The organism is Nocardia brasiliensis, assembly GCF_042691675.1.
GTDB lineage: Bacteria > Actinomycetota > Actinomycetes > Mycobacteriales > Mycobacteriaceae > Nocardia > Nocardia brasiliensis_D.
The window spans coordinates 7,866,337-7,922,536 of record NZ_CP170507.1; the positions used below are offsets into that span (position 1 = coordinate 7,866,337).

The 56,200-nt window shown below is 66.4% G+C and carries 58 protein-coding genes and 1 pseudogene (2 of these 59 running past the window's edge); 21 read left to right on the forward strand and 38 right to left on the reverse strand.

What is annotated here, in order from left to right; translation table 11 throughout:
* From ACFK0J_RS36130 to mftA, 5 genes are all read right to left on the reverse strand, one after another.
* Window positions 1-14: the 5' end (the start) of an MbtH family protein gene (locus ACFK0J_RS36130; RefSeq protein WP_378734188.1), read on the reverse strand. The gene continues 205 nt to the left of window position 1, outside the view; 14 of the gene's 219 nt are visible here — the first part of the coding sequence; it begins with the start codon at window positions 12-14; its stop codon lies off the left edge, out of view.
* Between the two features lie 749 nt (window positions 15-763).
* Window positions 764-2,245, reverse strand: a complete 1,482-nt coding sequence (gene mftG / locus ACFK0J_RS36135; protein ID WP_378734189.1) for a mycofactocin system GMC family oxidoreductase MftG — start codon at window positions 2,243-2,245, stop codon at window positions 764-766.
* A gap of 34 nt (window positions 2,246-2,279) precedes the next feature.
* Window positions 2,280-3,680 carry a mycofactocin biosynthesis glycosyltransferase MftF gene (gene mftF / locus ACFK0J_RS36140; RefSeq protein ID WP_378734190.1) on the reverse strand — a complete coding sequence of 467 codons (1,401 nt, stop codon included), beginning with the start codon at window positions 3,678-3,680 and terminating at the stop codon, window positions 2,280-2,282.
* A gap of 230 nt (window positions 3,681-3,910) precedes the next feature.
* Entirely contained in the window at window positions 3,911-5,464 is a 1,554-nt protein-coding gene (gene mftC, locus ACFK0J_RS36145) for a mycofactocin radical SAM maturase (RefSeq protein ID WP_378734191.1), read from the reverse strand.
* A gap of 15 nt (window positions 5,465-5,479) precedes the next feature.
* On the reverse strand, window positions 5,480-5,629 hold the full coding sequence (mftA, locus tag ACFK0J_RS36150; protein WP_378734192.1) for a mycofactocin precursor MftA: 150 nt from the start codon (window positions 5,627-5,629) through the stop codon (window positions 5,480-5,482).
* Between the two features lie 269 nt (window positions 5,630-5,898).
* Here mftA and mftR2 point away from each other — a divergent pair, with 269 nt between their 5' ends.
* Both mftR2 and ACFK0J_RS36160 read left to right on the forward strand, forming a co-directional pair.
* Entirely contained in the window at window positions 5,899-6,522 is a 624-nt protein-coding gene (mftR2, locus tag ACFK0J_RS36155; RefSeq protein WP_378734193.1) for a mycofactocin system transcriptional regulator MftR2, read from the forward strand.
* Window positions 6,523-6,583: 61 nt separating this feature from the next.
* A complete protein-coding gene (locus ACFK0J_RS36160; RefSeq protein WP_378734194.1) occupies window positions 6,584-7,693 on the forward strand; it encodes a 2Fe-2S iron-sulfur cluster-binding protein in 1,110 nt (369 codons plus the stop codon).
* Between the two features lie 10 nt (window positions 7,694-7,703).
* Here ACFK0J_RS36160 and ACFK0J_RS36165 read toward each other — a convergent pair whose 3' ends face one another.
* The 3 genes from ACFK0J_RS36165 to ACFK0J_RS36175 all read right to left on the reverse strand — a co-directional run bounded on the left by ACFK0J_RS36165 (window position 7,704) and on the right by ACFK0J_RS36175 (window position 10,595).
* Entirely contained in the window at window positions 7,704-8,441 is a 738-nt protein-coding gene (locus ACFK0J_RS36165) for a DNA alkylation repair protein (protein WP_378734195.1), read from the reverse strand.
* Window positions 8,442-8,469: 28 nt separating this feature from the next.
* Window positions 8,470-9,231, reverse strand: coding sequence for a glutamate racemase (locus ACFK0J_RS36170; RefSeq protein ID WP_378734196.1), 762 nt, complete (start codon window positions 9,229-9,231; stop codon window positions 8,470-8,472).
* A gap of 152 nt (window positions 9,232-9,383) precedes the next feature.
* The gene (locus tag ACFK0J_RS36175) at window positions 9,384-10,595 is read right to left on the reverse strand and encodes an NAD(P)/FAD-dependent oxidoreductase (protein ID WP_378734197.1); all 1,212 of its coding nucleotides are present in this window, start codon (window positions 10,593-10,595) and stop codon (window positions 9,384-9,386) included.
* Between the two features lie 150 nt (window positions 10,596-10,745).
* Between ACFK0J_RS36175 and ACFK0J_RS36180 the strand changes: the two genes are divergently transcribed.
* From ACFK0J_RS36180 to ACFK0J_RS36190, 3 genes are all read left to right on the forward strand, one after another.
* On the forward strand, window positions 10,746-11,105 hold the full coding sequence (locus tag ACFK0J_RS36180) for an SPW repeat protein (RefSeq protein WP_378734198.1): 360 nt from the start codon (window positions 10,746-10,748) through the stop codon (window positions 11,103-11,105).
* Window positions 11,106-11,110: 5 nt separating this feature from the next.
* On the forward strand, window positions 11,111-11,770 hold the full coding sequence (locus ACFK0J_RS36185; protein ID WP_378734199.1) for a TetR/AcrR family transcriptional regulator: 660 nt from the start codon (window positions 11,111-11,113) through the stop codon (window positions 11,768-11,770).
* 88 nt (window positions 11,771-11,858) lie between these two features.
* Entirely contained in the window at window positions 11,859-12,812 is a 954-nt protein-coding gene (locus tag ACFK0J_RS36190) for a hypothetical protein (RefSeq protein WP_378734200.1), read from the forward strand.
* A gap of 11 nt (window positions 12,813-12,823) precedes the next feature.
* Here ACFK0J_RS36190 and ACFK0J_RS36195 read toward each other — a convergent pair whose 3' ends face one another.
* Complete coding sequence (locus ACFK0J_RS36195; RefSeq protein ID WP_378734201.1) at window positions 12,824-13,657, reverse strand: alpha/beta fold hydrolase; 834 nt, start codon at window positions 13,655-13,657, stop codon at window positions 12,824-12,826.
* A gap of 147 nt (window positions 13,658-13,804) precedes the next feature.
* On the opposite strand from ACFK0J_RS36195, the gene ACFK0J_RS36200 reads away from it, so the two are divergent.
* On the forward strand, window positions 13,805-14,473 hold the full coding sequence (locus ACFK0J_RS36200) for a hypothetical protein (protein ID WP_378734202.1): 669 nt from the start codon (window positions 13,805-13,807) through the stop codon (window positions 14,471-14,473).
* Window positions 14,474-14,507: 34 nt separating this feature from the next.
* Here ACFK0J_RS36200 and ACFK0J_RS36205 read toward each other — a convergent pair whose 3' ends face one another.
* The 11 genes from ACFK0J_RS36205 to hppD all read right to left on the reverse strand — a co-directional run bounded on the left by ACFK0J_RS36205 (window position 14,508) and on the right by hppD (window position 23,746).
* A complete protein-coding gene (locus ACFK0J_RS36205; RefSeq protein WP_378734203.1) occupies window positions 14,508-15,389 on the reverse strand; it encodes a DUF4365 domain-containing protein in 882 nt (293 codons plus the stop codon).
* A 29-nt stretch (window positions 15,390-15,418) separates the two neighbouring features.
* Complete coding sequence (locus ACFK0J_RS36210; RefSeq protein WP_378734204.1) at window positions 15,419-15,772, reverse strand: hypothetical protein; 354 nt, start codon at window positions 15,770-15,772, stop codon at window positions 15,419-15,421.
* Window positions 15,769-16,305: a hypothetical protein gene (locus ACFK0J_RS36215; RefSeq protein WP_378734205.1), complete on the reverse strand. Its 537-nt coding sequence runs from the start codon at window positions 16,303-16,305 to the stop codon at window positions 15,769-15,771. The genes ACFK0J_RS36210 and ACFK0J_RS36215 overlap by 4 nt, the downstream gene beginning before the upstream one ends.
* Window positions 16,306-16,369: 64 nt before the next feature.
* Entirely contained in the window at window positions 16,370-17,560 is a 1,191-nt protein-coding gene (gene tuf, locus ACFK0J_RS36220) for an elongation factor Tu (protein ID WP_218471834.1), read from the reverse strand.
* 113 nt (window positions 17,561-17,673) lie between these two features.
* Window positions 17,674-19,776, reverse strand: a complete 2,103-nt coding sequence (gene fusA, locus ACFK0J_RS36225) for an elongation factor G (RefSeq protein ID WP_218471835.1) — start codon at window positions 19,774-19,776, stop codon at window positions 17,674-17,676.
* A 138-nt stretch (window positions 19,777-19,914) separates the two neighbouring features.
* Entirely contained in the window at window positions 19,915-20,385 is a 471-nt protein-coding gene (gene rpsG, locus ACFK0J_RS36230; RefSeq protein ID WP_040739280.1) for a 30S ribosomal protein S7, read from the reverse strand.
* A 1-nt stretch (window position 20,386) separates the two neighbouring features.
* Window positions 20,387-20,761, reverse strand: a complete 375-nt coding sequence (gene rpsL / locus ACFK0J_RS36235) for a 30S ribosomal protein S12 (protein WP_067527016.1) — start codon at window positions 20,759-20,761, stop codon at window positions 20,387-20,389.
* Window positions 20,762-21,105: 344 nt separating this feature from the next.
* Window positions 21,106-21,669 (reverse strand): DUF3558 domain-containing protein, encoded by a 564-nt coding sequence (locus tag ACFK0J_RS36240; protein WP_378734206.1) that lies wholly within the window; start codon window positions 21,667-21,669, stop codon window positions 21,106-21,108.
* 13 nt (window positions 21,670-21,682) lie between these two features.
* Window positions 21,683-22,210, reverse strand: a complete 528-nt coding sequence (locus ACFK0J_RS36245) for a DUF3558 domain-containing protein (protein ID WP_378734207.1) — start codon at window positions 22,208-22,210, stop codon at window positions 21,683-21,685.
* Between the two features lie 59 nt (window positions 22,211-22,269).
* Window positions 22,270-22,476, reverse strand: a complete 207-nt coding sequence (locus ACFK0J_RS36250) for a hypothetical protein (protein WP_378734208.1) — start codon at window positions 22,474-22,476, stop codon at window positions 22,270-22,272.
* Between the two features lie 67 nt (window positions 22,477-22,543).
* Complete coding sequence (gene hppD / locus ACFK0J_RS36255) at window positions 22,544-23,746, reverse strand: 4-hydroxyphenylpyruvate dioxygenase (protein WP_378734209.1); 1,203 nt, start codon at window positions 23,744-23,746, stop codon at window positions 22,544-22,546.
* A gap of 171 nt (window positions 23,747-23,917) precedes the next feature.
* Here hppD and ACFK0J_RS36260 point away from each other — a divergent pair, with 171 nt between their 5' ends.
* Window positions 23,918-24,442 (forward strand): Lrp/AsnC family transcriptional regulator, encoded by a 525-nt coding sequence (locus ACFK0J_RS36260; RefSeq protein ID WP_218471840.1) that lies wholly within the window; start codon window positions 23,918-23,920, stop codon window positions 24,440-24,442.
* 4 nt (window positions 24,443-24,446) lie between these two features.
* Here ACFK0J_RS36260 and ACFK0J_RS36265 read toward each other — a convergent pair whose 3' ends face one another.
* Window positions 24,447-25,556 carry a winged helix DNA-binding domain-containing protein gene (locus ACFK0J_RS36265; protein ID WP_378734210.1) on the reverse strand — a complete coding sequence of 370 codons (1,110 nt, stop codon included), beginning with the start codon at window positions 25,554-25,556 and terminating at the stop codon, window positions 24,447-24,449.
* A 77-nt stretch (window positions 25,557-25,633) separates the two neighbouring features.
* Window positions 25,634-26,608, reverse strand: coding sequence for an NADPH:quinone oxidoreductase family protein (locus ACFK0J_RS36270; RefSeq protein ID WP_378734211.1), 975 nt, complete (start codon window positions 26,606-26,608; stop codon window positions 25,634-25,636).
* 201 nt (window positions 26,609-26,809) lie between these two features.
* On the opposite strand from ACFK0J_RS36270, the gene ACFK0J_RS36275 reads away from it, so the two are divergent.
* Entirely contained in the window at window positions 26,810-27,133 is a 324-nt protein-coding gene (locus ACFK0J_RS36275) for a type VII secretion target (RefSeq protein WP_378734212.1), read from the forward strand.
* Window positions 27,130-28,290 carry a transglycosylase SLT domain-containing protein gene (locus ACFK0J_RS36280; protein ID WP_378734213.1) on the forward strand — a complete coding sequence of 387 codons (1,161 nt, stop codon included), beginning with the start codon at window positions 27,130-27,132 and terminating at the stop codon, window positions 28,288-28,290. Before ACFK0J_RS36275 ends, ACFK0J_RS36280 begins: the two co-directional genes overlap by 4 nt.
* 16 nt (window positions 28,291-28,306) lie before the next feature.
* Here ACFK0J_RS36280 and ACFK0J_RS36285 read toward each other — a convergent pair whose 3' ends face one another.
* The 3 genes from ACFK0J_RS36285 to ACFK0J_RS36295 are packed head-to-tail and all read right to left on the reverse strand — an operon-like array spanning window position 28,307 to window position 33,317.
* Window positions 28,307-29,521, reverse strand: a complete 1,215-nt coding sequence (locus ACFK0J_RS36285) for a hypothetical protein (protein WP_378734214.1) — start codon at window positions 29,519-29,521, stop codon at window positions 28,307-28,309.
* Window positions 29,521-31,461 (reverse strand): serine/threonine-protein kinase, encoded by a 1,941-nt coding sequence (locus ACFK0J_RS36290; protein WP_378734215.1) that lies wholly within the window; start codon window positions 31,459-31,461, stop codon window positions 29,521-29,523. Before ACFK0J_RS36290 ends, ACFK0J_RS36285 begins: the two co-directional genes overlap by 1 nt.
* A complete protein-coding gene (locus ACFK0J_RS36295; RefSeq protein ID WP_378734216.1) occupies window positions 31,461-33,317 on the reverse strand; it encodes a serine/threonine-protein kinase in 1,857 nt (618 codons plus the stop codon). The genes ACFK0J_RS36290 and ACFK0J_RS36295 overlap by 1 nt, the downstream gene beginning before the upstream one ends.
* A gap of 394 nt (window positions 33,318-33,711) precedes the next feature.
* Between ACFK0J_RS36295 and ACFK0J_RS36300 the strand changes: the two genes are divergently transcribed.
* Window positions 33,712-34,488, forward strand: a complete 777-nt coding sequence (locus ACFK0J_RS36300; RefSeq protein WP_378734217.1) for an acyl-[acyl-carrier-protein] thioesterase — start codon at window positions 33,712-33,714, stop codon at window positions 34,486-34,488.
* Between the two features lie 46 nt (window positions 34,489-34,534).
* Here the strand turns inward: ACFK0J_RS36300 and ACFK0J_RS36305 are convergent, their stop codons facing one another.
* A complete protein-coding gene (locus ACFK0J_RS36305) occupies window positions 34,535-36,205 on the reverse strand; it encodes an FAD-dependent oxidoreductase (RefSeq protein ID WP_378734218.1) in 1,671 nt (556 codons plus the stop codon).
* A gap of 158 nt (window positions 36,206-36,363) precedes the next feature.
* On the opposite strand from ACFK0J_RS36305, the gene ACFK0J_RS36310 reads away from it, so the two are divergent.
* Window positions 36,364-36,855: a SixA phosphatase family protein gene (locus ACFK0J_RS36310; RefSeq protein ID WP_378734219.1), complete on the forward strand. Its 492-nt coding sequence runs from the start codon at window positions 36,364-36,366 to the stop codon at window positions 36,853-36,855.
* Between the two features lie 8 nt (window positions 36,856-36,863).
* On the opposite strand, the gene ACFK0J_RS36315 is transcribed toward ACFK0J_RS36310, so the two are convergent.
* Entirely contained in the window at window positions 36,864-37,067 is a 204-nt protein-coding gene (locus ACFK0J_RS36315) for a hypothetical protein (protein ID WP_218471851.1), read from the reverse strand.
* 58 nt (window positions 37,068-37,125) lie between these two features.
* Between ACFK0J_RS36315 and ACFK0J_RS36320 the strand changes: the two genes are divergently transcribed.
* Window positions 37,126-37,494, forward strand: coding sequence for a glyoxalase superfamily protein (locus tag ACFK0J_RS36320; protein ID WP_378734220.1), 369 nt, complete (start codon window positions 37,126-37,128; stop codon window positions 37,492-37,494).
* A 66-nt stretch (window positions 37,495-37,560) separates the two neighbouring features.
* Here ACFK0J_RS36320 and ACFK0J_RS36325 read toward each other — a convergent pair whose 3' ends face one another.
* On the reverse strand, window positions 37,561-38,145 hold the full coding sequence (locus ACFK0J_RS36325) for a Uma2 family endonuclease (protein WP_378734221.1): 585 nt from the start codon (window positions 38,143-38,145) through the stop codon (window positions 37,561-37,563).
* Between the two features lie 158 nt (window positions 38,146-38,303).
* Between ACFK0J_RS36325 and ACFK0J_RS36330 the strand changes: the two genes are divergently transcribed.
* Complete coding sequence (locus ACFK0J_RS36330; protein ID WP_378734222.1) at window positions 38,304-38,756, forward strand: MerR family transcriptional regulator; 453 nt, start codon at window positions 38,304-38,306, stop codon at window positions 38,754-38,756.
* Window positions 38,753-39,769 (forward strand): aldo/keto reductase, encoded by a 1,017-nt coding sequence (locus ACFK0J_RS36335; RefSeq protein WP_378734223.1) that lies wholly within the window; start codon window positions 38,753-38,755, stop codon window positions 39,767-39,769. Before ACFK0J_RS36330 ends, ACFK0J_RS36335 begins: the two co-directional genes overlap by 4 nt.
* Before the next feature lie 61 nt (window positions 39,770-39,830).
* Here ACFK0J_RS36335 and ACFK0J_RS36340 read toward each other — a convergent pair whose 3' ends face one another.
* Complete coding sequence (locus ACFK0J_RS36340) at window positions 39,831-40,001, reverse strand: hypothetical protein (RefSeq protein WP_218471856.1); 171 nt, start codon at window positions 39,999-40,001, stop codon at window positions 39,831-39,833.
* Between the two features lie 173 nt (window positions 40,002-40,174).
* Here ACFK0J_RS36340 and ACFK0J_RS36345 point away from each other — a divergent pair.
* The 4 genes and pseudogenes from ACFK0J_RS36345 to ACFK0J_RS36360 all read left to right on the forward strand — a co-directional run.
* Window positions 40,175-40,521, forward strand: a pseudogene (locus ACFK0J_RS36345) (carboxymuconolactone decarboxylase family protein); the annotation flags it as partial.
* A 12-nt stretch (window positions 40,522-40,533) separates the two neighbouring features.
* Window positions 40,534-40,845, forward strand: coding sequence for a GNAT family N-acetyltransferase (locus ACFK0J_RS36350; RefSeq protein WP_378743266.1), 312 nt, complete (start codon window positions 40,534-40,536; stop codon window positions 40,843-40,845).
* A complete protein-coding gene (locus ACFK0J_RS36355; RefSeq protein WP_378734224.1) occupies window positions 40,842-41,471 on the forward strand; it encodes a pirin family protein in 630 nt (209 codons plus the stop codon). The genes ACFK0J_RS36350 and ACFK0J_RS36355 overlap by 4 nt, the downstream gene beginning before the upstream one ends.
* A gap of 103 nt (window positions 41,472-41,574) precedes the next feature.
* Entirely contained in the window at window positions 41,575-42,468 is an 894-nt protein-coding gene (locus ACFK0J_RS36360) for an NAD(P)-dependent oxidoreductase (RefSeq protein WP_378734225.1), read from the forward strand.
* A gap of 56 nt (window positions 42,469-42,524) precedes the next feature.
* Here ACFK0J_RS36360 and ACFK0J_RS36365 read toward each other — a convergent pair whose 3' ends face one another.
* Window positions 42,525-42,896, reverse strand: a complete 372-nt coding sequence (locus ACFK0J_RS36365) for a VOC family protein (protein WP_378734226.1) — start codon at window positions 42,894-42,896, stop codon at window positions 42,525-42,527.
* 83 nt (window positions 42,897-42,979) lie between these two features.
* On the opposite strand from ACFK0J_RS36365, the gene ACFK0J_RS36370 reads away from it, so the two are divergent.
* Together ACFK0J_RS36370 and ACFK0J_RS36375 are read left to right on the forward strand one after the other, a co-directional pair.
* A complete protein-coding gene (locus ACFK0J_RS36370) occupies window positions 42,980-43,450 on the forward strand; it encodes a MarR family winged helix-turn-helix transcriptional regulator (RefSeq protein ID WP_378734227.1) in 471 nt (156 codons plus the stop codon).
* Between the two features lie 80 nt (window positions 43,451-43,530).
* Complete coding sequence (locus tag ACFK0J_RS36375) at window positions 43,531-44,154, forward strand: hypothetical protein (RefSeq protein ID WP_378734228.1); 624 nt, start codon at window positions 43,531-43,533, stop codon at window positions 44,152-44,154.
* A 65-nt stretch (window positions 44,155-44,219) separates the two neighbouring features.
* On the opposite strand, the gene ACFK0J_RS36380 is transcribed toward ACFK0J_RS36375, so the two are convergent.
* Window positions 44,220-45,095: a helix-turn-helix transcriptional regulator gene (locus tag ACFK0J_RS36380; protein WP_378734229.1), complete on the reverse strand. Its 876-nt coding sequence runs from the start codon at window positions 45,093-45,095 to the stop codon at window positions 44,220-44,222.
* 100 nt (window positions 45,096-45,195) lie between these two features.
* Here ACFK0J_RS36380 and ACFK0J_RS36385 point away from each other — a divergent pair, with 100 nt between their 5' ends.
* A complete protein-coding gene (locus ACFK0J_RS36385) occupies window positions 45,196-46,206 on the forward strand; it encodes an aldo/keto reductase (RefSeq protein WP_378734230.1) in 1,011 nt (336 codons plus the stop codon).
* Window positions 46,207-46,246: 40 nt separating this feature from the next.
* Here the strand turns inward: ACFK0J_RS36385 and ACFK0J_RS36390 are convergent, their stop codons facing one another.
* From ACFK0J_RS36390 to ACFK0J_RS36420, 7 genes are all read right to left on the reverse strand, one after another.
* A complete protein-coding gene (locus tag ACFK0J_RS36390; protein ID WP_378734231.1) occupies window positions 46,247-46,717 on the reverse strand; it encodes a PaaI family thioesterase in 471 nt (156 codons plus the stop codon).
* Between the two features lie 78 nt (window positions 46,718-46,795).
* A complete protein-coding gene (locus ACFK0J_RS36395) occupies window positions 46,796-47,860 on the reverse strand; it encodes a glycerophosphodiester phosphodiesterase family protein (RefSeq protein WP_378734232.1) in 1,065 nt (354 codons plus the stop codon).
* A gap of 60 nt (window positions 47,861-47,920) precedes the next feature.
* On the reverse strand, window positions 47,921-48,892 hold the full coding sequence (locus ACFK0J_RS36400) for a zinc-binding dehydrogenase (protein ID WP_378734233.1): 972 nt from the start codon (window positions 48,890-48,892) through the stop codon (window positions 47,921-47,923).
* 58 nt (window positions 48,893-48,950) lie between these two features.
* Window positions 48,951-49,088, reverse strand: a complete 138-nt coding sequence (locus tag ACFK0J_RS36405) for a hypothetical protein (RefSeq protein ID WP_378734234.1) — start codon at window positions 49,086-49,088, stop codon at window positions 48,951-48,953.
* Between the two features lie 32 nt (window positions 49,089-49,120).
* Window positions 49,121-50,152 (reverse strand): alpha/beta fold hydrolase, encoded by a 1,032-nt coding sequence (locus ACFK0J_RS36410; protein WP_378734235.1) that lies wholly within the window; start codon window positions 50,150-50,152, stop codon window positions 49,121-49,123.
* Window positions 50,153-50,374: 222 nt separating this feature from the next.
* A complete protein-coding gene (locus ACFK0J_RS36415) occupies window positions 50,375-54,328 on the reverse strand; it encodes a DNA-directed RNA polymerase subunit beta' (RefSeq protein WP_378734236.1) in 3,954 nt (1,317 codons plus the stop codon).
* A 142-nt stretch (window positions 54,329-54,470) separates the two neighbouring features.
* A protein-coding gene (locus tag ACFK0J_RS36420) for a DNA-directed RNA polymerase subunit beta (protein ID WP_378734237.1) crosses the window boundary here: on the reverse strand, window positions 54,471-56,200 show its 3' portion. The gene runs 1,777 nt beyond the window's last position; the window shows 1,730 of its 3,507 coding nt (coding positions 1,778-3,507); its start codon lies off the right edge, out of view; the stop codon is at window positions 54,471-54,473.

The following is a 56,200-nucleotide window of genomic DNA, read 5'->3' on the forward strand; positions in this document are numbered from 1 at the left end:
AACGGGTTGTTCATCGGGGTTTTCCTTTTCCTGGTTGGGTCAGGTTCGGGGGGTCTGCGCGCGGCAGACGGGTGCCGGCGGCCGACGGCATGGCCGGTCGGCGACAACCCGCAACGCGCGGTGACGGTGCGGATGATTCGAAAGCGGGTGCGGGAAACGACTCCTCGGCGGTCGCGGAGACACCTGGTACCGATGACGGAGTGCGCACTTCGATGGCGGGTCCGGCCGGACAGCTCCGGGGTGCAGCGGAACTCGGCGGAATCCCCGTCGGTGCCGGACCTTCCCTGTGTCCGGCACCGACGAAGTCTGTGGCGACCACCTGGCCGTCGGTGACCGTGAGCTGCGGATCGAACTCGCCTCACGCCTGCCTCCAGCGTACTGGCGCACACCGACAAGTCAGGCAATTCGACGTCGATTGTCGAAACTTCATCACCGGCGAGCGACCCTCCAGCGCACCGGACCACGCCGAGCGAGCTGTACCCCCGACAGATACAGCTCACCCGGCGCTGCGGTCTCGGGGACTGCTGGGGCCGCGCGCTGCACCGGCCCGACTCCGTATGGTGCACCAGAGCCTCCTCATTTGGCGAAACAACAGCGAGCCGTCGCCTGCGGGCAGCACGAATACGCCGGTGCCCCAGGCTGCTCTGCCCGGTGCACGGCCCCGACCACACAGTCGATTCGGCGAAGGGCGCGCAGCGCTCGCCTAGGCTCCTGGCTACCGCACACGGACGCGACCCGTGTGTTGCGAACATTAGGCGTTCGATTAATAAAGTGGACGATTTTCCATTGAACAATTCCGGGCGGCCTTTTCGGCGATCATCACCGTCGTGGCCTGCGGGCCACGGCTCAATGGCACCGGGACGACAGCGAGATCGACCACCGACAAACCGGTCACGCCGTGCACCCGGCACCGCTCGTCCACCACCGCGCGATCGTCGGTCGCGGGGCCCATCCGGCAGGTTCCGGAGAGGTGTTGCGAGGTAGCCAGATTCGCACGCAGCCAGGCACCGGCTTGCTGCGGCGATTCCGGTATCCGCTCGGTGAGCAGTTCCGCCGACATGCGGTGCAGCACCGCCGATGCCGTCGCGACCGCGTCGCGTAGCCGGGCCCGATCGTGCTCGGCCGAGAGATAGTTGTGCTCAATGACCGGCGGTACCGCGGGGTCGGCCGAGCGCAGCCGCAACACACCGGCCGACCGCGGCCGCATCAGGGCAACGCCGAGTCGTTGTACGCCAGGGGTGAAAGCCACCGTGTAGGGGCGGATTTCGACATCGCCGGATGCCAGGACGTATTCCAAGGGAACGGTTGCTCGTTCCGGGGTGCGGAGTCGATATTCGAGACCGATTTCCGGGTGGTCGGTGAACCAGGCACCGACCGGCGCGGGATGCACGACCGGGATATCGAGTGCGCGCAGCTGTTCGGGATTGCCGATACCGGAACGCAGGAGCAGTGCGGCGGATTCGATCGCGCCCGCGCTGAGCACAATGCGGTCGGCCCAGACGGTTTCGGTCCGGCCCTCGCGCAGCACGTCGACACCGACGGCGGCGGTGCCGTGAAAGCGGATACGCAACACCGACGTCGCGCTCTGCACGGTGAGGTTCGGCCGAGACAATACGGGCAGCAGGTAGCCGGACGCGGTGCTCACCCGCCTGCCGCTATCCGTATTGCACGGCACCGGGCCTACCCCATCGGCGGCACCCGCAGGTGCGTTGAGATCGGGAATCGCCGGAAACCCCACGGCCGCACAGGCAATGGCGAACTGCTCGCTCAGCGGTACCGGATTCGCGGTGCGGCGCACCGGAATCGGGCCGGACCCGCCGTGCCAAGGCTGGTCACCGAAGTCGAGATCACGCTCCGAGCGGCAGTATTCGGAAAGCACCGAGTCGAACGACCACGCCTGCGACGAACCCGATTCCGCACTCCACGCCGCGAAGTCCGCCGCGGTGGCCCGCACGAAGTAACTGCCGTTGACCGCACCCGAGCCGCCGATTACCTTGCCGCGCACTATGTTTCCCCGCACCGCTACGCCGTCGTCGGCGAGGGTGACCGGATAGCGCCACAGCCACGGCGCGGACGCACCGATCGGCATGCGGGTGGCGTCGAGCAGTTCGGCTGGAAACCCATCCGGCGCGACCCACATCGGACCGGCCTCGAGCAGCCGGACGGTGTGGTCCGGCTGCTCGGTCAACCGTGCCGCGAGCACACAGCCCGCGGTGCCGCCCCCGACGATGAGCGTGTCGGTCATCCGCACTCCGGCCGATCGGTGCTGACGGCGCGGATCAGTGGGACGGCGCAGCGGGTTTCAGCGATTCCGGGCTGCGTGCGCGGAACGCGCCCACCCAGAGCCCGGTGCCGTAGGCGATGTCGTCGAGCCGCTTGTACGCCACGTAGCGCACCGGGTCGAGGCCACCGGCGTCGCGATGGGTGAACCAGTCGGCGAGGCCGTCGGCGACGGCCATGGTGATCGCGATGCGCCGAATGCGCCGCGACGCCAGCATCGCCAGCAGTGTCACCGGCCAGTAGTGCCTGCACATCGCCGAGGCCAGGCGCCACAGACCGGCGAAAAAACCGCGGGACAGATAGATCGCGGCGATCCGCGTCGGGTTGTCCAGCTCCGCGAAGACCCGGCGTAGTCGGACCAGCGCGGTGGCCAGCGTGATCAGCCCACCGATCAGTCCCCACTTGGACAGCGTGGCGAACAGGAACGCGGCCAGCACCGTCCAGGAGGGCACCGACAGCGGCGAGACCATGCCGGGGTGCCGTTCGCCCAGCGGCGCAGCGCCCGTGCCGTAGAACATCTTTCGGCCGAACCAGGCGCGGAAGGAGACCCGGTGATCGTGCGCGACGTGGGCGGCGGGCTCGTAGCGTAGCCGCCAGCCCGCCCGCTCGAGCCGCCAGCACAGATCGACGTCCTCGGCGACCTGCATCGACTCGTCGAACCCGTCCTGCGCCAGCAGCGCCCGGCGGCGCACCAGCAGCGCGGCGCTCGGCACGTACGACACCAGTCCGTGCGACTGCACGGCGGCCTCCCGCCTGCCCAGATCCAACGAGGAGCGGGTGTGCTCGTAGCGGGCGAGGGCATTGGACTCCGGGTCGAGCGCGACGATCCTGGGGGCGACCAGCGCCACCTCCGGATCGCTGAAGTGCCCGAGCATCACCTCGAGCCAGCCGCTGCGCGGCACCACGTCGGAGTCGAGGAACGCGACGAAGTCGGTTGTCGCGGCCTTCAATCCGGCGTTGCGCGCGGCGGCGGGGCCCTGCCGGTGGTCGTGCCGCAGCACGGTGACCCGGCAGCGGGTGCCCCGGTCGCGCGGGATCTGCACCGGCTGGTCCGACCCGTCGTCGACCACGATGACGTTGTGCCCGCGCAGTGCCGCGAGTAGCCGGGCGAGCCCGTCGGCGTTGTTGTGCAGCGGCACAATGACGGTGACGTCCTCGGGTGAGGGCAGCAGGCGGGGACGCGGGTTGGCGACTCCGGAGTCGAGCAGCCGTCTGGCAACGGTCGCGGACTTCGGGCCGGTCACCTCGAGGTACCCGTCGCCGATCATCTCGGCGGCCTCCGGGGCAAGTCGCAGCAACCGTGCGGGCGAACCGCCGATCAGGACCCGGCCTCCGGAGTATGCGCGTACCCGTGGATCAATCCGCACCCCGAATCCGTCGGGCAGGCGATCATGGCGCATTCCTGGCATGCTAGGCGGAGATTCGCGCGTAAGCATCATCAGTCCGGTTAAAAGGACAGAATTCCGCACGAAACCGCTCCGCCGAGAGCTGTGACACCTGTTGCGACGGACGATGAAGCGTCGACTCGCGCCCGATTCCAGCATCCGGCAACGCGGGGGCAATCGGCCGGTCGTGACCGGAAGACACCCGCCGCGCGGTCGGCAGCATACGGTTGGTTACCGCCATGACATCAGGCGAGCGGGTTCTCGTCGCAGGCCCGGGACGGCCGTCGTTCAGGCGGAAATACGCTCGGGCGCGTCACGGACAGCGTCAGTGGGACCGGGGCGGGCTTGCGCGAACTCGTCCGGGGCGTCACCCGCCGGGAGTGATCGACCGAGGAGCGCGGGATCAGTCGGCCGGTGTCGGCCAGCGCCGCCTCACCGTACCCCTGGACGCACTCCGGGTCCGGCCCGTCGGCGGGCAGGCCGGTGAAGAACTTCGCCGCCATGCAGCCGCCGCGGCACGAGTCGTAGTGACTGCACGACGCGCACGCACCGCCACCGCTCGGCTCGCGCAGCTCGGCGAACAGCTGCGACTCCTGCCATACGGTGCGAAAACCGCCGTCGGACACCACATTTCCGGCATGAAACCGGTCGTGGATGGCGAACGGGCAGGCGTATACATCGCCGACCGGATCGACCAGGCAGACCACCCGGCCCGCGCCGCACAGGTTCAAGCCGGGCAGGGCCTGGCCGAACGCGGACAGGTGGAAGAACGAGTCACCGGTGAGCACGCCCTCGCCGTTGCGTACCAGCCAATCGTAGAGCACCCGCTGCTGGTCCTGCGTCGGATGCAGGTCGTCCCAGACATCCGCGCCGCGGCCGGATGGGCGCAGCCTGGTCAATCGCAAGGTGGCGCCGTATTTTTCGGCGATGGCCCGGAATTCGTCGAGCTGACCGATGTTGTGCCTGGTCGCCACGACGGACAGCTTCGCGTCCCGGAAGCCCGCCGCCGCAAGGTTTTCCAGGGCCCGGATGGCCATGTCGTAGGAACCGGGACCGCGCACCGCATCGTTCACCGCAGCGTCGGCGCCGTCCAACGAGATCTGTACGTCGACATAGTCACTCGCGGCCAATCGCGCGGCGACCGCGGGGGTGATCCGAACTCCGTTGGTGGAGAACTTCACTCCCACGTGGTGCGCCGTCGCGTAGTCCACCAGCTCCCAGAAGTCCGGGCGCACGGTCGGCTCGCCGCCGCCGATGTTCACGTAGAAGATCTGCATGCGCTCGAACTCGTCGATCAGTGCTTTGCACTGTTCGGTGCTCAGCTCCCGCGGATCGCGGCGGCCGGACGAGGACAGGCAGTGCACACAGGACAGATTGCAGGCGTAGGTCAGTTCCCAGGTGAGGCAAATCGGTGCGGCCAGACCGGATTCGAACCGATCGACCAGACGCACCGCCGCGTCGGACGGCGGGACCACCCCCGCCGTCGACGGTGCCGGAGCCGGGCTCACGGCGGCGGGCGCCAACGGAGCATCGGCCGGCGCCCCGACGATCATGTCGGAATCGACCAGCTGTGTCAGCGCTTTCACGTAGAGCGCGGCATTCTCATCGGAAATACCGGCCGCGCGCAGTGCCGTGCGCGCGGAGGGGTGGGCCGGCAGCGACCGCACGATCTCGACGATCCGCTGACTTTTCAGGAAGGAGAGCTTGCGGGTGCCGAAGTGGTAGAGCAGCGCACCGAACGGTTCCGGCCGCAGAGCCACCCGCGGATGCAGCTGCCATCGGGTATCGAGATCGAGCATGGTCTGCACCGCCTGTCAGTAAACGCCGCACATGCCGTCGATGGACACCTCTTCGATGAGGGTCTCCTCGACCAGCGGTGCCGCGGTGTCGTCGCGAGCCTCGACTGCGCCGACCGTTCCCGAATGGTCGGTGTCGGTGTGTCCGTTGGATCCGTATTCCGGCATGGGTACCTCCGAGCGAGCGATCCGTGGCCGCGGCCACCCGATGTAGCCGCCGTCACACGATAACGTCATCCGCTGACAAAATGGAACAGGTTCCACCAAGTGGGACCGAGCACTGGTCCGATCTTGCTGGTCGTCGCCCGCCACCCCAGTCGCCCGCACGCCGAACCAGCCACACCGGCTCCCTCTAGACTTCGGATGGAACGCAGCTGAACAGGACGTGACGGGCGACACGCGCCCGCGGTGGTAGAGGTGGCATGGGAGTCGGACGAATGCAGGCGAGCGGAGGCGGCAATACTCTGTCGGAGTCCGAGATCGTCGAGGCCGCACTGCGGGTGGTCCGCGAAGACGGTGTGGAGAAGTTGTCGATGCGGCGACTCTCCCGCGAACTCGGCGTCTCGCCGATGGCGCCGTACTACTACGTCGCCGACAAGCGCGAGCTGCTCGACCTGGTGGCTACCGCCGCGCTGACCGGAGTACGCACGCCACCACCGGAATCCGGCCCGTGGCAGCACCGGCTGCGGGACCTCATCGACCAGATCGACGACAAGCTGCGCAAACATCCCGGCCTCGGCGACGTGCTGATCGAGCAGATGCTCGGCAAACAACTCGACCTGATCGCCGCGATCATGGAGATCCTGTTCGAGGCGGGCTTCACCGACCGCAACGTGCTCGCCGCGTACGCGACGATCCACACCTACCTGTTCGGCCGCAGCCGGGTGAACCCGCGTGATCGCGCGCCGCTGTCCGACGTCGCGCTGCCCGCCGCGGTCGAACGCGCCACCAAGCACATGGCGGACCTGCGCGGAAAGTATGCCTACGACTTCGGCATGGAGGTGCTGATCTCCGGTCTGGAGGCCCAGCTTGTCCGGCAGTCGAAGTCCGACGTACGATGAAACTGCAACACGTTCTAGTTTTGGCGCCGCGCAGCGCCTGTGCCAGGTTCGAGAGGACGCAATGAATACAGAATCGCGCAGCGATGCCATGGGGGGTGGTGGCCGGGTGGCGGGTGGGCCGACAGTCGAGGTTCCACATGGCTCGCGCTCGGTCGTGCTGCGGGTCGCCGCGGTCATCGCCGAGACCGCCGACACCTGTTCGCTGGTCTTCGACGTTCCCGAGGAGATGGCCGAGCGCTTCCGCTACCAGCCCGGCCAGTTTCTCACGCTGCGCGTGCCGAGCGAGCTGACCGGCTCGGTGGCTCGGTGCTATTCGCTGGCCAGCTCGCCGTATACCGACGATCGGCCGAAGGTCACCGTCAAACGGACCGAGGGCGGCTACGGCTCGAACTGGTTGTGCGACAACATCAAAGCGGGCGACTCGCTCGAAGTGCTGCCGCCCTCAGGTGTTTTCACGCCGAAGGATCTGGACGCGGATCTGCTGCTGTTCGGCGCGGGCAGTGGCATCACGCCGGTGATGTCGATCCTGAAGTCGGCGCTGGCACGCGGCAACGGCCGAATTGTGTTGGTGTACGCCAATCGTGACCACGAATCGGTGATCTTCGCCGGCGAGCTGCGGGAACTCGCGGACAAGCATCCACAGCGGCTGACCGTGATCCACTGGCTCGAATATCTGCAGGGGCTGCCGACCGCCGACGCGCTGGCCACCCTGGTGGCCCCGTACCAGGAGTACGAGGCGTTCATGTGCGGGCCGAAGCCGTTCATGGATCGGGTGCACGACGCGCTCGCGCGGCTCAGCGTGCCGCGCTCGCGCACGCATGCCGAGGTGTTCAATTCCCTTGCCGGCGACCCGTTCGCGGACCAGGCGCCGATCGAGGTGTCCGACGCGGAGGCGGCCGAGGCGGCGACGGTCGAGGTGGAACTCGACGGCGAAGTGCACGAGCTGAAGTGGCCGCGCAAGCAGACGCTGGTGGACATCATGCTGGCCAAGGGCCTCGACGTGCCCTACTCCTGCCAGGAAGGCGAATGCGGTTCGTGCGCGTGCACGGTGCTCGAGGGCAAGGTCGAGATGGACAACGCCGAAATTCTGGATCCGGAGGATATCGAGAACGGCTACATCCTCGGCTGCCAGGCGCATCCGGTGACGGACCACCTCAAGATCCAGTTCTGACCTTCGCGGACTACTGCGCGCGATAGTGGGCGCGGACCGCGGGTTCCAGGTGTTCGGTGGCGTAGCTGAGGGCCGTTCGCCCCAGCTCGGCCGCGTGCTTGTCCAGAAAGCCGGTCAGTAACCGCTGATCGATGCGTTTGCCGACCTCGCGCAGCATCCAGCCGAGTGCCTTCTGGATGAGGTCGCGGCGATCGTCGAGCAGGCGCTCGGACAGTTCGAAAGTGGTTGTGGCGTCGCCGGTTTTGATGAACGCGAAGGTGGACAGCAGCGCGACCCGCCGCTCCCACAGCGAATCCGCGCGAGCCAGCTCGAAGAGCAGGTCCCGTGGTTTGTCCAATAGCCATGGGCCGATGATGTTTTCGGCGGACGCGTCGACCAGGTCCCAGTTGTTCACTCGGCCGCGGCGCACGGCGGCCAGGTACAGATCCACCATTGCCGCGCGCGCCTCGTCATCGAAGGTGCTCGGCTTGGACGCCTTGGCGAATTCGGCGTTGAGAATGACCAGTCCGGCCAGCCGGTCCTCGTGCACGGCGCTGTCCAGCAGTGCGTCGATCTCGTCGAGGGGCAGTGCCGCAAAACGTTTCGCGATGGCGCGGGTCATCGGTACCCGCACGCCGATGAAGACGTCACCCTCGCCGTACTCGCCCGGTCCGGTCTTGAAGAACCGCTGGAGATGGATCGCGTCGGCAGGGTTCGCGACTGCCACCAGGGCCGCTTGCACGTCCGCGGCGGTCGAGAACTCGGTCATCGAACGAACCTCCTTCGGCCGCGGCGAGTCAGTCCTGGGCGCCGAGGATCCGGCCGGATTCGAAGCTGGCGGCGCTGGCGGGCAGCGTGCCGGGCCGTCCGCTGTTCCGCACGATCACCGAACCATTGCCCGGCGTGGGGCGGCCGAGCGCATCCATCCGCCGAATCGTTTGTGCGGCAACGGCTTGCGCGCTGTCGAAGAGGCGGACACCATCGGGCAAGGCGGCGACTATCGAGTCGATCACCAGCGGGTAATGGGTGCAGCCGAGGACTACGCCTTCGACGTCGTCGGGGGTCTGCTCGACGGCGCGGGCGATGGATTCGCGGGCCGCGACCAGGTCGCCTCGATCGATCGAGTCCGCGAGACCGTGACAGGCCACCCCCACCACATCGGCGTCGCCGCCGAATTTGGCGATCAGATCCGCCTGGTACCTGCTCGCGGTGGTCGCCGCGGTCGCCCACACCGCCACCGAGCGGCAGACGGCCGCCGCCGGTTTGATCGCGGGCACGGTACCGATGACCGGCACATCCGGCCCGACCTCCGCGCGTACGTGCTCCAAGGCGGTGACGCTGGCGGTGTTGCACGGAATCACGATCACCTCGGCACCCAAGCCGACCGAGGTGCGTGCGGTCTCGACCACCCGGTCGATCGTCCATTGCTCCGGCTTCGGTCCCCATGGCGCGCCGTCGGGGTCCAATTGCAGCAGCAGATCCACGTCCGGCCGCAGCTTGCGCAGCCAAGCGGATGTGGGCAGCAGCCCGAGACCCGAATCGATGAGCGCGACGATCACAGAGACAACCGTATTACAGTGCCCGATCGCGACATGCGCGGTAGCGGCTCGACCCGCCACCGGCCGACCGGGCCGGGCCGGTTGCGTGCGGCGGTTCCAGGCGCGATCCGGTCCCCGGCGCGGGTCGTCAGCGGTCGGCCGGGCGGCCGAACTCAGCTGGGGGCGAGCAGTTCCGACACCGGAGCGGCCGCGGCGATCTTGGCCCTGGCTTTCATCACCTGAGCCGTCATACCCGCGCCGACGACACCGGTGAGCTTCCCGTCCTGCGCGTAGAACGCGAGGAATTTGCGGCCGTCATCGACAACGAGGTGTACGTCGTCGGCGGCGGCGGGGGTGCCGAGGGCCTGGATCTTCACGTCGTACTGGTCACTCCAGAAGTACGGGACGCGGGCCGCGGTCGGCGCAGCGGCGCCGAGCATGGCACAGGCCACCAGGCGAGCCTGTTCGCCCGCGTTGGTCCAGTGTTCGATCCGCTTACGCTGACCGGCCCGGTGCAGCCAAGCCGCGACGTCACCGACCGCCCAGACGCCTTCGGCCGAGGTCCGGCCCACCTCGTCGGCCAGCACGCCGCCGCCCGCCGCGGCGTCGGCCAGGGCGATGCCGGACCCGGTGAGCCATTCGGTCACCGGGCGCGACCCGACACCGATCACCACCAGGTCGGCGGCCACCTCGGAGCCGTCGGAGAGTACGGCGCCGCGCACCCGGCCGTTGTCGGCCAGCAGCGTGCCGAGGCCGGTGCCGCAGCGTAGATCGACGCCTTCGGCGCTGTGCATCCTGGCCACCAACGCACCGACTTGCGCACCGAGTACCGAGGCGAGCGGGGTCGGCTGGGGTTCGACCAGCACCACCGGCAGGCCGCGGGCGCGGAAGCTGGCCGCGAGTTCGCACCCGATGAATCCGGCACCGACCACGAGCGCCGTTGTCGCCTCGGCCAATTCGGTGCGCAGCGCGGCGGCGTCGGCGTGGCCGCGCAGCACGTGCACGCCCCGCAGATCGGGCAGGCCGGGCAGGCGGCGGGGGCGCAGGCCGGTCGCGATGATCAGTTGGTCGTAGTCGAGGGTGGCGCCGTCGGCCAGGCGCAGTTGCCGCGCCTCGGTGTCCACACCGACCGCTTCGGTGTCGAGGCGCAAGTCGATCTGCTTGTCGGTGAAGAACTCGGCGGGGCGCAGCGTGGTGTCGTCGGTCTCGCCGCGGACGAACTGTTTGGACAGCGGCGGTCGGTCGTACGGCAACCGGGGCTCGTCGCCGAGCAGGATCAGCGCGCCCTCGTATCCGGCGCGGCGCAGTTCCTCGGCGGTGCGCAGGCCCGCGAGCCCGGCGCCGACGATCACGATCGGCGCGGGGTCAGTTGCTGAAGGTGACACGCAGCTCACCCTAACGTCTGCTTGGTAGGGCGCCGGAGTGAACCCGATCACTCGGGCGCTATGCAATCGTAGCCATTTCGCTATTGATCGGGCGGTCAATCAGGGCTATACCGAAGAAAGGAAACATTCCTGAGCCCTAGGAGGCACACCATGTTCACCGAAAGCCGCGCACAGCACTTTCTCGCCGTAGTGCTTGGCGTATTCGCTGCGCTGTCGCCCTTGTGGCTGGTGACCACCGACAAGGCGATGTGGTCGTTGATCGTGCTCGGCGCGCTCATCGCCCTCACCGGCCTCGCGCAGATGTATCGGCCCGCCCTGGGCGCGAACGGCGACTACGCGATGATCCTTTTCGGCGTGTTGCTGTTCATTTCCCCGTGGGTCATGGACTTCACCGATTACCGCGGCGCATCCTGGACCGCATGGGTAGTCGGGGTAGTGACGGCGGTGGTCGCGGTAGCGGCGCTGCCGATGGTGACCGGACGTCTGCACAGCGCGGCGCCGCACCACTGATGCAGATGCCGAAGGCCGGTCGCCGGGCGAACGACCGGCGACCGGCGAAGGAATCGAGGGCCGGGCGGCGCCGTAGCGCGAAAGTGGACGGCGACGCCCGGCAACTCATTCTGGATGCCGCTGAAAAGCTCTTCGCGGCACAGGGTTTCGACGCCACCGCGACGGCCGCCATCGCGGGCGCCGCCCAAGTGCCGAAAGGCCTTGTTTTCTATTACTTTCCGACCAAGGATTCGATCCTGTCGGCGTTGATGGACGAACGGGTGCCCGCGCATCCGATCGATGACATCGATACCGTGGTCGCTCCCGGTGATCCGGCAGCCAGCCTGGTCGCGCTCGATGCCGCGCTCAATCTGCGCGACCATCATTCCTCGGTGCTGCGGGTGATCATGTGGCGCGAGGCCGACACCCATCCCGATGTGCGCCGCCAATTGCGCCAGCTGCGTGATCAATTGCTGGATGTGACCGCGCGCGTATTGCAGGCGAGCGCGCCCGCGCCGGTGCGGCCGGGCACGCTGCGCGCCTGTGCCGCCGCCTGGGTTTCCGCCATGTTCGCCATCGCGAGCACCGATCGGCTGCATGCGCTGGACGGGGTGGCCATACCCTCTGCCGAAGACATCCTCAATGTCGCCCAAGTGATCGCCGCGGGGATGACCCAGCTCGGCTGAGCGCCGGAGTTCATCCACAGGGTGCGTGTTGTCCACAATCGGGCACCGGCGGGTGTTTTCGGGTGGGTGCTTCGGTCAGGATCGCGGTATGGATACACCGCAACTGATCTCGCGTCGACAGGCGCTGGCCTCGGGGATGTCCGACAGCGAATTGCGACGGCTTTGTTTGTCCGGAAAATGGCGGCGGGTGCGGGCCGGACATTATCTGAATGCCGCGCAGCCGGAACTCACCGCAGCGGGCCGACATCTGGTACTCGCCCTCGCGACCTGCGAAGCCGCGTCCGATGCCGCGGTGGCGAGCCATTGCTCCGCGCTGGTGCTGCACGGGGTACCCACCTGGTCGATCTCGCTGCAACGGGTGCACCTGACCCGCAACAGAGTTCATGGCGGGCGCATCGGCAAACAGCTCGTCGTGCATTCGGCGCAATTGGAGCCGGACGAGATCACGCTCGTCAACGGTCTTCAGGTCACCACACCACCGAGAACCGTCATCGATATCGCACGGTCACAGGAATTCGAGCAGGCCGTCGTCATCGGCGACAGCGCATTGCGTCAGGGACTCACTACCGCCGACGAGCTGCGCGACCACCTGCACCGGGCGCGGCACCGGCGGGGGTCCCGGATGGCCGCGCAGGTCGTTGCGTTCCTGGACGGTCGTAGCGAGAACATCGGGGAGTCCCGTAGCCGGGTGGCTATTCATCGGAGTGGGTTGCCCGCGCCCGAATTGCAAGCTCGCGTCTTCACCGATGATGAAGTGTGTGTTGGGCGGGTCGATTTCTTGTTCGCGGGGTTGGGCGTGATCGGCGAATTCGACGGGAAGGACAGCTGCCAGAGTGAATCACGAGGTGCGCGGATGCCCGAGCAAGTCTTGGCGGAGAAGAACCGCGACAACCGGTTGCGCGCCCTCGGCTGGATGGTGGTCCGCTGGAGCTGGGACGACCTGGACGATCCCGCCCGGCTGGCCGGGCGCATTCGCTCGGCCGCCGACGTCGCGGCACGTGTCCGCCGCACCGGGCACTGGAGTCCGACCCCGAAGATCTGACCTGCACCGGGTCAGCGGGTGGGAGGGTTTTCAGCGGTGAGGAATTCGGTGACGTCGCGGGCGAACGCGGGGTGCTTCACGACGCCCATATGGCTGGTTCCGGGATAGACGACCAAGCGTGAGTCGGGGATGCCGTCGGCGGTGTAGCGGAAGTTGTCGACGCTGTAGCCCGCGTCGCGTTCGCCGCCGAGCACCAGGGTCGGCGCGACAATGTCGCCGAGTCGGCCGGTGAGGTCGAAGCCGTCTTCGGCGCGGATGAAGGCGTAGGTATCGGCCGGGTTCTTCGGGCGGGCCAGCGGGTCGAACAGCCACATGGCGGCACCGGCCAGGCTCGCCAGGATCGGCGAGGAGACAACGGTGTGCGCCATGTGATGCATGGCGCGGCGACCGGCGAGCGCCGCTTCGCCGTAGCGGAGTTGGCTCTCCTTGGCGAGGGGATCCAGCCGATAGCCCGACGAGGCGATGATCAAGCGGCGCACCACGTTCGGGTGATCCGCCGCGAGTTGCAGGGCGACCGATCCGCCGGACGACACACCCAGCACATCGACCGGCCCGCCGAACTCGGCCCGCAAGTCATCCGCGTGTTCGGTGGCGATATCGGCCATCGTGGTGCCCTCGCGCATGCCCGGCGCCCGGTTGACCGCGTAGACGCGGAAGTTCCGCGCCAGTGGCATGAGCATCTTGATTTCGGAGTCCCGCATCCAGCCCCGCGGGTTCGCGTGGTCCGGGGTGAACCACCGCAGGAACACCAGCGGCCGCCCGGCACCCATCGCCAGGTAGGGCATACCGTGCCGCAGCTCACCTTCGGTGATGTCGAGTTCGGTGGCGAGGGTCGACTTGCTCATGGTTTCTCCGAATCGTCCGGTCCTGGTCTCGTTTCCCGACGCTAACGGAAGGTGGCGACCCGCCGCGATAACCTCGGAGGTCATGGAATCGCCTCGCGGCCGACCACCACCGGAATACATTGCGGCACAACGACTAGTGTGGCGAGCATGCGAATCGCGGCCCTCGCTGCCCTGATCCTGGCGCTGAGCGCCTGCTCCCAATCCACCTCCGGACGGCCCCAGCCGTCCCCGGACCAACCCGCGGTGACATCGCCCCAGGCCGCACCCTCCTCGGCACCGCCCACCCGGGAGAGCAAGCTGAAAGAGCGGATCGCCTGGGTCCAGGCGGGCACTCCGGTCGACGCGAGCCGCTACCACTCCGCGAGCACCGGCAGCGGACCCGCCACCGACCTGAAGGGCGATATCGCGTTCGTCAGCCCCTCCGGAAAGATCAGCTGCATCACCGGAACCGAATACCAGATCGACGGCTTCAACTGCGTCGTCAAACTGAAGAACCCGATCCCGAAGCCGAGCGAGGGTTACGGAAACTGGGACGGCGGCTACGTCCACTACTCCGCGTCGACCCTGACCGTAGGCCAATTCCGCGGCGACCCCGGCCTTTTCATCCACGGCGAAGGCCAAACCCTCCCCTACGACAGCAAACTGACCTTCGCCGACTACACCTGCCGCATCGCCCCCACCGGCCTAACCTGCATCAATCCCACCGCCACCAGCGCCGTCCACCTGAACGACGACGGCATCACCCCCTACGGCTGCCTCCAAAAAGCCCCCCACCCCCAACCCGCCCCGTCAGTAGGCCAAACCTTCACCTGCTGAACCGGTGCCGCCGGGTGAGCGACCCCGGCCGGAGTCACGTGCCTGTCGGCGCAAGCCGCCACCACTCGCTGTTCTCAGCACATACCTGGATCCATCGAAGTTCTCGGCGGGACACAATCAGCCTGCCACCCAGAACTGGCATTTGATCCAATATGGTGGCCAGCTTCGTGTCGCCGTTCTGTTCGACGTACTCCATCATCTCGGCATCTCCGATCGACGCTGCGAGATCGCGGACCGTGTCGATGCCCAAACGAGCAGCTCGCTGTTCACCGGTCAACACGTCAGGGTCGAAAACAATTGGCTCCCAGTCGTAATCACTGTGGAGCAGCGAAGCTTCGGGCTTGCCACGGCGCTGGCGGAACACCAACTCCTCGCCATGTTCGTTCATGAAATAAGCGAGGTAATCAGTGGTGTCCAATCGATGACCGGTCAGGGCACTGAGAGCATTCCTGACCTGACTGCGCGCGGCAATGGACATCCGCAACTGCTCGATGAACTGAGCCACTGTGTGATCGTCCAGCACCGATCGCACGGATATCGATACCGACCGGATCGATCTTCCGCCGATTTTCGCTGCTCGCAATTGCTCTGACGCATTGACCCAGTACAGCTTGTCTGTGTCGGGGTCGTATACGACGCAAACAACGGGGACGTTCGTCTGTGACCAAGACCGGTCATGCGCGCCGACGGGTACCCGGTATCCCCGCGCCGACCGGTACGACCGCCCACCTTTTACTTGCACGGCTATTGTCTCGCCGGTGAACTGGCCATCCGCGACGAAACTGATGTAGAGATCTTCGCCGAAGTCGTTTCGGCCGTCGATCTTGTGAACTATGTGCCGGGCTTCTTGGAAGAGCGAAGTCACCCGATTCAATGCCCGGTCCTCGATAACTCTGTTCGGGTGTACACGCGTCACGGCGCCCCCTGCGTCTATCTGTACCCTGGTCAGTCGGTGGATTTGGGGTGTCCGGTGCCCGCATAGACGATCCAGGCTGTGCGTTGATCGTCGTCTATGAGGTACCAGATCCGGCCGCTGCCGGTTACCTCGTATTGCCAGCGCTCCAGGACGACGCCCTTCCAGGTAGCGGAGCCGAGGGAACCTTTGAGCCGATGTTGCCGATCTGGATTCGTCTTCGCTCTCGGGTCGGTTCTGATGGCCTCAAATGCCCGGCGCAAATTTGTCGGGGCCTGGGTGGCCAATTGTTCCCACCCGGTACAGGATTCGCTTGTGGCCAAGCGGATCTCGAACTCGCCGCCCACTGCGGGCGGCGCGGCACGGTCGCCGCGCTTGGGGCTCACCGGTCAGGCTCGGCGGAGTCGGGCATCGGGGCAGGCCCGAAGTCGCCTTCCGGTTCATGCGTGACCAGCTCCAGCAAGACAGGATCGGCATATATCTCTGCGGTATGCCGCCATTGCGTGAGCAAGCTGGCCAATGGGGCCAGATTTTCCAATGCGGCTGCCCCTTGCGCCACCGCGATGAGCTCGGTGAGGAACTGATCGACATCCGCGTCAGGGAGGAACGTCACCCAGGGGACAGCATCTGGCAGCACGTCCCGCACTGCTTCCGCGCCGACACGACGGACCAGTCCGGCAAGAAGCCGCGCGGTGAAGTCGACTACCGCGCCTTCCGCATCCAATTGCTCCACTCGCATCAACGCCAGATCGCCCGCGTCTCGGCGGCGCAGGCGCACGGCACGCACCTGATCGAGGAGCCCCGCGGTGACGGCAGGTTTGTGTAGCAGTTCGCTGAAGGGAACTACATCGTATGCGGCGCTCATGACATCCACACTACCTCGGATGTTGCCGCAGGCCTCGGGGAAGTTCATTTCCATCCCGCAATGACAAACGGCGCCGCCCCTTTCGGGGCGACGCCGTTTGGGTCAGCGATTCAGGGAATCACTTGATGATCTTCGTGACGCGACCGGCGCCGACGGTGCGGCCACCTTCACGGATCGCGAAGCGCAGGCCCTCTTCCATGGCGATCGGCTGGATCAGCACGACCGACATTTCGGTGTTGTCGCCCGGCATGACCATCTCGGTGCCCTCGGGGAGGGTCACAACGCCCGTCACGTCAGTCGTACGGAAGTAGAACTGGGGACGGTAGTTGTTGAAGAACGGCGTGTGCCGGCCGCCCTCGTCCTTGGACAGGATGTAGGCCTGGCCCTCGAACTCGGTGTGCGGGGTGGTGGTGCCCGGCTTCACGATGACCTGGCCGCGCTCGACATCTTCGCGCTTGATGCCACGAACCAGCAGACCGACGTTGTCGCCGGCCTGACCCTGGTCGAGCAGCTTGCGGAACATCTCGATACCGGTGACCGTGGTCTTGGTCGAGGTCGGCTTGATGCCGACGATCTCGACTTCCTCGTTCACGTTGACCACGCCACGCTCGACGCGACCGGTGACGACGGTGCCACGACCGGTGATCGTGAACACGTCCTCGACCGGCATCAGGAACGGCTTCTCGGTGTCGCGGACCGGGTCCGGGATCGACTCGTCGACGGCGTTCATCAGCTCGACGATGGACTCGGTCCACTTCGGGTCGCCCTCGAGCGCCTTCAGACCGGAGACGCGCACGACCGGCGCTTCCTCGTCGAACTCCTGGGCCGCGAGGAGCTCACGGACCTCCATCTCGACGAGCTCGAGGATTTCCTCGTCGTCGACCATGTCCGACTTGTTCAGCGCGACCAGGATGTAGGGCACGCCGACCTGACGGGCGAGCAGCACGTGCTCGCGGGTCTGCGGCATCGGGCCGTCGGTCGCGGCGACCACCAGGATGGCACCGTCCATCTGCGCCGCACCGGTGATCATGTTCTTGATGTAGTCAGCGTGACCCGGGGCGTCGACGTGCGCGTAGTGGCGCTTCTCCGTCTGGTATTCGACGTGGGAGATGTTGATCGTGATACCACGAGCCTTCTCCTCCGGCGCCTTGTCGATCTGATCGAACGCGAACGCGGCGTTCAGATCCGGGTACTTGTCAGCCAGCACCTTGGTGATCGCTGCGGTCAGCGTGGTCTTGCCGTGGTCGACGTGACCGATGGTGCCGATGTTGACGTGCGGCTTCGTCCGCTCGAACTTCGCCTTCGCCACTGTGGTGTCCTCCTGGACTTGTTGGTGCGTGCAGTTGCAGCAGTGCGGTTATTACTGGGGTCGTGCTGACTCCCGGCTGATGGAGCCAAGTGTTGCACTTGGCTCCACCGGTACTACTCGCCGGTCGCCTTGGCGATGATCTCCTTCGACACGTTGGCCGGAACCTCCGCGTACGAGTTGAACACCATGGAGTAGTTCGCTCGGCCCTGGGTCTTCGACCGCAGGTCACCGATGTAACCGAACATCTCCGAGAGCGGAACCAGCGCCTTGACGACACGGGCACCACTGCGTTCCTCCATGGCCTGAATCTGGCCACGGCGGGAGTTCAGGTCGCCGATCACTTCGCCCATGTAGTCCTCGGGCGTGATGACCTCGACCGCCATCAGCGGTTCGAGGATCACCGGACCGGCCTTACGGGCCGCTTCCTTGAGGGCCTGCGAGCCGGCGATCTTGAAGGCCATTTCCGACGAGTCGACGTCGTGGTAGGCGCCGTCGAGCAGGGTGACCTTCAGGTTCACCAGCGGGTAGCCCGCGAGCACACCGTACTGCATGGCATCCTGCGCACCGGCGTCCACCGAAGGGATGTACTCGCGCGGAACGCGACCACCGGAGACCTTGTTCTCGAACTCGTAGGTCGCGCCGTCCTCGCCGACGAACGGCTCGAGGGCGATGATGACCTTCGCGAACTGGCCGGAGCCACCCGTCTGCTTCTTGTGGGTGAACTCGAGCTTCTCGACCTTCTTGGTGATGGTCTCGCGGTAGGCCACCTGCGGCTTGCCGACGTTCGCCTCGACCTTGAACTCGCGACGCATGCGGTCGACGAGGATGTCGAGGTGGAGCTCGCCCATGCCGCCGATGACGGTCTGGCCGGTCTCCTGGTCGAGCTTGACCGAGAAGGTCGGGTCCTCTTCCGAGAGACGCTGGATCGCGGTGCCCAGCTTCTCCTGGTCGGACTTGGTCTTCGGCTCGATGGAGACCTCGATGACCGGGTCCGGGAAGGTCATGGACTCGAGCACGATCTGGTTCTGCGGATCGCACAGGGTGTCACCGGTGGTGGTGTCCTTCAGGCCGATGACCGCGTAGATGTGGCCGGCCATGGCCTCGCCGACCGGGTTCTCCTTGTTGGAGTGCATCTGGAAGAGCTTGCCCAGACGCTCCTTCTTGCCCTTGGTCGAGTTGATGACCTGGGCGCCGGAGTCGACCTTGCCCGAGTACACGCGCACGTAGGTCAGCTTGCCGAAGAAGGGATGCACGGCGATCTTGAACGCCAGCGCCGCGAACGGCTCGCTGGTGTTCGCGTCGCGGTGGATGATCTCGTCTTCCTTGTTCGGCACGTGACCGTCGGTGCCGCCGTCGTCGAGCGGCGTCGGCAGGTAGTCGATCACCGCGTCGAGCATGGGCTGAACGCCCTTGTTCTTGAACGCGGAGCCACACAGGATCGGGTACAGCTCGGAGTTGACCGTCATCTTGCGGATGGCGCCCTTGATCTCATCGATCGTGAGCTCCTCGCCGCCGAAGAACTTCTCCAGCAGCGCCTCATCGGACTCGGCGACGGTCTCCAGCAGTTCCTGGCGGTACTGCTCGGCCTTCTCCTTGAGATCGGCCGGGATCTCCTCGACCTCGTACTTCTCGCCGAGCTTGGTCTCGCCCTTCCAGACCTTGGCGTTCATCTCGACCAGGTCGACGATGCCCTCGAAGGTGTCCTCGGCGCCGATCGGCAGCTGGATGACCAGCGGCTTGGCCCCGAGGCGGTCCTTGATGGTCTGCACGGTGAAGTAGAAATCGGCGCCGAGCTTGTCCATCTTGTTGACGAAGCAGATTCGCGGCACGTCGTACTTGTCGGCCTGACGCCACACCTGCTCGGACTGCGGCTCGACACCTTCCTTGCCGTCGAACACCGCGACGGCGCCGTCGAGCACGCGCAGCGACCGCTCCACCTCGACGGTGAAGTCGACGTGCCCGGGGGTGTCGATGATGTTGATCTGGTTGTCGTTCCAGAAACACGTGGTAGCCGCGGAGGTGATGGTGATGCCACGCTCCTGCTCCTGCTCCATCCAGTCCATGGTGGCGGCGCCATCGTGGACTTCACCGATCTTGTAGGTGATGCCGGTGTAGAAGAGGATGCGTTCAGTTGTGGTCGTCTTGCCCGCATCAATGTGGGCCATGATGCCGATGTTGCGGACCTTGTTCAGGTCGGTGAGCACGTCCTGTGCCACGGAAATCTTCCCCGCTCGTAGCTAGATGGGATTTTCGGGGACGACCCTGTGGTCGCCTCTATGTCAACGCCGGAAGCGGCAGGTTGGTGCCGCGCCGACAGTGTGCCTCCCGACCCCAGACGCTGGGCCGGGCAGACGTCACCAGCGGTAGTGCGCGAAGGCCCGGTTCGACTCGGCCATCTTGTGGGTGTCCTCACGACGCTTCACCGAAGCACCGAGACCGTTGCTGGCATCGAGGAGCTCATTGGCCAGACGCTCGACCATGGTCTTCTCGCGGCGAGCGCGGGAGTAGTTGACCAGCCAGCGCAGGGCCAGCGTGTTGGAACGGCCGGGGCGAACCTCGACGGGCACCTGGTAGGTGGCGCCACCGACGCGGCGGGGCTTCACCTCCAAGGCGGGCTTGACGTTGTCCAGCGCCCGCTTGAGGGTGACGACCGGGTCGGTGCCGGTCTTCTCGCGAGCCTGCTCCAGCGCGCCGTAGACGATGCGCTCTGCCGTGGACTTCTTGCCGTCCAGCAGGATCTTGTTGACCAGCTGAGTGACCAGCGGGGACCCGTAGACCGGGTCGTTGATCAGCGGACGCTTGGGTGCGGGGCCCTTGCGTGGCATATCAGCTCTTCTCCTTCTTGGCGCCGTAACGGCTGCGGGCCTGCTTGCGGTTCTTCACACCCTGGGTGTCGAGCGAGCCACGAATGATCTTGTAGCGGACACCGGGAAGGTCCTTCACACGACCGCCACGAACGAGCACCATCGAGTGCTCCTGCAGGTTGTGGCCTTCGCCCGGGATGTAGGCCGTGACCTCGACCGCGCTGGTCAGGCGAACGCGCGCGACCTTACGCAGCGCGGAGTTCGGCTTCTTCGGGGTCGTGGTGTACACGCGAGTGCACACGCCACGACGCTGCGGGCTGCCCTTGAGCGCCGCGGTCTTCGTCTTCGTGACCTTGTCGCGGCGACCCTTGCGGACCAGCTGGTTGATGGTTGGCATAGACCGGCTTTCCTTATTAGTTACGCGGTGTCTGAAACTTCATGTCTGTGTTCAATTAGCAGCGTTCACGGGACCCTTCGTGGTCACGCGAGCTACCGCCTCCGGGTCCGTCGTTCACGCTGCGGTCATCGAGCTTTTACTCGCACGTCCGGCCACGTTTTACGCGTCCCGAGGTCGGGCGTGTCGCGCGCGGCGTAGGGCCCGAAATGCGGGCACGCTGGAGGTGTCAGCCGCTTTCGCTGGCCTACGGTCACGCACGAACTTGCCCGCATGCTTCCGGGCACAGCGATCCACGATACCCGTGGACACGACACAGGGTCAAAGCGGGGTGACTGGAGACCCCGCTACCTGGCCAAGTTCAATGTCAACTCTACGAGTTGTTTCGCCGCCGCGCACGGATCCGCGTGCGCCGAGCCGGGACGATAGTTGACCCAGAATCCGATGACGCCCTGGTCGGCCGCGCCCGCACTGACACCGCAGGAGTCCGGATCGTTCGGCCGTCGAGTCTCCAACGCGCGCCGTCCCTGCACGGTGATGTTGTTGGTGAGATACCCGAGCTTATCGTTGGTGGTCTTCTCGTTGTTCAGCGCGCCGGTCTCGTACCAGTTCAGCGTCACCATGGCGTTGCCGCCGGGCGCTCCCTGCAGGTCCCACATGCAGACCGCGCCGTAGAACGACTGCTGCGGATAGGAGCCCTTGGCCACTGCCTCCGCGACCTGATCCAGCGTGACTATTTCGCATTCGCGCAGCAGTTTGTCGAATTTGGTATTGACGTTGTCCCCGTTTCCCGCGCCCGCGGGAAACGCCGAACCACTGATCGTCTGGCCGCAGCCGGACGCGGTGGCCGCGATGGTCAACAGGGCGGCCGCGGTGAGTATGCCGCGGACCGAGCCGCGCCGACGATTCATTGCCGTCCTCCCCTCACTTCAGCCGCTGCACAGTCAACTCGGCGAGCTTGCGCATCCGGTCGCACGGATTGCCGTCACCGCCGAAGATGCCGAAGGACATGGACCATTCGAAGAAGTCGTCATCGAGTTGCACCGCCAGATCGCAAACCTGGCCGTTCGGCTCCAGTGCCTGCCAGCCGGTCCGCCCGCCGACGTTTATCGGCTGCGGGCTGCGCCCCTGGGTGGACACCCAGGCCTTCTCACGATCGATCGGGCTGCCACGGTAGGAGGCGAAAGTGACGCTGGGCGAACCGAGTCCCGCCGACTGCCAATTGCAGCCCACCGAATTCTTCAGCGCCTGGGAGATCTGACCGAGGCCGGCGATGTCGCGCACCTCGTCGTCGGTGACGTGTCCGCACTCGCCGACGAACGGGCCGAGGGTGGCGACCTTCGGTGGCGGACGCAGCGGGGTGCTCGTGTCATCGGAGCCGCCGCCCGAGCCGCATGCCGTCAGCATCAACGACAGCACTGCCGCGCAGCCGACCAACGCCCCTATCCGCATGCCTGCACTCTACCCACGGCGCGGCGGGCGAGCCGGGATCGCGGAGCCGCCGATCCCCACTACCCGCCGGGAACGCGCAACTCGTAGGCGCCGATCGAATCGATGTAGGTGCACTGGGCCGGGCCCGACTTGTACTTCGACATGGCGGCGAGGCAATCGTCGAGGGTGGGGTGGTAGGTCGGGGGTGGGTCCGCGCGCACCGTCGCGCAGGCCCCGAGGGCGAGCGCGACGGCGAGCGAGCAGGCCGCGGCAGTTCGTTCGAGCACTGCGGCCCTCTCCAAGCATCCGGCGAATCCACGGAGCGTACTGCCGGATACTCAGGGCCACAACCGATCACAGGTTGCCGCGGGCCTCCTGTTCGCGTTCGATCGCCTGGAAGAGCGCCTTGAAATTGCCCTTGCCGAAGCCGAGGGAGCCGTGGCGCTCGATCAGCTCGAAGAACACGGTGGGCCGGTCGGTGATCGGCTTGGTGAAGATCTGCAGCAGGTAGCCGTCTTCGTCCCGGTCGACCAGGATGCCGCGACGCTTGAGTTCTTCGACCGGGACGCGGACCCGGCCGATGCGGGCGCGCAGTTCCGGATCCTCGTAGTAGGTGTCGGGTGCTTCGAGGAATTCGACGCCCTCCCGGCGCAGCGCGTCGACACAGGCCAGGATGTCGCCGGTGGCGAGCGCGATGTGCTGGACGCCGGGACCCCGGTAGAACTCGAGATATTCGTCGATCTGGGAACGCTTCTTGCTGACGGCGGGCTCGTTGAGCGGGAACTTCACCCGGTGGTTGCCGTTGGCGACGACCTTGCTCATCAGCGCCGAATACTCGGTGGCGATGTCGTCCCCGACGAACTCGGCCATATTCGTGAAACCCATTACCCGGCGGTAGAACTCGACCCACTCGTCCATCTGGCCGAGCTCCACGTTGCCGACGACATGGTCGATCGCCTGGAACAGTCGATTCGGGGCGCCCGCCCGCGGCTGGTAATGCGAGCGGCGGGTGATGTAGCCGGGCAGGTAGGGGCCGTGATAGCCGGAACGGTCGACCAAGGTGTGCCTGGTTTCACCGTAGGTGGCGATGGCGGCGGACCGGACGGTGCCGAATTCGTCTGTGTCGTCATGTGGTTCGACGAGGACGGTGGCGCCGTGGGTACGCGCCCATTCGATGCAGCGGTCCACGTCCGGTACCTCGAGCGCGATGTCGACGACGCCGTCGCCGTGCCGGTCGTGATGGGCGACCAGTGGGCTTTCCGGGTCGACGGCGCCCTTGACCACGAAGCGGGCGCCGCCGCTGCGCAGTACGAACGCCTTGTGATCGCGATTGCCGGTCTCCGGACCGGAATAGGCCTCCAGTCGCATACCGAAGGCGGACTCCAGGAAATGTGCGGTCTGTGTCGCGTTGCCCACCACCCACACGAGGGCGTCCCAACCGATCACGGGGAAAGGGTCGGCGCTCTCGTCGTGATCGACGAGGCCGACGAGCTGGCGCAGCTCACCGTCGTCGGGGGTCGTGCTGGACCGGGCATTCGGCAGGTGCTCGATGGTCATGCACCAAGTAATCGTCAGGGTCGGCCGATAGGCAACAGCGGTGATTTTCGGTAGACACTGTGGCGAATTCGGCTAGGAAGTCCCCCGAGATGCTGGACAATTTGAATAGCATCAGCTGGCTGGTGCTATCCAGGGCTGGAAGCCCAGCCTGTGCTCGAAACGGAGGCCGTCATGTCACGAACGCCGGCGAAACTGGACGAACTCGATCTCGCGATACTGACCGCGATGCATGAATATCAGAAAGCGGGCATCCTCGAGCTGTCCCGCCGGACGCGGGTGGCCAGGGCAACGGTGCAGTCCCGGATCGGCCGCATGGAGGAATCCGGGGTCATCGCGTCCTACGACCCGCAGATCGACGTCACCGCAGCGGGTTTCGATGTGCAGGCGTTCGTCACGCTGGAGATCGCGCAGGGCAAGCTGGACTCGGTGGCGGCCGAACTCGAGGCGATACCAGGGGTTTTGGAGGCCTACGCGACCACCGGCTCCGGCGACGTGTGGTGCCGGATCGGCGCGGACTCGCACGCCGGGTTGCAGGCCGTGCTGCTGAGCATCGACCGGACCTCGTCGGTGGTGCGGTCGCACAGCGTCATCGTGTTGTCGACCGTGGTGCCGTTTCGCACGCTGCCCCTGCTGCGCACCCTCGACCCGGCGGGGACCACGAAGGCGCCTGCCTATCGCGGGACGCACGACAGGTAAGGGTTCATGGGCGCAGGTCGGCGTCCACCTCGAGGATTTCCACCCGCGGTTCCTTGTCGGCCTCCAGGAAGCCGAGCAGGGCGTGCGATTCGGCGTCCACGGCGGCCCGCTCGGCCTTCGTCCACTTCCGGGTCGGGCTGATCCGCAGCCGGGCTGTGCCCGCTTCCGGGAAGACCTTGTAGAGACCGGCGAGGTAGCCGTCGACCAGTACCGGGGCGACCGCGGCGGCGAACGCGCGCAGGTGTGGCGCCGTGCCCTCGGGCACGATCCTGGTCCGGTCCTGGTGCGAGAGAACGGCGTTGTCGTACCAGCCGAGCAGCCGCACCGGGGCGGGTAGATCCGGGTCGGCCAGCTCGCCGTCGGCGACGTCGTAGAGGGTGCGGCCGCGTTCGTCGGTGTAGGTGCGCACCCGGTCGCCGAGTTGTTCGACGGCCTTCTTCATGCCGAGCAGCTTCGACCAGGTCTGCATGTCCATGGTGGAGGCAGGACCGAAGGCGCACAGATAGCGAAAGAGCAACTCCGCCAACGGATAGGTCGGATCGAGCGGTGCGCCGAGCCATGGCTCGACCCGGGACCAGATCGGCCTGCTGCTGTCCTTCCACTTACCGCGCGGCGGGGTCTGCAGCACCGGCAGTTGGTATAGCCAGGTCTGCACGACCATGCTCGGGTTGCGGTCCGGGTAGAGCTCGGCCGCCCGCTGCCGGAGGTCGGCGGCCGACATCGGCTCGTCGCCGAGCACCTGCTCACCGTGCGCGCGGACCTCGTCGGGGTCGAGGCCGACCATCGCGCCGTAGTTGAAACCCTTTCGGAAGGGCACCTTTTCGAGTTCCGGCTGCACGTGCGGCGCGATCCGCAGCGCGTCCGGCGGGGTCACCATGTGAATGGTGCCGCGCATCAAGGTGATTCGCACCAGGGAGCGGTCGTCCAGCGCTTGCGACACCGTCGCCGGATCGAAATCCGCTATCCGACTCCATAATGCGACGAACGGCGGCGGCGAGTCCTGCGCTTGCAGGCCGATGAGGTGATCGCACATCTCGTGCACCGTCAGCTGTGAGCGCTCCAGCAAATGCTGGCGGGCGAGCAGCGTGCGGTTCAGTACCCGATTAGACAGCATGCGCACATTCCGTGATGGGGGTGGTGGTCGGGCGACGGGCGGGCAACTTCATGTTTCGCTCCAGCGTCGCCGCCGTGTCAGCGCAGCGTGACCACGACCTTGCCGGTGGCGGTGCGATTGTCCAGCGAGGCGATCGCCTCGGCCGCCTGCTCCAGCGGGTACAGCACCGGCTTCGGCGCCTCGATCTCGCCCGACGCGAGCAGCGGCGCCACCTCGGCCCACTGCTCGGCCAGGTAGCCGGGGTGCGTCATCACCCACTCGCCCCAGGCAGCGCCGACCACCTCGACGTTCTTCAGCAGCAGCCGGTTCACCTTGACGGTGGGGATCTCGCCCGCGGTGAAGCCGACCACCAGCAGTCGGCCCGCCGAGGCGAGCGAACGGATGCTGTCGGTGAACCGGTCGCCACCTACCGGGTCGAGCACGATGTCCACGCCGCGACCGCCGGTCAGTTCCTTGACCGCCGCGAGCCAGCCGTCGGTCAGCACCACATCGGTGGCGCCGTTCGCCCGGGCGACCTCGGCCTTCTGCTCGGTACTGACCACCGCGATCACCCGGCCCGCCCCGAGAGCGGTCGCCATCCGCAGCGTCGAGGTGCCGATGCCGCCCGCGGCACCGTGCACGAGCACCGTCTCGCCGGCGGCCAGCCTGCCGCGGTTGCGCAGGCAGAAGTGCACGGTCAGATCGTTGAACAAAACGCCCGCGCCGGCTTCCAGGGAGACGTTGTCCGGCAGCCGGAACACCATCTGCGCGGGCGCGACGGCCACCTCGGCCATGGCATTGCCGAGCAGCGTCAACGCGACAACACGGTCCCCCGCCGCGACGTGCGCATCCGCCGGTGCCTCGCGCACGATTCCGGCCACCTCACCGCCGACGACGAACGGCAGTTCCGGCTTCATCTGGTACAGACCGCGCGTCATCAGCACGTCCGGGAAGGCGACCCCGGCCGCGTGCACGTCGATCACCACGGCGCCCGGATAGGCCGCGGGTTCCGGAATGTCCACCACCTCGACCGACTCCGGTCCCTCCAGCTTGCTGACCTGGGCTGCGCGCATCTGCCGACCTCTCTGTCCTGGCACCGGCCTCTTCCTCGCCGGTGCCGCCGTGATCAACGTAACGCGGGGCGGCCGACCGTGCTCGCCCACCTCTCCGCGGCGCGCCCCGACTCCCCCATTCCGGCCTGCCGGAGGCCCTGTCCAGCGGACCCCATTTTGCTATGCTGACCGCGACCTACGGTCGGGCGGGAAGGGGGACTCATGGTCGAACGCAATCAGCCTGCTACGACGAACATGCAGGTCGATCCCGAGGCGCTGCGGTCGTTCGCGCAAACCCTCGGCAACGAGGCGGGCGAGGTGACCGCACTCAACGCGGGGGACGCGTTTTCCGTCGCGACCACGGCCCTGCCCGGCACCGAATTCGGTGCCGCCGCACAGCGGGCGAACGACGTCGTCAACCGCTGCCTACAGCGGATCGGCAGTCGCCTCACCACCATCGCCGACAACATGCACAACGCCGCCGGGAAATACGAACTGGCCGAAGACGATTTCGCCGCGAAGCTCCGCGCGATCGGACTGCCATGACGCTCACCATTCCCGACGTGGACAACTGGAAGCCCGAACAGCTCAGCGCCGCCGGGGAACACGCGGGAACCATCTCGCAGGGTCTCGACACCGCCGTCGGCAAGGGTGCCACCGAGACGAAATCGCTCGCGGACTCGAACAAGTGGTCCGGCACGGCAGGCGCCGCGGCGAACGCGCGAATGGACACCGAGAAGACCCGCGCCTCCGCGGTGAGCGCCGCGCTGCTGGAACTGAAAACCGCCTTCACCACGCAGACGCAGAACCTGGTGGAGGCGAAAACCAAGGTGCTGCAACTGCGCGACGACGCGATCAACCAGACGCCACCGTTCGACGTGCAACCCAACGGCACGGTCGATGCCACCACCCGGATCGCGCACCTGCGCGAGCACGCGGACAAGGCGAACGTGGAGAACCTCGTCTTCCAGGAGTCCTTGCAGGCGGCGTCGCGTACCTGGGAACTCACCAATGCGTTGAAATCCGCCGAAACTGTTGCCGATCAAGCGAAGACGCAACTGGATACCGCGATCGCGAAGTTGGAGCAGGCGTTCAGTGGGCTCGGCGATCCGAGCGCGAACGTCGCACCCGCGGCGACCACGGCACCGGCCGGGGTCGATTCCGGCACGCCGGTAAACGGAATGCCGGTCAACGGAACACCGGTGAGCGCGTCACCGGTGAGCGGGACCTCCGTGTCGGACAAGCCGAACTACGTGATGGGGAATTACCACGGCTCCGGCTCCGCTTCCGGCACGCCGTATACGGGCGGGCCGAGTTCGAGCGCCCCGACCGGACCGATGCCGAGCGGTGATATCGCGAAATGGATCGCCGAGGCCAAACAGAAACTCATCGAAATGGGCTACGACCCCAAGGACATCGATGAGCGGGCCATCGCCATGATCATCCAGCATGAATCGGCGGGTAACCCGTACGCGGAAAACCGGTGGGACAGCAACTGGGTGGCGGGACACCCGTCGAAGGGGCTGATGCAGACCATCGACAGCACCTTCAACGCCTATAAGGCGCCCGGCCACGACGATATCTGGAACCCGGTGGACAACATCATCGCCGGCGTTCGCTACTCGATCGACACGTATGGCTCGGTCAACAATGTTCCCGGCGTGGTGGCGGTCGGCCAAGGTCGCGCGTACCAGGGTTATTGACCGCTACCCTGTCCGGTCAGCGTTGACTGTTGGCGAGCAATGCGTACTGCGCGGCCGCCCGCTGTTGGGTTTCCCACAAGCGGGCACCGAGCACCAGGGCCGCGTACCTCCGGTAGGCGACAAAGCAACGGAATTGGCCATTCTTCGGCGCGAGATAGTCCTGTACGCACAATGCGCCGGGCACATCCGCGGGCGGATCGACAGCTCGACGGTCAACGGCCGGACCGAGTTCCGCGGACTCGGTGACGAACCGTGCCGCTGCGGCGTCGTCCCGGGTGCGGAAGCCGAACGCGTCGGCTGTCACCGCGACCCGATCGACTCCAGCCCGCTGCAATACCGGGAACCGGCCCGACTGATCCAGCAAATAGTTGAGGTACCCGCGCAACGTCAGCACCACCTCACCCTGACCATCCGGCGGGGGGACAACACCTTGGTCGTGGATGACCCGGGCGAGTAGACCGTCCGGGTCCTGGCGCAGTGTGCTGAACTTTCCGACGGGTGTCGGGGTGAACTTGTCGAGCTCGATCACCTCGGCGTCGAGATACTTTTGGGTCGCCTCGACCAGTCGATTGATATCTGGCGTCCGCGAATCCGCGAGCACACTGATCACATAGCTCCCATGCGGGGTCGTGCTACCAAGCGTCGGCACCGATGGCCGCCAGTGTGCCCGCGAATCAGGGTATTCGGGCAGCGTGACGGCAACGTTTTCCGGATTGAGCGCGAAGTCCACGGCGTCGAGCTCGGCTGCCGCGGCCTTCGCCGCCGCCGCGTCCGGGAAGCGCAACACCGTCACGGTGAGCCCCTCCCGCTCGTGGCTGCCGGCCGCCGCCGTCGTGAGCGGCAGGACAGCATCGGCCGAACCGGTCGAGAAACCCACGACGAAGCCGTATTTCAGCAATACCGGGATCACCGGTTCGGCGAGGTACCGCGTCACCGACTGCGCGTCCGTGTGCACGAGAGCCGACGCCCCGGTGGAGTATTTCGGGTCCACCTCGTGCGGGCTCAGCACAGCGTCGGCCATTCGGGCGGCCTCCAGCCGGGCGTAGCCGACATCGTCCAGGAGGACCGACATTTTGGGTGGTGCGGTCGGAAACCTGCCGGTATCCAACGTTCGCACGTCGAGTTCCGCGGCAACGCCGGTCCCACGCACCGGCGACGCACATCCGCCCACCCCGATTACGGCGGCGACGATGGTGCAGACCGCCATGGCCGCTCGCGCATTCCAGTTCATCAACTCACCTGCGGTAGGTTTTCCATGACGTTCTGCAGCACCAATTGGGCTGTCAGACATCTGAATTCGGGATGCTCCGACATTGTCGGGTTGTCGACCTGCACCGTCACCACCTCCGCGTCACTGTTATCGATGCGCCGGTACTGGCTGCGCCGGACACAGGTCGGTGAACCCAATTCCGCCTCGTCCAAGAACACGATATTGCCGCCACCGAGGTCGAACGGTATGGGCTTTTCGGTCGGCACCGGAATCTTCGTGCGCTCGAACGAGACGGTGACCGTGCCGGTCGAGATCCATTTGCAGGTATGCAGCGAATCCGGAGCGCCGCGCACCTTTTCGCCGATATTCAGCTTGACCACGCTCGAATCGACGAGAGCGCAGGGATCGTGCCTGGCCAGTGAGCTGCGGATGTTCGGCAGTTGCGGCGGCTGTTCGGTCAGCCGATGCGCGAGTTCGGCGGCAGCATCGTCCGCGACGGTGCACAGGGTGTCGGATCGCGCACCCTGCACCCGGATCGTGATACCGAACTGCGGATCCATGTTCGCGGGGAACAGGGCACGTCCGCAGCTGTCGGTTCCGCTGGTGACGTCCTCCAGCACCGGGACTCCCTCGGCGCGTCGGCCGTTGTCCCGATAGGACTCGATTCGCTTGACATCGAAGTCGAACTGATAGCTGTCCGCCTCGGCCGCACACGCTCCCCACCGGCTCGAGCTCGGCTTCTTCGTCCAGTCCCCGAGCGATGAGACCAGTGGCTCGTCCACCACGGCGCACAGGTCTATCGAGCGGAGCTTCGTGAGGTTCAGCGACGCAAGCGGATTCACCGTCTCAGCGACCGGGCGGTCATCACTGCCACCGAAGACGGTGGGCCCGGCGATGATGCCGCCGACCACGAGCACCACCGCCGCCGCCGCGACCAACACCCGCTTCCGTCGCCTACGCAGCGCGCTCGCGCGCTGGATCTCGACGAGTGCTTGCAACTGCTGCTCGAACTCGACACTGTGCGAGGCCGGAATGGGTGTCGGCTCCGCGCCCACGAGCTGGGTAGCTTCCGGGTCGGCCAGCAGCGCCGACATCTCCGCCGCCTGGTCGCTGATCGCCTGATGCACCTCGGCCGACCAGGGCCGATGCTGCGGCGGTAGCGGGCCGAGGAAGTCGAGGAGTTGAGTGGGCGTCGGTCGGTCCTGCGGGTCCTTACTCAGGCACGGCAGCACCAATTCCCTTACCTCGGACGGCAATCCGCTCAGGTCGGGTTCGGTGTGCACGATGTTGTACAGCGTGTGCGGCAGCGACGATCCGGCGAACGGGCTCGTGCCGCCGGCCGCCATCGCGAGCACGGCACCGAGGGAGAAGACGTCACTGGCGGGGGTGAGCGGCAGCGATTGCGCCTGTTCCGGCGACATGAACGCGGGCGAACCGATGATCGAGCCGGTATGCGTGAGCTCGGAGCGGCCCTCGACCGCCCGCGCGATACCGAAGTCGATGACCCGTGGCCCGTCGTCGGCGAGAATCACATTGGCGGGCTTCAGGTCCCGGTGGATGAGTCCGGCACCGTGGATGGCCACCAGCGCGGCGGCGAGCCCGACCGCGAGCTTGTGCACTTCGTCGGCGGTCAGCGGACCGAAATCCTTGACGGCCTTGTCCAACGGCACTCCGGGCACGAAAACCGAAGCAAGCCAAGGTGTTTCCGAGTCAACATCGAAGTCGATCACGGCGGCGGTGAAGGCGCCGGAGACCTGCGCGGAGGTCTGCACCTCGCGGCGGAACCGCGGCAGGAAGTCCGACTCGGTCACCAGGTGCTGATGCACCTGCTTGATCGCGACCAACCGGCCGTCCGGCCCGACACCGAGCAGGACCCGCCCCATTCCGCCGGAGCCGAGCTGGCCGAGTAGCCGATACCTGCCGATCCGGTCGGGATCGCCGGGCTCGAGACGTGTCACCATCAGGAACTCCCCATCCGGGCCGCGACCCCGGTGATTATCGCTTCGGTAGTGGCACAGGCTGTTTCAGCGGCGGCAACCGCTGCCGGTCGCGCGGTCACGGCGATCAGTTCTCCTCGATCTTCGATGGTCGGGCGCACCAGATAGTAGGTCGCGCACGTTCCGTCAGGGTCGATCCGGCGCGCCGACGGGAAGTCGCCGAGTTTGCCGCCGTTCACGAAGAGTGCGGTGTACCTCGGGTCGGAATCGACTCGTTTGCTTTCTGCCGTGCGCAGCGTGATCACGAACGGGTCGCCCGTCCAGATGCAGGTGTGGGCGTCCACGATCGCCGGCTGGACACCAGCTCCTACCTGTGCGGCGACTATGGCCGGATCCACCGATTCACAGGGAACAAGCCGGACGACAGACGTTTTCGGCGGCTGCACGCTCGGCGGATTTGTGACAAGGCGGGTGACAACAGCTTTCAACGCATCAGCCGCCAGCTGGCAGGAATCGCCTTCGGCCGCAGTGATTTTCACTTCGACGCCGAGGATCGGCCGGGTGCGTACCGGCACCGCGCGCCCGCAGGAGCCCGCCTGCGTGGTGGTGTCGAGAACGGAGCGACCCGCCACCTGCTCGGCCAGCTGTCTTCCGGCTGCCACCGATGTTCCGACAGCGACGTCCATCCGGACCTGTCGTCGCTCCGGTCCGATGAACGTAGTTCCGCAGCGCGACGAATCCGTCAGCTCCGGCTTGACCGGCTGTCCCAAGCTGCCCACTACATCGTTGCCGAGCAACGCGCAGGTATCGGCGAGGCGCAATTGTTCGTCGGTCAGTTCCAGCGTGCGGTTCGCGAGCGGATCGGGCGCCTCGGGCGGGTTACCGCGGTCGACGAGGAATACCGTCACCGCACCCGCTGCCAGTAGGACCAGCACAGCCACCGCCGCAACCCATCTCGCGGTGCGCCGCGGCGCGGGGCGATCCGGCACCTCGCCGCCGGAATCGGCCCAACGCTCGGCCTCGGCACGGTCCTGGACGATCTGCCGCTGGATCCCCGCGGGCCAGGTGGCGCGGGCGGTAATCGCCGCCACCGAGTCGATCAGCTGCGACGGGTCCGGGCGATTCGCGGGGTTCTTGTCCAAGCAGGCAGCAACGAGGTGCCGCAGTACCGAAGGCACCCGACTCGTATCCGGATGCTGGTGCACGACGTTGTACAGCGTCTGCGGTGCCGATGCGCCGAGGAACGGGCTCCGCCCCGTCGCCGCGAGCACCAGCATCGCGCCGACCGAGAAAACGTCACTGGCGGTGCTGAGTTCGTGGCCCGACGCCTGCTCTGGGGACATGAAGGCCGGAGAGCCGAGCAGCGTGGCGGTGCTGGTGAGCTGGAGATCGGGCACCACCGCGCGGGCGATACCGAAATCGATGACGCGTGGGCCGTCCTCGGCGAGCAGGACATTCGTGGGTTTGAGGTCGCGGTGGATCAGGCCTGCGCGGTGGATTTCCAGCAGCGCGGAACCCAGACCCGCGGTCAGCAGGCGGAGGCCGCCGAGCGACATCGGGCCATGCTGGTCGATGGCTTCGCGCAGGGCGGGGCCAGGGACGAAAACCGAGGCCAGCCAGGGATCCTCGGCGTCGGCGTCGGCGTCCATCACAGCAGCGGTGTAGGCACCGGTGACCCGTTGGGAGGCTTGGACTTCGAGGCGGAAGCGGGTGCGGAACTCGGGGTTCCCGGCCAGCTGCCGGTGGATCATCTTGACCGCGACCAGGCGTCCGTCGGGTGAACGGCCGAGCAGCACTCGCCCCATGGCGCCTTGGCCGATGACGGCGATCAGGCGATGGCGACCCGCCGTGCGCGGATCGTGTGGGCCGAGCGGCTTCACCGTGTCCCCTCCCCTGGAGTGCTTGTCGGGATCGTACCGGCGCGCGGGTGACGCGTCCCGGTGTCCGGCCGACGCCAGGAACCCGGGTTACCGGCGCTCGGACCACGCGCGGTCCGACCCGCGCCCGGTCGGCGAGGAGCAAGATCACCGATCGGTTCCGGGGCACGAGGTCGTCGAGGTGGCGGATTCCGGCCCTCGCCGGGACCGGTCGACCGGTTTGTCGAGTTCCCCAGCAGCTTCAAATGCGTCATGCTTGCTGGTACAGACGTTATTTGCGGGTATATACCTGGGTAGGGCCGCACTCGGCGCGATGGTGTGACGTAAGCCCCGTAAAGTCGTCTCACAACAGCACCACACGAAGAACGCGGCACACCGTGCAGCGCGAGGAGCACCAGTGTCACTCGATCAGCCACTCGCCCCGCTTCCCCAGGAGGGCATGGGCTTTGCTTCTGCGTGGCCCATCCGGGCAGGCGATGTGGACCCCTACGATCGGCTGCGTTTCGACGCCATCGCCCGTTACCTGCAGGACATCGCCTGGGAAAATCTGCATAAGACGTTCTTTCACCGCACCGACCCGAATTGGATTGTGCGCCGCACGGTGATCGACGTCATCCGGCCGATCCTGTGGCCGGACGAGGTACAGCTGCTGCGCTGGTGCTCGGCGCTGTCGACCCGCTGGACCAATATGCGGGTGCGCGTCACCAGCACGAACGGCGGGCTGATCGAGACAGAGGGCTTCTGGATCAATATCAGCGAGTCGACCGGGATGCCCGCGCGGATCAGTGACGAGGGCCTGGCCTACCTCTCGCAGACAACCCAGGAGCATCGGCTGCGCTGGCGGCCGTACCTGACCGACACCGCACCGGCGGAGTCCGACACCGACATGCCGTTCCCGGTGCGGGCGACCGATATCGACCAGTACAACCACGTCAACAACGCCTGTTACTGGCAGGCGGTGGAACAGTTCATGGTCGAGTACCCCAAGCTGCTCGCCGGTCCGCATCGCGCGGTCATCGAGTACGTCGCGCCGGTGCTCGCGCGCCAGCACGTCACCGTCCGCAGCCGCTACGAGCCGGGCGACCGCACCGGGCGACCGGTGCTTCGGCTGTGGTTCGTGGTCGGTGGAACGACCACAACCGTCGTCCGCATCATGCCGTTGCCGCCCGAATGAGACGTGCCGACCGGAACCGCGTGGACCCCGGTCGGCGTCCCGGCACTCAGCCGCGCGCGGCCTTCAGCAGATCCTCGCGCGTGGTGAACTTGACCCGAGGGCGTCCCGCGGACTTGCCCGCCGCCCGCTCGGCCTGATCGATGGCCCGCCACCCTTCCCGGTCCACCAGGTCGGCGTGCCGCTGACCGAGCAATGCCTTCAACGAGGCGCGATCCGCCTCGGGCGCACCGAGTTTGCCCGAGGTGAAGTCGGCGATCAGGTTCTCGACGGTTTCCTCGGCGTCGATCCGGTTCGAGCCGATGACGCCGCGGGGACCCCGCTTGATCCAGCCGCTGACGTACACACCGGACAGCGGGGTGCCGTCCGCGCCGATTACCCGGCCGTGTTCGTTCGGCATGACCCCGCGCCGCTCGTCGAAGGGCAGGTCGGCGACGGCCGCGCCGCGGTATCCGATGGACCGCAGCACCAGCCCGGCGTCCATCCGCTCGGTGCGGTCGGTCGCCCGCGCCACCAATTGGCCGTTCTCCTCGAACAATTCGTTGTGCACGAACTCGATCGACTCGACCCGGTCGGTGCCGATGAGCGCGGTCGGCGAGGCCAGGTAGCGGAAGACGATCCGCTTGTGGTTCGGGTCGCGACGGCCACCCGCGTACTCCTCGGCGAGGGTGTACTTGAGCTTCAGTGACGGCTCGACATTCGGATCGTCCAGCAGCGCCTGGCTGGCATGATCGAGCGCGAGGTCGGCCTCGTCGACGATGACGTCGATGCCATTGAGGTGGGCCAGCGCCAGGAACTCCGACGACGTGTACGCCGCCTGGAGCGGGCCGCGCCTGCCGAGCACGACCACCTCGCGAATATTGCTGTGGCGCAGAGCGTCCAGCGCGTGGTCGGCGATGTCGGTCTTGGCCAGCTCGTCCGGGGACACCGTCAAGACCCGGGCGACATCGAGCGCGACATTGCCGTTGCCGACGATCACCGCGCGCTCGCCGGACAGATCGAACTGCCGGTCCGCGAAGTCCGGGTGGCCGTTGTACCAGGCGACGAACTCGGTGGCCGAGTGGCTGCCCGGCAGATCCTCGCCGGGCACGTCGAGGCGGCGGTCGGTCGACGCGCCGACCGCGTAGATGACGGCGTGGTGGTGGCGCAGCAGTTCCTCGTGCGAGATGTGCGTGCCGACCTCGACATTGAGGTAGTACTGCAGGGCTTCCCGCCGGAACGCGGACTCGAACAAGCTCGACACCGTCTTGGTGCCCGGATGATCAGGCGCGACGCCCGCCCGGACCAGACCCCACGGGGTCGGCACCCGGTCGAACATCTCGATCTCCACGTCCGCTCGGCGCAGCAGTTCGTCGGCCGCGTAGCAGGCCGCGGGACCGGCGCCGACGATCGCCACCCGCAGCGTGCCGAGTTCCTTCGGCGGCCGCGGCGGGGTCACGATCGGGTCGAAGTTGGACTCGAGCGGGTGCCGTTCGAAATACGCGGCGTTGATCTCGCGGTATCGGGCCAGCGATGCGGTCAGGTCGTCCTCGGAGAAGATGGCCTCCACCGGGCACGCGTCGACGCACGCACCGCAGTCGATACAGGTGTCGGGGTCGATGTAGAGCATCTCGGTGGTCGCGAACTCCGGTTGATCCGGGGTCGGACGGATGCAATCGACTGGGCACTCGGAAACGCAGCTGGCGTCGTTGCAACAACGCTGCGTGATTACGTAGGCCATATTGTGCAGATCCTCGAAGATGTACGTGGGCTGTAGGCCACCCGGTGGGCAGAGGTGGACAGAAACATCACGGCGCGGAACCACCGCGATGTGACGCCGCTTTCAGTTTGCCTCGAGTGTGGTCGAGGCCATGTGACCGGAGGCCTTACGGTATCCCCATGGTGCGGACTCTGATCCTCATGCGACACGGCAAGTCGGCGTATCCCGACGGTGTCGGCGACCACGAGCGCCCGCTGGCGCCGCGCGGGCAGCGCGAGGCCGGACTGGCCGGCGAATGGTTGCGCGAAACCCAGCCGCCGATCGACGCGGTGCGGTGTTCCACCGCGACCCGCACCAGGGAGACCTTGGCGGCCACCGGCGTGGACGCGCCGGTCGTCTACGAGGCCGGGATCTACGAGGCTTCGCCGCAAAGCCTCATCGAGCTGGTCCAACTCAGCGACGACGACGTGTCGACGCTGCTGGTGATCGGGCACGCGCCCGGAATGCCGTGGACCGCATGGGAGTTGGCGAGCAACCGGAGTTCGACGCCCGCCATCGAGCTCAGTCGTAAGTTCCCGACCTCCGCACTTGCGGTGCTCGAGTTCGACCGGCCGTGGCGGCAGGTCGATCCGGGAACGGGTGAGCTGGTGCGTTTCCACATACCCCGCTGAGTCGTTGGTCAGCGCAGCAGCTTGCCGCCGACCACCACGACCGCGCCGAGGATGACCAGCAGCACGAACGCGGCGAACCCGCCGAGCAGCCACCACACGACGGCGAGCGCGAGCACCACCGGTGCCACCGCGATGGCGGTGATCACGGGGCTTTCCTTGACCGTCGCGAGGGCCGAACGGGCCCTGATCCGGTTGACGTCCTTACCAGGCATGCCACCAGCGTAGGCCGGAAGTCAGGACTTTGTCGGCGACCGATGGGATGCTCGGGCGATGGATTGGAAAATCGAGCTCATCGCGATCCCGGTGACCGACGTGGATCGTGCGAAGGACTTCTACACCAAGATCGGTTTCAACGCCGATCACGATCATCGGGTCAACGAGAACATACGGTTCGTGCAGCTCACGCCGCCCGGTTCGGGATGCTCCATCTGTATCGGGGAAGGCATTACCGACGCGGCGCCGGGCAGTGTGCGTGGCATGCAGATGGTGGTGGCCAGCGCGGAGGACGCGTACCGGCAACTGGTGGCCGCCGGGGTGGATGCGAAGCCGGTGGAGACACTCGACTGGGGGAAGTTCACGTACTTCGCTGATCCGGACGGGAACCAGTGGGCCGTGCAGGAATTGCCGAAGTACAACTGACGTCGGACCTTCGGCCCGTGACCGAGTCGGACTCCCGAGCTCAGAGTGGCGCCTCCGCCACTCACGTCAGTCCAGCTCCTCCAGTAGGTTCAACCGGATGGTCAGCGGGCACGGCGAGGTGGTTGTGTAGACATCGGTCACCTCGCCGTCATCGACGTACCCGAGCTCTTCGGTGTGCCGGAAAGCTACCAGGCTGAGTGGCGGGCTCAGGTCGATGATCCAGTAGTGCGGTATTCCAGCGTCTGCGTACTCGCTTCGCTTCATGACGTAATCCGTTCGCCGGGAGCCCGGCGAGACGATCTCGACAACAAGATGAGCAGCGGATGCACGGAGGATTCCCGCTTCGGCACGGGCTCGTTTGAACTCGGCACGTTCGACCACAACCAGATCCGGCCGACGGACCGTGGCGGGCCCATCCTCCGGAACCAACTGCAGGTCGAGGTCGACATCGGGCACGGCAATCAGGTCCCGCGGAAGCTGAGGCTTCACCTGGACGTAGAGCTCGGCACCCGCGACGTTATGTTCCGGCTTCGGCGACGGCGAAATGGTAAGAACCCCCTCTTGCAACTCCCGATGGCACAGCTCGTCCTCAGGAAGTGCCAAATAGTCGGCAATCGTCAGCAGCTGCCACGGTTTCGGAAGTGCCGTCACCCTCGCTCCTCAGCTCGTCCCGCCCCTGGTCGGCTCCAGTGTCCCACGCAAGGTACCCACTCGGCCGTAACCCGACCTCGGTTTTCGTAGACTGGACTTGCTTGGAGTGCACTCCAGGTGACTAGCGTCGTCGGTGTTCAACGGGAAGGGCGAGGGTCGTGAGTGAAGCCGCACGGAACGAGCGAGACAGCGACTGGGAACGGCCGAGGTATTCGATCGGCGAGGTTGCCGAGCGGTCGGGACTCAGCCGGGACACGCTGCGCTGGTACGAGCGGATCGGGCTGATGGATTACGTCGGCCGGGACCACGCCGGTAAGCGGCGGTTCAGCAACCGCGACCTGGAGTGGCTGGCACTGATCGGCCGCCTGCGCACCACCGGGATGTCGGTGGCGGACATGGTCCGCTACGCCGAGCTGGTGCGGGCCGGGGAGTCGACGTTCCCCGAGCGGCTGGAGATGTTCCGCAATACTCGCGCCGAGGTACTCGCCAAGATCGATGAACTTCGTCAGACCGTGGCCGTCCTGGACTACAAGATCGACGTCTACGAAGGCAAGGCGCAACTTGCCCGGCCGGCCACGATCACCGTGCAGAGTGAAGGGATCAAGGTATGACCACCACCGAAACGCTGCCCACGACCACGCTGGGAGCCAGCGGCATCGAGGTCGGCGTGCAGGGACTGGGCTGCATGGGGATGAGCGAGTTCTACGGAACCACCGACCTCACCGAAGCGCGGGCGACCCTGGACCGGGCACTGGAACTCGGCGTCACGCTGTTCGACACCGCCGACATGTACGGCTCCGGCCACAACGAGGAATTCCTCGGCGAGTTCGTGCGCGCCCATCGGGATCGGGTGGTGCTGGCCACCAAGTTCGGCATCGTCCGCAAGGCCGACGACCCCGCCTACCGCGGCATCGACAACTCGCCCGAATACATCCGGCAGGCGGTGGAGGCCAGCCTGCGCAGGCTCGGCATCGACACCATCGACCTGTACTACATGCATCGGCGCGATCCGGCGGTGCCGATCGAGGACACCGTCGGCACGCTGGCGGAGCTGGTGCGGCAGGGCAAGATTCGGGCGATCGGTCTGTCCGAAGTGACCGGACCGGAGCTACGCGCGGCACAGTCGGTGCATCCGATCGCGGCCGTGCAGTCCGAGTGGTCAATATTTTCCCGGGATGTCGAGCGGACGGTGGTGCCCGCCGCCACCGAGCTCGGCGTGACCTTCGTGCCGTACTCGCCGCTGGGCCGCGGCTTTCTCACCGGTGCGGTCGCGGCGGCCGGGGAACTCGCGGAAGGCGATGTGCGGCGGGCATTTCCGCGCTTCGCCGAGGACAATGCCGCCCGCAACGCCGAACTGCTCGCTCCGCTGCGGACCATCGCCGAAGCGCGTGGTGTGACGCTGGCACAGGTGGCGCTGGCCTGGTTGCACGCGCAGAGTCGAGTGCGTGACCTGTCGGTGGCTCCGATTCCCGGTACCCGCAGCAGGACTCGGCTCGCCGAGAACGTTGCGGCCGCGACCATCGCACTGAACGATGACGAGCTGGCCACGCTGGAGCCGATCGCGGGCCAAGTGACCGGAAACCGGTACGGCGACATGTCTTTCACCTCTGCGGGCCGGGAATAACAACTACTGCGCAGCCCGGCAATCGCCGGGCTGCGCAGTGTCTGACCGAGGCTGTGCTGTCTCAGTGGAACGTACGCCCACCCAGCGACGCGCTGATCACCGCGGGTGGCGTCCAGCCGACCATGAGATTCGCCCGCTCCTGCGGCGTGAGATCCTGCCTGGCCCAGATGCGGTGCGCGCTGCGGCGGCAGGCGGCGACCAATGTGGGTGCGGTGCGGTTGCGGAACCTCATGGCATTTCTCCTTCGATGAACTTCCCATATTCGTGCCGCGCGTCGACCCGCGCGAGAGGCGACGGACGATCTCTACGAGTTCCGTATGCCGGTGTAAATGAACTCGGACCTCGGTCCGTTTGAACGCGGCCCCGTCGCGTGACGGGGTGTGCGGGCCGCTAGCATCCAATGGAGTGAAGCCCGATGTACCGCATGACCGCGTCTGGATCGACAAGCAGACGCCCGCCGTGTTCCGCGCCCTGGGCAAGGTCGCCAGCGAAGTACGCGCCGCTGGCACCGAAGTCGGCTTGGATCGCAAGCTCATCGAGCTGATCAACCTGCGGGTTTCTCAGATCAACGGCTGCGCCTATTGCCTGGACACGCACCAGCGTGCCGCGCTGGCGGCGGGGAATACCCCACAGGAATTGGCCGTGCTGCTCTGACGGACGATCAGCTATCCGTCGTCGTCTGGGCAGCCACCACGATCGGCGCGTTCAATCGCGTGTCGATCCTCAGCAAACATCCGGTACGCGCATCGAAGGAGAAGTCGACCATGACCGCACCCGCTTCGGAGTCCAAGGTTGTCCGCAACGACGAGAAGCACCGGTACGAGGTGTTCTACGGCGGCGAGCTCGCCGGGTTCGCGGAATACGAGGAGCGCGACGACGAGACGGTGTTCACCCACACCGAGATCGATGGCGTGTTCTCCGGCAAGGGTCTCGGCAGCACGCTCGCCGAGCACGCCATCGAGGATGCGGTCGAGCGGGAGCGAGCGATCCGGCCGCTGTGCCCGTTCATCAAGGCTTACCTGGACAAGCACCCGCAGTACGACGCCCATGTCATCGGCAAGGGCATTACTCGGTGAGTGATCTCGATCCGCAGCCCGCCGAGACGCTGTGCGAGCCCGCGCCCGGACCGGGCGCGGTGGCCGAGCTCTATCCGTCGCGCGAGGTGCCGCTCGGCGGCGTGCGCGGCGTCTTCCCGGTCTACCAGGCGCCTGGCATTCGCGCCGTCGTCCTGATCGGCTCACTGGCGGGCGTCACCTCCCCCGCCACCGCGTACACGCCGATCGTCGGTGCGGATGTGCGGCTGGAGCCGGGTGCCGAGGTCACCCTTCCCCTGGACCGCGGCTTCGAGCACGCGGTGCTGGTGATCGAGGGTGCGGTGACGGTCGGCGACACCGCGCTCACCGCCGGACCACTGCTGTATCTGGGCACCGATCGTGCCGAGATTTCGCTGAGCTGCACCACCGGTGCACATTTCGCGCTGATCGGCGGCGAGCCGTTCGGCGAGGAACTGGTGATGTGGTGGAACTTCGTCGGCCGCAGCCACGAGGACATCGTCGCGGCCCGAAATGATTGGGAGAACCGCGATCTCAGCCGTTTCGCGGCCATCGCGGGCCACCCGCCCGAGCAGCGCATCCCCGCGCCACCCTTGCCTGGTCTGCATCTGAAGCCGCGTAAGCGTCGGATCGGCCCAGCCAGAACCTGATCGAGACGCTGAGCGAATCGAGACACTGCGCGAATCAGCACTTGACCTCGAGTTCAGTTGAGCTTCTAGCGTGGAGCTCGACCACAACGAGAGGTGCAAAACTATGACGACAACTCCGGGCACGACTACTGCGCCGGTCACGGTGACGGTCCTCGGACTGGGCGAGATGGGTTCCGCCCTGGCGAATGCCTTTGTGGGCAACGGACATCCGACCACGGTGTGGAACCGCACACCGGGCAAGACCGATGCGCTGGTCCGCGCGGGTGCGCTGGCCGTGTCCGAGCCGCGGCAGGCGGTGACGGCCGGCGAGCTGGTAGTTGTCAGCGTGCAGGGCAACGATGTCGCGCGCGAGATTCTCGAGTCGGCAGGCGAAGCACTGGCCGGGCGCACCGTGGTGAACCTGACCGACGGCACCTCCACGGCCGCCCGCGAGGTGGCCGAGCAGGCTGCCGCACAGGGTGCGGACTACCTACACGGCCAGATCATGACCATCGCGCCCGGCATCGGGCAGCCGGAATCCGTGGTGTTCTATGGCGGTTCCGAAACCGCCTACGGCCGTTACGGTTCGGCGTTGCGGCCGCTCGCCGGGCGCGGCGCCTGGATCTCGGCGGATCCCGGCCTGCCCGCGCTGTACGGGATGGCCGTGCACGACACCATGTGGGGACTGCTCAACGGATTCCTGCATGCCGCGGCTCTCCTATCGGACGCGGGTGTAGGTGTGCGGCAATTCCTTTCCCACGCCGAGCCGTCGATGTCGGCACTCACGTCGTTTCTGCCGTTCCTCGCCGACGAGGTCGACAGCGGCGAGTTCGCGGTTCCGTTCGGAGCGCTCAAGCACCACCTGCCCTCGATCGAGGATCTATTGCGCGAGAGCGAATCTCGCGGCATCGATGCCGAACTTCCGCGCTATACCCGAGCTCTCGTCACGCAGTTGGTCGACGCCGGGCATGGGGATGACAGCTACTCCCGGGTGGTCGATCACTTCAGGAAGGGCTGACACCGCCGGAATGTCCCGTGACTCGACGAACGACGACCGGGCTGACGAACAAGGGGCTACGGAACCGCGGTGAACAGCTCGTAGCTGTGGCCGTCCGGTGCGTGTACGTAGACTCCGCGACCGCCGCCGAGATGGTTGACGGCACGGTCCCATCCGTGCTGCGGGGCGGAGCCGTAGTCGACGTCGGGCCACTGTTCCAGTCGACTCAGGACGGCGTCGAAGGTGTCGTCGTCGACGAAGAATCCGTAGTGGCCCGGTTCGACTTGTCCGCGGTCGTCGAAGTCGAAGGTGAGGTCGGCGTTCACCTGGACGGGCACGAATGGGCCTGCCGGTGGACCCACCGGCAGGCCCATCAACTCGGCGAAAAACGTTGCGGCGGCGTACTTGTCCGCTGCGGGCACAATCGTGTGGTTCAAGACGATGGCCATCACTGCCTCCAAATAGATGCGATACGCATATAAATATACGTGCGTTTCGCATACTATTGGTGGCGACCGGTTAGGCTGGCAGCATGAGCAGACGGGCGACCGCCAGGCCCGGGACCGCCGCCGACGGTGGACCCGCACTCTTTCGGCTGGTTCGATTCTGGTCACGGCGCTGGATCAACCGGACGTCGCAGGAGCTGCCCGACGAGCTGCGGCACGCGCAGCATGTCCAGGTGGTCGAGGCAGTAGCCGCCACCGTCGAGCAGGGCGGCGAGGCCACGATCACCTCGGTGGCACATCAACTCGGACTCGATCACTCAGGGGCGAGCCGCATGGTGCGCGATGCCACGGCGGCGGGCCACCTCTCCCGCGCCGAGTCCGAACACGACCGGCGCCGCACCTCGCTCGCCCTGACCGCCAGCGGCGAACGCCTGCTCGCCGACGCTCGCGACTGGCAGCGCCAGATCTTCTCCGAGCTCACCGCCGACTGGGACGAGCTCGATCGGCAGCGGTTCGCGGGGTACCTGCGACGACTGAGCAACGAAATCGTCCGCTGAGCCGAGTTGTGCTGCGCCCGAGCCTGCTAAGGTCGCCCCCGAAACACACTGCGCAGGGGCAGCGCTATGGAAAGAGCACGATGAGAGTTTCCAAAATAACCGCGACGGCACTGTTGGCCCTGGTCGCCACCGCGATCACCACGAGTGTCACGCACGCGGAACCCGCCACCGACACCCCGCTCGATGTGCGCGGCTCGTTCGCCGAAATCGCCTACCAGGTCGCGGCATCCGAGGATCGACGCGCGGCGGTGACCACGGTCCAGGACGGCCGATTCGAACTGATCCGCGACGGCCGGGTCGTCACGCTGACCGCCCGCGAGGGCAGTGTCGTCGCCGCCCTGCCGATGGCGCTGCGCATCGGCGACGAACAGGTGGCGCTACATCCGGTCATCGAGGACGCGGGGCACCGGCTCACCCTCGTCCCGGACAATATGTCGCGGACGCCGCTGCGCGATGTGAGCAGCCAGGAACGGTTCTTCGCCGAAGTCGAACGGAACATGCCGATCGTGGTGGCGGGCGCGGGGATCGGCGCGGCCATCGGCTTCGTGCTGGGCTTCCCACTGGGGCTCTTCGTCCTCGACTTCATCACGGTGCCGATTACCACGGTCCTCGGCGCCGCGATCGGTGCGGCGGCCGGACTCGCGGTGGGTGGCGGTCAGCCCGCGATCGACGCCGCTATGGAGTACCTTTCCGGCGCGCCCTGATCCAGCACGCGGCTGACCGACTCCTGAGGCTGCGACAAACGCCGAGTATGGGTCGCCATGCCGGGTCACTCGTCAGGTGCGATCACGCGCGAGAGGTCGGCCGGGGTGTCCAGGGTTTGGGTCCCGATGACGCGCAAGAGGTTCAGCTTCTCGGCAGCGTCGGTGCCGGGGCGGGGGAGGTAGACGAGCAGGCGTTGGGCGGAGTTCGGGGTGAGTAGGGTTTCGCAGACGGTGTCGATCAGGCCGACCTCAGGGTGCTGGATGCGCTTGGTGTCGGAAAGGCGTACCGCCACTTCGTGTTCGTCCCAGAGTCGGTCGAATTCCACGCTCTCGGCCCGTAATCTGCCGATGAACTCGGTGACGTCGGGGTCGCCCGAACGCCGCGCGGCGGTCGCGCGCAGGTCGGCAACGTGCTTGCGGCTCAGCCGGTCCCAGTCCTCCTCGGGGTAAATCGCCCGCGACTCGATATCGGTGAACCAGCGATAGGCATAGAAGCGCTCCCAACCGCGTCGGGTGGCGTGGTCGCCGACCAGCAGGGTGTGCATGCGGTTCTGTACCAGCACCTCACCGAGGTCGGTGACCACGGTGGCGGCGGTGTCGTCCAGCTTGGCCAGCAGGTGCATCAGGCCCGGGCCGACGTGGCGGTCGGCGAGCTCGCGTCCCGGCGCGGCATGGTCGCACAGGTGGTAGAGGTGGTCGCGCTCGTCGCTGCTGAAGCGCAGCGCCCGCGCCAGCGACGCCAGCACCTGAATGGACGGACGTGGCCCGCGCGACTGTTCCAGGCGGGTGTAGTAGTCCGTGGATATACCGGCGAGCAGAGCCACCTCGTCCCGGCGCAGGCCGGGGGTGCGACGCCGGACACCGGGCGGCAAACCGACCTCCGCAGGCGTCAGCTGCTCACGGCGGCGGCGCAGGAAGTCGGCGAGCTCGGTTCGGTCCATGCCTCCACTCTCCCCCGGAACCGGCGGCTCAGCCAGGGATCGGCGATCCCCCGATAAACGATCTCTGCCGCGATCGATGCCGGAGGAGCAGGCTCGACTCATGACGACATCGAAGATACCCACAGTTCAGCTCGGCAAGAATGGACCGGCCGTCAGCCGGATCGGGCTCGGTGCGATGGGCATGTCCGGCATGTACGGGGCCGCGGACGACGTCGAATCCACCGCGACCATCCACGCGGCGCTCGATTCCGGTGCGAACCTCATCGACACCGGCGACTTCTACGGCGCCGGGCACAACGAGCTACTGATCGGCAAAGCGATTGCCGAACGGCCACGCGAGGACGTGGTGCTCAGCGTGAAGTTCGGCGCTCTTCGCGGACCCGGCGGCACCTGGGGCGGCACGGACAACCGGCCCGTGGCATTGCGCAATTTTCTCGTCTACAGCCTGCAGCGGCTCGGCGTCGACTACATCGACATCTACCGTCCGGCCCGGCTCGACCCGAACGTCCCGATCGAGGACACGGTCGGGGCCATCGCCGAGCTCATCGAGGCCGGGTACGTCCGGCACATCGGCCTGTCCGAAGTCGGCGTCGACACCATCCGGCGGGCCGCCGCGGTGCATCCGATCGCCGACCTGCAGATCGAGTACTCCCTGATCTCCCGCGGAATCGAGGCCGAAATCCTGCCCCTCTGCCGCGAACTCGGCATCGACATCACCGCCTACGGGGTGCTGTCCCGCGGACTGCTCAGCGATTCGGTACAGGCCGGAACCACATTCGCCACCAATGATTTCCGCGCGCACAGCCCGCGCTTCCAGGGCGAGAACCTGAGCCGCAACCGAAAATTGGTCGATGCGCTCGGCACGATCGCGAAAGACAAGAACGTTTCGGTCGCCCAGCTCGCCATCGCCTGGGTACTCACGCGCGGCGCGGACATCGTGCCGATCATCGGCGCCCGCCGTCGCGACCGCTGGACCGAAGCCATAGGCGCACTGGATATTTCACTGACCGAAGACGACCTGTCCACCATCGAAGCCGCGGTGCCCGTCGATCAGATCGCCGGTGAACGCTACGCGTCCGAGCAGATGGCGATGCTGGACAGCGAACGCTGAAATTTTGGGCCGAGGGCGCGTAGCCGCGCCCTCGGTTGCTTCACGATCTCTTCGGGCGGATGACCGCGGTGAATGCCGCTGCGGCGACCGACTTTCCGGTGTTGTCGGTGATGTTGACCGGCACTTCCAGTTCGACCGCGATCTTCGCCGCGATGTCCGCTCGCACCTGCTGCAGGGTTTCACCGGACACCTCGGACGTCGCGAGGTACGGCCCCGCATCACCTTTGGCGCGGGCCCGATATTCGATCCGGCCGTCTCTGGCGACAATGAACGTGTCGCCCATCAGGTCGACGATGCCGGATACCGACGCACCCATCGCGGCAGTCTCCGCCAACCCGAACAACACCGCCGCGTGCAGGTCACCGTTGTGGTTCAGGTGTTCGTCGCGCGGCGCCATCCGCACCACATTCCGGCCCGCGTCGAACTCGACCCCTTCGATCCCGGTGTACTGGATGAACCCCAGCTTCTGGAACCCCGCCATCACCAACTCCCCCATGGCCGCGCTGTCCATCGCATCTCCCACTCCAGAACTGAAACGTGTTCTATTTTCATACCGTGGGGACGGGGTGTTGTCTACGCGAAGGCTCACTCAGGGCCGGGGATACGCCTTCGGCAGTGCGTAGCCGCGTTCGGAAAGGATCCTGCGCAACAGATCTGGTCGATTGGTGATGAGGCCGTCCACGCCGAGGTCGAGCAGCGAGATCATGGTGGCTCGGTCGTCGACCGTCCACGGCACCACTCGCATTCCGTGCTGATGCGCGGCCTCGACCAGTTCACCGGTGGTGAAGGGCTGGTAGCCGGGGTCGGTGACACTGCCATCCTGCGGGCTGCCGTGCACCGGCGACACCGCGTCGGCGCCGAAAGAGGCCGCGGCCGCCACATACTTCTGCTGGAGCGAGCCCGGGAAGTCATCGATGTCGATACCGCCCAGCCACGGCGATGCGCCGGGCCTGCCTGCCTGCAAGAACTGCTGGCCGTTGGTCAGCGCGACCAGGGGGAGCTCCGGTGCCACCTCCCGCATGCGCATGAGGGCACCCCAGTCGAAACTCTGGATGGTTACCTGATTTTCGAGGTGAGCCTGCCGCACCTGTGCCGCGACCACGTGCACGAACTGCTCGCGTGGCGCGGTCTGCTCCGGCGCTCCCGCTTCGACCTTGGTCTCGATGTTGAGCATCACCTCGTCGGCGCGATACGCGTGCACGAGGTCGAAAACCTCGGACAGTAACGGCATTCGGGCGCCGGGCACGGTTCGCTGCTCGGGGAAGGCCGCCGAACGCAGTGAGCCGCAGTCGATAGTGCGCACCTGCGCCAAGGTCAGGTCACGAATGAACCTGGTGCCGGGCACATAAGGGAACTTCGGATCGAACGGGAAGGCGGGCGCGGTGTCGACACATTTGTCCGGACTCGGATCTCGATCATGGGTGACCACCGCGTACCCGTCCGCGGTGATCTGCACATCCAGTTCGAGGGTGCGCACGCCGAGTTCCAACGCGTTCGCGAAGGCGGCCAGCGTGTTCTCCACCACCAGTGCCGTGCCACCCCGGTGCGCCTGCAGGTCGAACGGCGCCCGCGGTGCGCCCGCCGACGCCCCGGCCATTGTCAGGAAACCGGTCAGCAGGACCACCACGACTCCCACCGCATACGTTCGACGCACGATCCTACTCTGACCGCCGCCGCTGACGCCGCGGTGAAACCTGAATGAACCCTGGGCGGACTAGGGAACCAGCACGACCTTGCCGGTCGTCGCGCGATTCTCGAGTGCGGCGTGTGCCTCGGCCGCCGCGCTGAGCGGGAAGGTGTGGACGGTCGGCACCATGCGGCCTTCGGCGGCGGCGGTCAGCGCGCGGGACTCCTCATCGCGCACCTCGCGCGATCCGGCCAGCATGAGCGAGAGCGCATCGATCACCGTAAGGCCTTGTTCCCGAAGCTTTTCCGGGTCCGGTTCGAAGGTCTCGCGGGACGCGTTGCCGTAGGTGACGTACCGCCCACCGGCGGCAAGCAGATCCACTGCCGCCCGGCCTTTCTCGCCCATGACGCCGTCCAGCACGACCGTCACCGCGCGGTCGCCGAACGCCTGCCGGACCGTATCGGTCCAGTCGGGTGCGTTGTAGTCGACAGCCAGATCGGCGCCCAGTGCGTCGACCGCCGCGACCTTGGCGGGCCCACCGGCCGCGCCGATGACGCGGGCGCCGATATTGCGGGCGTGCTGCACGATCAACCGGCCGATGCCGCCCGCCGCCGAGTTCACCAGAACCACGTCGTCGGCGGTCAGGGCGGCGATGTCGAGTACCTCGATGGTGGTGGTGCCGGTGACGATCATCGCGACGGCCGCCGGATAGTCGAGGCCGACCGGAATGCGATGCAGCGCAGACAATTCCGCGACGGCCAGTTCGGCGTAGCCGCCGGACGTGCTCATGGGCGTCACGACGTCGGCGCCGATCCAGGCCGGGTCGACGTCCGGACCGACGGATTCGACGGTTCCGGCCACCTCGCCGCCGAAGACGGCGGGCAGTTCCGGTAGTGGCGGGCCGATCGGCAGGCCCGCCCGCATCGCCGTCTCGATCAGGTGTACCCCGGCCGCTCGCACGGCGATGCGCACCTGCCCGGGTCCCGGTGTCGGGTCCGGGACCGTCTCGTATCGCAGGTTTTCCGCGGGGCCAAATGTATGCAGAACTACGGCGTGCACAGCGTCTCCTCCGGTCAGAGCTCGATCGAGCTTCTGCGCCTAGCCTGCAACCTCAACGTTAGTTGATGTCAATGCGCTCCTCTTCGCGTTGCCCGATTCGATCCTCGGCCCGTTCGCGCACGTCATCCCACACCGCCAGGACAACGATGCCGACGAGCAGCAGCGCACCGAGCGCCACCGCCAGTGCGTCGCTCACGCCCCGAAACCCTGCATGCGCGGGCTACCGGGTCAGGCCAGGCCGCCCGGTTTTCCTAATAGGTCGGTTAGGGCGGTGTCGATGAACCGGGTGTCTTCGGGGTTGCTGCCGTGGCCGGCGAAATGGCCCCAGATGCCGGGGATCACGCGGAGTTCGGCGTTGGGAATGAACTCGGCGGCCCAGGCTTCGTCTTCCGGCGGGAAGTAGAGGTCCTTCGCCGCGGGCATGATCAGGGCGGTCGCCTTGATCGAGGCGAGGGCCGCTTCGGTGTCGCCATCGAAGCCTGGGGTGCGGCCGACGTCGCCGTGCTGCCAGGTCCAGAGCATGGCGAGCAGGTTGTTGGGGTCGCGGCCGTCGAGGAAGAAGCCTTCCCAGAAGCCGATGAGGAAATCGTCGAGCGAGGTGTAGCCGAGCTTCTCGTACTCCTTCTCCCAGTAGAAGGCCTGGGAGAAGCCCCAACCCGCGTAAACCCTTGCCAGGGCGCGCAATCCGATGGTCGGCCAGGTCTCGCCGTACCAGCCGTTCGCGAAGGCGGTGTCGGCGGTGAGCGCCGCCTTGACGCCCTCCAGGAAGACCTTGTTGTGCGGGCTGGTGCGGGCGGAACCGCAGAACGGGGCGATCCGTTCGACCATCTCCGGATGGCTCACCGCCCACTGGTAGGTCTGGCCCGCGCCCATGGACCAGCCGGTGACCAGTGCGAGGCGCTCGATCCCGAATTTCTTTGTCACCAAGCGATGTTGCGCGGCCACCTGGTCGTAGACCGTGATGACGGGAAAGCGCGCGCGGTCATACGGTTTCGGTGTGTTGCTCGGCGAGCTGGACAGACCGTTGCCGAGCATGTTCGGCACGATGATGAAGTACTCCGCCGGATCCAGCGCCATCCCCTCGCCGATCAGCCACTCGTTGTCCCAATGTCGCCCGGAGAACCACGTCGGATAAACGATGGCATTGCTCTTGTCGGCATTGAGCTCGCCATATGTGGCATACGCCAGGAAGGCACTGCGCAACGTGGCACCATGCTGGGTAGTGAAGTCACCGAGATCGAAGATCTGGTGGTGGGCCATGTATCGACTCGCTTTCGCAACGGGCGGAACGGAATTCGGCAGGCCCCAGCCGCAGCCGCGCACCATCCCCAGCCGGACCCCTTCAATTGAAAATATTCTTACAGAAAATATTGTTCCACAAAGTAAATTTCCGATCACTCTTTGCGCTGGAGCCGGAGTCGCAACGCAAACGGCCCCCGCTCCGAAAGGGAGCGGGGGCCGGATGTTGTTGCGGGGTACCGGTCAGCGGTAGTCGCTGAAGCCGTAGTCGTCGAGCGGGACTGCGGCGCCGGTGGTTTGGCCGAAGCTGTCCGGGCTGTAGTAGGTGTCGTCGTAGGACGGCACCGCGTACGCGGCGGCACGGGCTTCTTCGGTCGGCTGCACCTGGATGTTGCGGTAACGGTTGATGCCGGTACCGGCCGGGATCAGCTTGCCGATGATCACGTTCTCCTTGAGGCCGATGAGCTTGTCGGAGCGGCAGTTGATCGCCGCGTCCGTCAGGACTCGAGTGGTCTCCTGGAAGGACGCCGCCGACAGCCACGAATCGGTCGCGAGCGACGCCTTCGTGATACCCATCAGCACCGGGCGACCCGCCGCGGGCTCATTGCCCTCGGCGACGACGCGACGGTTGGAGGCCTCGAACTCGGAACGCTCGGTGAGCGAACCGGGCAGGAACTCCGTGGCGCCCGAGTCGATGATCGTCACGCGACGCAGCATCTGCCGCACGATGACCTCGATGTGCTTGTCGTGGATCGACACACCCTGCGAGCGGTACACCTCCTGGACCTCGTGGACCAGGTGGATCTGCACCTGACGGGGACCCATGATGCGCAGCACCTCGTGCGGATCCGCCGCGCCTTCCAGCAGCTGCTGGCCGACCTCGACGTGATCACCATCGGAGAGCAGACGCTCGGTGCCGTCGTCGTGCTTGAAGACACGCAGCCGCTGCCGCTTCGAGAGCTTGTCGTAGACAACCTCTTCGCCACCGTCATCGGGGATGATGGTGATCTTGTAGAAGCGGTCGTCGTCCTCCATCCGGACCCGGCCACTGACCTCGGCGATCGGCGCCTTGCCCTTCGGCACTCGAGCCTCGAACAGCTCCTGCACCCGCGGCAGACCGCCGGTGATGTCATCGCCCGCGACACCACCCTGGTGGAAGGTACGCATGGTCAGCTGGGTACCGGGCTCACCGATGGACTGCGCGGCGACGATACCGACGGCCTCACCGATGTCGACCAGCTTGCCGGTGGCCATCGAGCGGCCGTAGCAGGTGGCACAGACACCGGTACCGGTGGTGCAGGTCAGCACGGAGCGGACCCGAACCTCGGTGATGCCTGCCTCGAGCAGCGCCTCGATGGCCGGGTCGCCGAGGTCGGCGCCCTTGCCGATGACGAGGTTGCCCTTGGCGTCCACCGCGTCCGAAGCGAGCGTGCGAGCGTACGCGGAGGTTTCCACGTGCGCGTCCCGGATCAGCGTGCCGTCCGCCTGCTTGTCGGCGATGTGCACGATGATGCCGCGCTCGGTGGCGCAATCGTGCTCGCGCACGATCACGTCCTGCGAGACGTCCACCAGACGACGGGTCAGGTAACCCGAGTCGGCGGTACGCAGCGCGGTGTCGGCCAGACCCTTACGAGCACCGTGCGTGTTGATGAAGTACTCGAGCACGGTCAGGCCCTCACGGAACGAGGACTTGATCGGGCGCGGGATGAACTCGCCCTTCGGGTTCGTCACCAGACCCTTCATACCGGCGAGGGTACGAGTCTGGGTGAAGTTACCCGTGGCGCCCGACTCGACGATCGTGATGATCGGGTTGTCCGGCGGGTAGTGCGCACGCAGTGCGGTACCGACCTCTTCGGTCGCTTCCTGCCAGATCTTGACCAGCGCGTTGTTGCGCTCCTGGTGGTCCAGGGCACCACGCTGGTACTTCTTCTCGATCTGATCGGCGAGCGTCTCGTACCGCTCCATGATCTCGGTCTTCTCCGGCGGCACCAGCACGTCGGACATGGAGACCGTCACGCCGGAACGGGTGGCCCAGTAGAAGCCCGCGTCCTTCAGCTTGTCGACGGTCTGCGCGACCACGATCATCGGGTAGCGCTCGGCCAGATCGTTGATGATCGTGGCCTGGCGCTTCTTCGGCATCTGCTCGTTGATGAACGCGTAGTCCGCCGGGAGCAGCTCGTTGAACAGCACGCGACCAAGGGTGGTCTCGGCAATCCACGCGTCGCCGCGCTTCCAGCCCTCCGGGAACAGCTTCGCCTCGATGTCCTTCGGCGGGCGCTGGTGGATGAGCCGCACCTTGATCAGCGAACGCACGGTGAGCTCACCGCGGTCCACCGCCATCTGCGCCTCGGCGGGCGAGGAGTACACGCCGAACTCGGCGGAATCCTTGGTGGCCGGCTTGTATTCACCCTTCGCGCCCTCTTCGAGGCGGGTCAGGTAGTACAGGCCGGTCACCATGTCCAGACGCGGCATGGCCAGCGGTCGACCCGAGGCGGGCGACAGGATGTTGTTCGAGGACAGCATCAGGATGCGGGCCTCGGCCTGCGCCTCCGCGGACAGCGGAAGGTGCACGGCCATCTGGTCACCGTCGAAGTCGGCGTTGAACGCTTCACAGACGAGCGGGTGCAGCTGGATCGCCTTACCCTCGACGAGCTGCGGCTCGAACGCCTGGATGCCGAGGCGGTGCAGGGTGGGCGCACGGTTCAGCAGCACCGGGTGCTCGGCGATGACCTCTTCGAGGACATCCCACACCTGGGGACGCTGCCGCTCGACCATCCGCTTGGCGGACTTGATGTTCTGCGCGTGGTTCAGGTCGACCAGACGCTTCATCACGAACGGCTTGAACAGCTCCAGCGCCATCAGCTTGGGCAGACCACACTGGTGCAGCTTCAGCTGCGGGCCGACCACGATGACCGAACGGCCGGAGTAGTCGACGCGCTTGCCGAGCAGGTTCTGGCGGAACCGACCCTGCTTACCCTTGAGCAGATCGCTCAGCGACTTCAGCGGGCGGTTACCCGGTCCGGTGACCGGACGACCGCGACGGCCGTTGTCGAACAGCGCGTCCACGGACTCCTGCAGCATCCGCTTCTCGTTGTTGACGATGATCTCGGGCGCACCCAGATCGATCAGTCGCTTGAGGCGGTTGTTGCGGTTGATCACGCGGCGGTACAGGTCGTTCAGGTCGGAGGTGGCGAACCGGCCACCGTCGAGCTGAACCATCGGACGCAGCTCCGGCGGGATCACCGGAACGGCGTCGAGCACCATGCCCATCGGCGAGTTGCCGTTGGTCTGGAAGGCAGCGACAACCTTGAGCCGCTTGAGCGCGCGCAGCTTCTTCTGGCCCTTACCGCTGCGGATGGTCTCCCGCAGGCTTTCGGCCTCGGCGTCGATGTCGAAGTTCTCCATCAGCTTCTGGATGGACTCCGCACCCATGGCGCCGGTGAAGTACTCGCCGTAGCGGTCGATCAGCTCGCGGTAGAGGACCTCGTCCACGATGAGCTGCTTGGGGGCCAGCTTGGTGAAGGTGGTCCAGATCTCGTCGAGCCGGTCCAGTTCGCGCTGGGCCCGATCGCGGAGCTGGCGCATCTCGCGCTCGCCGCCGTCCTTGACCTTGCGGCGCACGTCGGACTTGGCACCCTCGGCCTCGAGCTCGGCCAGGTCGGCCTCGAGCTTCTGGGCGCGGGCCTCGAGGTCGGCGTCACGCTGGTCGGCGACCGCCTTCTTCTCGACCTCCATCTCGGCTTCGAGCGTGCTGAGCTCGTTGTGGCGCAGCTCGTCGTCCACCGCGACGATGACGTAGGCGGCGAAGTAGATGATCTTTTCCAGATCCTTCGGCGCCAGGTCGAGCAGGTACCCGAGGCGCGAAGGGACGCCCTTGAAGTACCAGATGTGGGTGACCGGTGCGGCCAGCTCGATGTGGCCCATCCGCTCACGACGCACCTTGGCGCGAGTCACCTCGACGCCACAGCGCTCACAGATGATGCCCTTGAAGCGGACACGCTTGTACTTGCCGCAGTAGCACTCCCAGTCCCGGGTGGGGCCGAAGATCTTCTCGCAGAAGAGTCCGTCCTTTTCCGGCTTGAGCGTGCGGTAGTTGATGGTCTCCGGCTTCTTCACCTCGCCGAAGGACCACTGGCGAATGTCGTCGGCGGTGGCCAGGCCGATCCGGAGTTCATCGAAGAAGTTGACGTCTAGCACGTAACTTCACCTTTCACGGAGCTTGCGGAGTGAAAGTTCAACTTTGCAGCCCCTATTCGGGTCGAATTCGAGCAAAAAGTTCACTAGTTGGTCGAGCGCGGAGGCCGGATGCCTTGAAACTCAATGACATCCGGCCGACCGCCTAGTTCGCCAGATCGTCGACGGTGGCTGCTTCGTTCCTGGACAGGTTGATGCCCAGGTTCGCGGCAGCGCGCTCCAGATCCTCGTCGTCGCCGTCGCGCATCTCGATCGCGGCGCCGTCCGAAGACAGCACCTCGACGTTGAGGCACAGCGACTGGAGTTCCTTGAGAAGCACCTTGAACGACTCCGGAATGCCCGGCTCCGGAATGTTCTCGCCCTTGACGATCGCCTCGTAAACCTTGACGCGACCGACGACGTCGTCGGACTTGATGGTCAGCAGTTCCTGCAGGGTGTAGGCGGCGCCGTAGGCCTGCATGGCCCAGCACTCCATTTCACCGAAGCGCTGACCACCGAACTGTGCCTTACCACCGAGCGGCTGCTGGGTGATCATCGAGTACGGACCGGTCGAACGGGCATGGATCTTGTCGTCGACCAAGTGGTGCAGCTTCAGGATGTACATGTAGCCGACCGCCACCGGGTACGGGAACGGTTCGCCGGAACGTCCGTCGAGCAGGGTGGCCTTGCCGTTGTCGTCGACCATGCGCTCACCGTCGCGGTTCGGCAGGGTCGAGGCGAGCAGACCGGTCAGCTCCTCTTCGCGGGCGCCGTCGAAGACGGGCGTCGCGATGTTGGAGTCGGCCGGAGCGCCGAGCATTTCCTCGGGCAGTGCCTTGGCCCAGTCGGGACGGGTCCCGTCCGCGGCGACGTCGACCTGCCAACCTGCCTTGCCGATCCAGCCGAGGTGGGTCTCCAGGATCTGGCCGATGTTCATACGACGCGGCACACCATGGGTATTGAGGATGATGTCGACCGGCGTGCCATCCGGCATGAACGGCATGTCCTCGGTCGGCAAGATCTTGCCGATCACACCCTTGTTACCGTGGCGACCAGCGAGCTTGTCACCGTCCTGGATCTTGCGCTTCTGCGCCACATACACCCGCACCAACTCGTTGACACCGGGCGGCAGATCGTCGTCGTCCTCACGCGAGAACACCCGAATACCGATGACTTTGCCCGACTCACCGTGGGGCACCTTGAGCGAGGTGTCACGCACCTCACGGGCCTTCTCACCGAAGATCGCCCGCAGCAACCGCTCCTCGGGAGTCAGCTCGGTCTCACCCTTCGGGGTGACCTTGCCGACCAGAATGTCACCATCCCGAACCTCGGCACCGATCCGCACGATCCCGCGCTCGTCGAGATCGGCCAGGACCTCATCGGAGACATTCGGGATATCACGAGTGATCTCCTCGGCACCGAGCTTGGTGTCACGAGCATCGATCTCATGCTCCTCGATGTGAATCGAAGTGAGAACATCCTCCTCCACCAGGCGCTGCGACAAAATGATCGCGTCCTCGTAGTTGTGGCCTTCCCACGGCATGATCGCCACCAGCAAGTTCTTACCCAGGGCCATCTCACCGTTCTCGGTGCACGGCCCATCCGCGAGTACCTGACCGACCTCCACCCGCTGGCCCTCGTCCACGATCGGACGCTGGTTGGCGCAGGTGCCCTGGTTCGAACGAGCGAACTTCCGCATCCGGTAGCTCTTGCGAGTCCCGTCGTCGGCCATCACGGTGACGTAGTCGGCGGAAACCTCCTCGACCACACCGCCCTTCTCGTTCACCACGACATCGCCGGCGTCGACGGCAGCGCGCAGTTCCATGCCGGTGCCCACGACAGGGGCCTCGGAACGGATCAGCGGCACGGCCTGACGCTGCATGTTCGCACCCATCA

Coding starts and splice junctions, on each gene's coding strand:
- mftG (WP_378734189.1), bottom strand. CDS start 2,245: ATGACCGACACGCTCATCGTCGGGGGCGGCACCGCGGGCTGTGTGCTC.
- mftF (WP_378734190.1), bottom strand. CDS start 3,680: ATGCGCCATGATCGCCTGCCCGACGGATTCGGGGTGCGGATTGATCCA.
- mftC (WP_378734191.1), bottom strand. CDS start 5,464: ATGCTCGATCTCGATACCCGATGGCAGCTGCATCCGCGGGTGGCTCTG.
- mftA (WP_378734192.1), bottom strand. CDS start 5,629: ATGCCGGAATACGGATCCAACGGACACACCGACACCGACCATTCGGGA.
- mftR2 (WP_378734193.1), top strand. CDS start 5,899: ATGCAGGCGAGCGGAGGCGGCAATACTCTGTCGGAGTCCGAGATCGTC.
- ACFK0J_RS36160 (WP_378734194.1), top strand. CDS start 6,584: ATGAATACAGAATCGCGCAGCGATGCCATGGGGGGTGGTGGCCGGGTG.
- ACFK0J_RS36165 (WP_378734195.1), bottom strand. CDS start 8,441: ATGACCGAGTTCTCGACCGCCGCGGACGTGCAAGCGGCCCTGGTGGCA.
- ACFK0J_RS36180 (WP_378734198.1), top strand. CDS start 10,746: ATGTTCACCGAAAGCCGCGCACAGCACTTTCTCGCCGTAGTGCTTGGC.
- ACFK0J_RS36185 (WP_378734199.1), top strand. CDS start 11,111: ATGCCGAAGGCCGGTCGCCGGGCGAACGACCGGCGACCGGCGAAGGAA.
- ACFK0J_RS36190 (WP_378734200.1), top strand. CDS start 11,859: ATGGATACACCGCAACTGATCTCGCGTCGACAGGCGCTGGCCTCGGGG.
- ACFK0J_RS36195 (WP_378734201.1), bottom strand. CDS start 13,657: ATGAGCAAGTCGACCCTCGCCACCGAACTCGACATCACCGAAGGTGAG.
- ACFK0J_RS36200 (WP_378734202.1), top strand. CDS start 13,805: ATGCGAATCGCGGCCCTCGCTGCCCTGATCCTGGCGCTGAGCGCCTGC.
- ACFK0J_RS36215 (WP_378734205.1), bottom strand. CDS start 16,305: ATGGAAATGAACTTCCCCGAGGCCTGCGGCAACATCCGAGGTAGTGTG.
- rpsG (WP_040739280.1), bottom strand. CDS start 20,385: ATGCCACGCAAGGGCCCCGCACCCAAGCGTCCGCTGATCAACGACCCG.
- rpsL (WP_067527016.1), bottom strand. CDS start 20,761: ATGCCAACCATCAACCAGCTGGTCCGCAAGGGTCGCCGCGACAAGGTC.
- ACFK0J_RS36240 (WP_378734206.1), bottom strand. CDS start 21,669: ATGAATCGTCGGCGCGGCTCGGTCCGCGGCATACTCACCGCGGCCGCC.
- ACFK0J_RS36245 (WP_378734207.1), bottom strand. CDS start 22,210: ATGCGGATAGGGGCGTTGGTCGGCTGCGCGGCAGTGCTGTCGTTGATG.
- hppD (WP_378734209.1), bottom strand. CDS start 23,746: ATGACCATCGAGCACCTGCCGAATGCCCGGTCCAGCACGACCCCCGAC.
- ACFK0J_RS36260 (WP_218471840.1), top strand. CDS start 23,918: ATGTCACGAACGCCGGCGAAACTGGACGAACTCGATCTCGCGATACTG.
- ACFK0J_RS36265 (WP_378734210.1), bottom strand. CDS start 25,556: ATGCTGTCTAATCGGGTACTGAACCGCACGCTGCTCGCCCGCCAGCAT.
- ACFK0J_RS36270 (WP_378734211.1), bottom strand. CDS start 26,608: ATGCGCGCAGCCCAGGTCAGCAAGCTGGAGGGACCGGAGTCGGTCGAG.
- ACFK0J_RS36275 (WP_378734212.1), top strand. CDS start 26,810: ATGGTCGAACGCAATCAGCCTGCTACGACGAACATGCAGGTCGATCCC.
- ACFK0J_RS36280 (WP_378734213.1), top strand. CDS start 27,130: ATGACGCTCACCATTCCCGACGTGGACAACTGGAAGCCCGAACAGCTC.
- ACFK0J_RS36285 (WP_378734214.1), bottom strand. CDS start 29,521: ATGAACTGGAATGCGCGAGCGGCCATGGCGGTCTGCACCATCGTCGCC.
- ACFK0J_RS36290 (WP_378734215.1), bottom strand. CDS start 31,461: ATGGTGACACGTCTCGAGCCCGGCGATCCCGACCGGATCGGCAGGTAT.
- ACFK0J_RS36305 (WP_378734218.1), bottom strand. CDS start 36,205: ATGGCCTACGTAATCACGCAGCGTTGTTGCAACGACGCCAGCTGCGTT.
- ACFK0J_RS36310 (WP_378734219.1), top strand. CDS start 36,364: ATGGTGCGGACTCTGATCCTCATGCGACACGGCAAGTCGGCGTATCCC.
- ACFK0J_RS36315 (WP_218471851.1), bottom strand. CDS start 37,067: ATGCCTGGTAAGGACGTCAACCGGATCAGGGCCCGTTCGGCCCTCGCG.
- ACFK0J_RS36320 (WP_378734220.1), top strand. CDS start 37,126: ATGGATTGGAAAATCGAGCTCATCGCGATCCCGGTGACCGACGTGGAT.
- ACFK0J_RS36335 (WP_378734223.1), top strand. CDS start 38,753: ATGACCACCACCGAAACGCTGCCCACGACCACGCTGGGAGCCAGCGGC.
- ACFK0J_RS36340 (WP_218471856.1), bottom strand. CDS start 40,001: ATGAGGTTCCGCAACCGCACCGCACCCACATTGGTCGCCGCCTGCCGC.
- ACFK0J_RS36350 (WP_378743266.1), top strand. CDS start 40,534: ATGACCGCACCCGCTTCGGAGTCCAAGGTTGTCCGCAACGACGAGAAG.
- ACFK0J_RS36360 (WP_378734225.1), top strand. CDS start 41,575: ATGACGACAACTCCGGGCACGACTACTGCGCCGGTCACGGTGACGGTC.
- ACFK0J_RS36365 (WP_378734226.1), bottom strand. CDS start 42,896: ATGGCCATCGTCTTGAACCACACGATTGTGCCCGCAGCGGACAAGTAC.
- ACFK0J_RS36370 (WP_378734227.1), top strand. CDS start 42,980: ATGAGCAGACGGGCGACCGCCAGGCCCGGGACCGCCGCCGACGGTGGA.
- ACFK0J_RS36375 (WP_378734228.1), top strand. CDS start 43,531: ATGAGAGTTTCCAAAATAACCGCGACGGCACTGTTGGCCCTGGTCGCC.
- ACFK0J_RS36380 (WP_378734229.1), bottom strand. CDS start 45,095: ATGGACCGAACCGAGCTCGCCGACTTCCTGCGCCGCCGCCGTGAGCAG.
- ACFK0J_RS36385 (WP_378734230.1), top strand. CDS start 45,196: ATGACGACATCGAAGATACCCACAGTTCAGCTCGGCAAGAATGGACCG.
- ACFK0J_RS36390 (WP_378734231.1), bottom strand. CDS start 46,717: ATGGACAGCGCGGCCATGGGGGAGTTGGTGATGGCGGGGTTCCAGAAG.
- ACFK0J_RS36410 (WP_378734235.1), bottom strand. CDS start 50,152: ATGGCCCACCACCAGATCTTCGATCTCGGTGACTTCACTACCCAGCAT.